The following is a 55,675-nucleotide window of genomic DNA, read 5'->3' as shown; positions in this document are numbered from 1 at the left end:
CTGCGCACGCTGGCCAGCGCCCGCGTCGAGACCTCGACCAGGACGGGATCGTGCTCGACCAGCGGCACCGCGTCGTCGTTCTCCTCGCCCGCGTGGGCGCTCAGCCCGGCCAGCGCCCGGCCGAGGTCGGTGAGGGCGTCGTTGGCCAGCAGGCCGAGCAGCGTGGCCTCCTCCAGCACGGCGGCGGCGCAGTCGGCCAGCAGGGCCTGGTCGAGCAGGGGAGCGTGCCAGTGGGCGCTGCGCACGAGGCTGCCCCTGTCGGCGAAGGCCGTACCCGCCGGCAGGTGGGACAGCACGCCCAGCAGCGCCCTGCGCACGCGGGCGATCGCCGCGCCGCTCCGCTCGTCGCCGAGCACCGTGGGGTACTTGCCCTCGACCTTGCGCAGCGACGAACGCTCCATCCGCCACCAGGCCGACAGCAGCAGCCGCAGCCTGGCCGAGCCCTCGTCGAGCCGCCACCTGTCGTACCGGTCGGTGGGCACCATGCCGCCCGACTTCTCGTCCCACGCCAGCAGCCTGGCGACCGCGCAGATCTCCAGCAGCAGCCGGGTCTCGTCCTCGTCGCAGCCGGTCTCCCTGGCGACCCTGCGCACCTCGCGCACGCCCACCCCGCCGGTCTTCAGCAGCGGCAGCGGCGTCTTGGCGGTGTTGTCGAGCAGGGTGGCGCAGCGCTCGACCATGTGCGGGGCGGCCAGCGTCATCAGGTGGTCGACCTCCTCGGGGTCGACCGGGATCGTCGGCACCTCGGGCGGCTCGGGGGTGAAGGGCGGGTGGTAGCCGGGGCCGCGGATCGACAGCGCCACCTCGCGCGGCATCTCCGCCACCTCCCAGCGGGGGCGGTAGAGCAGGCCGTGGTCGGCCGCCCACTTCTCCGGAGTGCCGAGCGTCACGAACGCGCCGCCGTCGACGTCGCGGACCGGACCGTCCCACGCGAAGTCGGCCAGCAGGCGCTCGGTGCCCTCGGGCGCGTTGCGCAGCAGGGCGGTGAGCCGCTCGCCGTCGGACAGCACCTCCGTCGCCCTGACGATCGTGCGGCGCTTGCTGCCGTGCGCGGGCAGGCCGAGGTTGCGGGCCAGGGCGCGCAGCGTGTCGTTGTTGATGGTCCAGGAGTTGAGGTAGTGGTCGAGCGGCTCGCCGAGGCCGAGCGGCGCCGCCCACCAGCGCGCGACCGCCGCGGCCAGGTGGATGCCGCCGTCGGCGTCGGGCCAGGCCAGCGCGTGGTCGTAGCTGACGTCGAGCCAGGGGACGACCTGCTCGACCGGGGCGTCCAGGAAGCGCGCCAGCCGGTCGGGCGGCACGCCGTCGCCGAGCACCAGGCACGCCTGCGCGATCTCCAGGCAGGGCAGCGGCAACGCCCGCATCGCCTCCATGACGGCGAAACCGTTGCCCAGCCGCTGGGCCAGCGTGTCGAGCCGGCGCGGCCAGGGGGCCGCTATGGCATCCGGTCGGTTGGACAGGACGCGGGCGAGCCTCGCTTCGTCCAGTGTTCGCAGCCAGCCGAGCAGGTGATCATCCATCTGTCAGCACTCTCAGTGGGTCGCGCGCGGGGACTCGCCGTGAGCCTTGATCATCCACGTGGGCCTCACTACGAGGCAGACCTCAGCATACGCGCTCCATGCCGGGGTGTCCGGGCCTTCGCGTGCATGCGACAGAGCGTGGAGAAGGCGTGGGGAGAGCGCATGGAGAGCACAGGGAGGAGCGCGGAGAGGTCACCGGGAGCGCGGGGAGGGCCGCGCCGACCTCAGGAGAGCACCGCCCAGACGATCTTCCCGTACGGCGCGAGCGCCGACCAGCCCCAGCGCATGCTCAGCGACTCCACGATGTGCAGGCCGAGCCCGCCCACGTCGAGCGGCCCGGGGTAGCGCAGCACGGGCACGGCCGCGGCCGGGTCGGTGAAGGCGCAGGTGACCAGCGCGCCCCTGCGCACCAGCGACATGCGCACGGGTTCGTGCCGGCGCGGCTCGTCGAGCGTCAGGCCGTGGCGCAGCGCGTTGGTGGCGAGCTCGGAGACCACCAGCTCCATGCTGTCGACCATCTCCTCCAGCTTCCAGCCGGCGAGCGTGCCGGCGGTGAAGCTGCGGGCGGAGTGGACGGAGGAGGCCGCCGGGGGGAGGACGAAGGTCGCGCTGGCGCCGACCGCCGTGCCAGGGACGACGAGGTCGCGCGCCGCCTCAGGCCACCAGCCGACCGGGGGCCACCAGTCGAGCGTGGTCCACAGGCCGAGGGGTTTGGTGGACTGCACGGTGATCATTCTGAGGCAGAGTCTCGTGCAGGTGCAAGAGCGAATGCACGTGCAGAAGGGATGGGCAACCGCTACCGTTTGCCCTGTATCGGTGAATCAGGTGGCAAAGGGGGATCTTGCCGCGACCCATGATCTTTGGGGCGCGAAGTGACAGACTGTGTGGTACGGAAACGACCAAGGAGCAGCACGTGTCCATGGATCCGCCGGGTTCTGGCTCAACCGTTCGGCGCATCATGCTCGGCGCCAGCCTGCGTCGCCTGCGCGAGCAGCGCGGACTCACCCGTGATGTGGCCGGATTCCACATCAGGGCCTCCGAGTCCAAGATCAGCCGCATGGAGCTCGGCCGCGTCGGCTTCAAGACACGTGATGTGGAAGACCTGCTCACGCTGTACGGCGTCGTCGACGACGCCGAGCGGCGTGCCCTGCTGGAGATGGTCCGCGAGGCCAACACCCCCGGGTGGTGGCACAAGTACTCAGCCGTCCTGCCCCAGTGGTTCACCACCTATGTGGGACTGGAGGAGGCCGCCAGCCTGATCCGCACCTACGAGGTGCAGTTCGTGCCCGGCCTGCTGCAGACGGCGAACTACGCCAGGGCGGTCTACCAGCTCGGCAACCCCGACGCCTCTCCTCAGGACATCGACCAGCGCGTGCATCTGCGCATGCAGCGGCAGGAGCGCTTCACCCGGAAAGACGGCCCCCGGCTGTGGGCCGTCATCGACGAGGCGACCCTGAGGCGGACCATCGGCGGCCGAGAGGTCATGTCCGAACAGCTTCAGCATCTGCTGCACGTGGCGACCTTCCCCAACATCACCATCCAGGTGATGCCCTTCCGGTACGGCATGCACGCCGCCGAAGGGGGCGCGTTCAGCATCATGCGGTTTCCCGAGTCCGACCTGTCGGACGTCGTCTACGTCGAACAGCTCTGGGGTGCCCTGTACCTGGACAAGCGTGAGGACATCGACCCGTACCTCACCGCCATGGAGCAGCTGTGCGTGGAGAGCACCACGCCGGGCGGCACCGTGGAGCTCATCGACGGTCTTCTCAGAAAGATGTAGATGGAGCACACCTACAACGGCATGCCCGCCACCGACCTCACCGAGGTCGCCTGGCGGAAGAGCCGCTACAGCAACTCGCAGGGCAACTGCGTGGAGCTCGCGGAGCTCCCCGACGGCGGGATCGCGGTCCGCAACTCCCGCTTCCCCGAGGGCCCCGCGTTGATCTACACCCGTGACGAGATCCGGGCGCTGGTGCTCGGGGTGAAGGACGGGGAGTTCGACGGTCTGCTGGTTTAACACGGTGTTCACCTCCGGCGCACCCGCGTAACCCGGGTGCGCCGGACGGGAAATCCCCCGGTTTCGTCCCTCAAGCAGGATCTCTTCATGCTCGATCAGATGACGCTCTATCCCATCGCCGACGACGTGCTGATCGCACCGGGCGGCAGGGTCGTGATCCGCACCTACGGCGTGGGCTCCGCCGTGCCCGACGGGGTGGTCTCCTACCGCACCTGGGTGACCGGCGTGCGCGACCAGCCCCGCTACTGGCACTGGGGTCACTTCGAGGACGCCACCTCGGGGCACCGGCGCGTGCTGGAGTGGCTGACGGGGCGCGGGCCCCAGCCGGTTCCGGCCATCGCCTGATATCATCCCGAGCAATCGCTTGGTTCGATCTCGGGAGGCCGCCGTGCGGCGAGGCATCCACCTGCTCGAGGAAGTCGACTTCCGGCCGATGAACTCCCGCCGGCCGCTGGAGTACCTGACCTGGCTGACCCGCTACAAGCAGGAGGACGCCGGCCGCCAGGCGCCCGAGCTGACCGAGGGCATGTCCATCCGGTCGCGGGAGATCGATCTCGTCGGCGCCTTCTACGCCGTCGGGATCACCGGCCACCACCAGTTCAAGGCCGTCACGCTGTGGGACTGCCACGGCGGGTGGGAGGGCGGCTGGCGCCAGATGATGGAGATCTACTCGGGCGTCGACGCGCGCCTGTTCCTGTCGGACATCGACGACCTGCGCTTCTCGGCCTTCTCCCGGCCGCTCGGCGCGGTCCACGGCAGCCCCCCGCTCGCCTCGGCCGCGCCCGCGCCGCTGTTCCTGTTCGAGAGCGCCACGGTACGGCCCGGCGCCGCCCTCGACTACCTCGAAGCCGTCCGCGCCGAACGCCTGCCCATCCTGCGCGACCACGGGCACACGCTCGTCGGGCTGTACGAGGTGCTGATGTGCGACACCGAGGTCGTCACCGTGTGGGGCACCACCCTCGACGCGCACCTGGCCGTGCAGCGGGCCAGGGACGCGGCCCTCGGGCTCGACGACGAGGTCGTGCCCGACGAGCGGCTGCTCACCTGGGGGAAGCGGGCCCGCGCCTACCTGTCGGGCCCCTGGCGCGAGACCATGCTGGTGCCCTTCCCCGGCAGCCGGCTGGCGCCCGAGCCGGCTGCCGCCCGCGCCTAGACCGGGGCGTTCCAGTTGAGGACGACCGGCTCGGCGTGCTCGAACCCGAGCCGCGAGTAGGTCCCCGTGTCCAGCCGGAAGAACCTGCCGTCACGCGGCGGCAGGCCCAGCCACCTGGCGGTCAGCACGCGCAGGAAGTGCCCGTGCGCGACCAGCGCCACCGAGCCCTTCGCGGCCCTGGCCCGCTCGATCACCCTGTCGGCCCTCGCGCCGACCTGCTCCACGCTCTCGCCGGGATGCTCGGCGTCGCCGGGGATCACGCCGTCACGCCACAGGTACCAGCCCGCACGGGTCTCGCGGATGGTCGGCGTGGTGATGCCCTCGTAGCCGCCGTAGTCCCACTCCCACAGGTCGGGGTCCACCTCGTAGTCGGTCAGCCCGGCCAGCTCCGCCGTACGGCGTGCCCTGCCGGCGGGGCTCACCAGCACCAGGTCGAAGGCGCGCGCCTTCACCAGCGGCGTCAGCGCCCTGGCCTGTTCCTCGCCGTGGGGGGTCAGGGGCAGGTCGGTACGGCCGGTGTGGCGGCCCGTCCTGCTCCATTCGGTCTCGCCGTGTCTCAAGAGCATCATGTCATCCATAGCAGGACCATCATCGCCGACCGCCCGCGTCCGGCCCGCCGGGGGGCGTCCCACGGGCCGCCACGTTGACCTCAACCCCGCTTGAGGTTGCATCGTGGCGGTGGAACGACCACCCACCGGATGGAGAGCCTCATGCACGCCGTCGTCCTGCACGCCTTCGGGCCCGCGGAGAACCTGACCTACGAGACGGTCGACGACCCCGTCCCCGGCGCGGGCGAGGTGCGCGTCGTGGTGAAGGCCGCGGGCGTGCACCTCATCGAGACCCTGCTGCGCACCGGCGTCACCATCGGGCCGCCGGTCCCCGACCTGCCGACCGTCTTCGGCGGCGAGGTCGCGGGCGTGGTGGACGCCGTCGGCCCGGGTGTCGACGAGTCGTGGATCGGCCGCCGGGTGGTGACCGGCGCCAGCAGGCCAGGCGGCTACGCCGAGCTCAGCGTCGCCGAGGTGGGCGCGCTGCACGCCGTACCCGACGGCCTCGGGTTCGAGGAGGCGGTGGCCATGATCGTGACGGGCACCACCACGATGGCCCTGATCGAGCTGGGCGCCCCCACCGCGGCCGACGTGATCCTGGTCAACTCGGCGGCCGGCGGCATCGGCCGTCTGCTCGTGCAGCACGCCCGCCACATCGGCGCCGAGGTCGTCGGAGCGGCGGGCGGGCCGGCGAAGGTGGCGACGGTTCCGGGGCGCGCCGTCGACTACGACGTGCCCGGCTGGAGCGCGCGGGTCGGCGAGGTGACGCTGGTCTTCGACGGCGTCGGCGGCAGCCGGGGCAGGGAGGCGTTCTCCCTGCTGGGCGCGGGCGGGCGGCACATCGTGTACGGCAACGCCTCGCGCGAGGAGGCGGGCGCGTCGGCGCCCGAGGAGATCAAGGCGAAGGACATCACGTCGATCTACGCGATCGAGCGGATCCTCAGCCGGCCCGGCGGGCTGCGCGAGCTGGAGGAGCGGGCCCTGGCGGAGGCGGCTTCGGGTCGCCTGGTGCCGCAGGTGCAGGTGTTCCCGCTGGCCGAGGCGGCCGCCGCGCACGCGGCGCTGGAGAGCAGGGCGACGTCGGGAAAGGTGGTCCTGATCCCCTGACCGGCAGGGGGAGTGCGCCGGCTTCCGCTCCTGGCCGGCCGGGCGACGTGGGGTCAGGTGCCCGCCAGCTCCTCCACCACCGGGGTGAAGGCGTCGAGGTCGCGCTCGTGGTGGAGGACGTAGTAGGAGACGTCGTGATCGTCCCGCCAGCGGCGCAGCTTGTCGACGACGTCCTGCCTGGTCCCGGGGAGCACCTGCGGCGTGTCGGCCTGCGGGGCGGAGTCGGCCGCGCTCCACGACTCCCTCGACCGTCTGGCGCCGACCTGCTGGACGCTCGTGCCGAGTTCCACCTGGTCGTACCGGCCCTCGGCGGCCGCCCGGACCACGTCGATCTTCGCGAGGAACGCGGACGGCCCGCCGTCGGCGTCGTCGGGCCCCGTCCCGTCGGCGCGGACGCGCATGCCGAGGTTGATCACGTCCGCCTCGCGGGCGGCCAGGCGGAGCATGCGCGGCCCGCCGCCGCCCAGCAGCAGGCGCGGGTGCGGCCGCTGGACCGGCTTGGGCTGCTGGTCCAGGGAGTCGATGCGGTAGTGCCTGCCGGTGAAGGAGAACGGCGCCTCGCCCCAGAGCCCCTTGAGGACGGTCACCGCCTCGGCCAGCCGGGAGACCCGCACGCCGGGCGGGTCGAGCTCCATCCCGGCGGCGACGTAGTCGGCCGCCATCCATCCGGTGCCGACCCCCAGCTCCAGGCGCCCGTCGGAGAGCAGGTCGAGGGTGGCCGACTCCTTGGCGAGCACCGCAGGGTGCCGGAAGTCGTTGGCGGCCACGAGCGTGCCCACCCTGAGCCGCGTGGTGGCGCAGGCGGCCGCCGTCATCGCCGCGAAGGGGGCCAGGCGGGGACCGACCAGGTGGTCGGGCACCAGCAGCGCGTCGAACCCCGTGGCCTCCAGCCGCCGCGCCTTCTCCGCCCATGCCTTGCCCGACTCGGCGTGACGGACGACCGCCGCGAACCTGAACCGCCGCATGACGCCTCCCGGCCAAGCGTTTGGTTCACACCTTAGACCGGGAAGGATCTTTCGGCCAGAAGTCAGGCTCCGCGCTGGTTCAGCAGGCCGAGCGCCACCCCGCCCATCCCCGCCGTCATGAGCAGCCACGCGACGCCCGCCGCCACGTTGCCCAGCCCGGCGAACCACGAGATCGGGATCGCCACGGGAGCCACGACCAGCGCGATGGCCGCCCACACCGGCGCGGTCCTGCCGAGGAGCGCGGCGACGCCCAGCAGCAGGAAGCCCAGCAGGCCGAACAGGAACGACATGCCCAGGATCGAGGTGGGCAGCCCCTCGTTGTAGGCGGCGTAGAGCTTGGTGAGCGTGGCCTGGTCCAGGCCCGCCACGATGCCGGCGTACAGGACGTCGTCGGAGTTGCCGCCGATCGGGACGATCAGGACGAACGCCAGCATCATGGCGACCAGGCCGAGCACCGGCCGGCCGGCGCGGGCGACCCTGGCCACGCCGAACGCGGCCGGGACGATCGTCAGGGAGCTGATCGCCGACAGCCAGGCGAGCAGCGGGTAGGAGCCGGCGGCGGCGACGAACTGGCGCACGTACGCCTCGCCCTCGGCGGTGACGTTGCCCGGCGCGAGGAGGATGGACGCGGCGATGGCCAGCGGCGAGATCACGGCGGCGGCGATCATGGCGTAGCGGGTGAAGGTGTCGGCTCCCGACCGGGGAGTCGTGTCGAGACTGGTCATGGCCCGAGCGTGCGCCCGGCGCGGGTGCCGCGCATGAGTAGGTCCCTACTCATCTTGTTTTACCAAGCGCTTGCTCAGACACTGGGCTCATGGACGTGCGCGCGACGACCGCCGGCGAGACCGCCTTCTTCCACGCCAACGGGTGGGTACGGCTGGCCCGCCTGGTCGACCAGGACACCGCGACCGACCTGCGCGACCGCGCTCTCGCCCGGCTGGGCGAACGCCCCAGGTCCCGCGCCACCCTCGTCGACCGGGCCTTCGGCCAGTCACGCGACATCGCGCAGGAGGACAAGAGGTTCGCCGAGCTGACCAGGCGCCTGGCGCCGAACGCGGTGCGGCTGCTGTCCGGCGTGAGCGCGGTCCGGATGCAGGTGACCAACCTGCTGGTGAAGGACGGCGGCGGCGCGGACGGGCACGGCGCCACGCCGTTCCACCAGGACTTCCCGTGGATGCCGATGGACCGCTCGGCCATGCTGACGGTCTGGCTGGCGCTGGCCGACGTGCCCGCCGACATGGGCGCGCTGCGCTTCTACAGCGGCTCCCACCGCCACGGCCTGCTCGGCAGGAGCTTCACCACCACCGGCGACGACCAGCTCACCCAGCACCCGTGGCTGAAGGAGCTGGAGCTGTCGCCGCCGCTGGACCTCGCGGCCGGCGACGCGACCGTCCACCACGCGCTGACCGTGCACGGCGCGCCCGCCAACCGGCACCGCTCGCCCCGGCTGTCGTTCACCGTGACCTACTTCGACGCCGACACGCTCTACACCGGCATGCCGTACGGCCAGACCGACGGCCTCGGCCTGGCCGTCAACAAGCCCTTCGACCACCCGAGGTTCCCGTGCCTTGGACGGTGAGCGGCTTCCGGGCCGACCTCGGCGCCACGCTCATGCACGAGCACGTCTTCGGGCTGAGCCCCGAGATCCTGTGGAACTGGCCCGACATCCCCGAAGGCTGGGACCTGGAGACGCGGGCCCGGCAGGCGGCGGCCAAGCTCGACGCGCTCAAGGCGGCCGGCATCGACACGATCGTCGACCTCACCGTGGTCGGCCTCGGCCGCTACGTGCCCGCCGTCCAGCGGGTGGCCGAGCTGACCGAGCTGACGATCGTCGCCGCCACCGGGCTCTACACCTACGACGCGCTGCCGCCCTACTTCGCCAACCGCGGTCCCGGCAGCCTGTTCGGCGGTCCCGACCGGCTGGCGGAGTTCTTCGTCAGGGACATCACCGAGGGCATCGGCAGGACGGGCGTGAAGGCGGCGATGCTCAAGTGCGCCACCGACCACGCCGGCATGACGCCGAACTGCGAGCGGGTGTTCAGGGCGGTCGCCGAGGCCCACGTGGCCACGGGCACGCCCATCACCACCCACAGCGCCCAGCCGGGCGGCCTGGAGCAGCAGCGGGTCCTGGCCAAGGCGGGCGTCGACCTGAGCAGGGTGGTGATCGGCCACGCGGGCGACTCCACCGACCTCGCCTACCTGGAGGAGCTCATCGCCAACGGCTCCTACCTGGGGATGGACCGCTTCGGGATCGAGACGATCAGCTCCTTCGACGACAGGGTGAGCGTGGTCGCCAGGCTGTGCGAGCGCGGCCACGCGGGCCGGCTCGTCCTGTCCCACGACTCCTACTGCTTCAACGACCGGTTCGACCACGACGTCGTACGGCGCCGCCACCCCAACTACCACCTGCTCCACATCACCACCGACGTCCTGCCGGCGCTGCGCGGACGAGGTGTCACCGAGGAGCAGATCCATCAGATGCTGGTCGACAACCCGCGGAGGATCTTCGGATGGACTTCGACGTCACCCAGGACTGGCACGTCGCCGCGCCGTACGACTTCCTGAGACGGCTGCGCCACGAGCAGCCGGTCTTCCGCAGCGAGCACCTCGGCGCCTACGTCCTGACCAGGTACGCCGACGTGCGCGCCGCCTACGGCGACCACCGCGCGTTCTCCTCGCGGGGCTCGCTGACGATCTCGCGCAGCCTCACCGAGGAGACCAGGCGGAAGCTGGGCGAGCACGGCTCGTTCCTGTCGAGCTTCGTGGCCAACGTGGACCCGCCCGACCACACCCGCCTGCGCCGCTCGGTCTCGCGCGCCTTCACCCCCCGCGCGGTCGCGGCGCTGGAGCGGCGCTTCCGCTTGCTCAACGAGAGCCTGCTCGACCGCATGGCGGGCCGCCGCGCGGCCGACTTCGTCCAGGAGATCGCGCACGAGCCCTCGGTCAAGCTCACCGCCGCCTTCATCGGCGTGCCCGCGGCCGACGAGGAGTTCGTCCAGCGGCGGGTGAAGGAGTGGTTCCAGCTCTTCCTGTCGCCGCAGCCGCCGGAGCGGCAGCTCGAGCTCGCCGACGGCTTCCTGACCTATCTCGACTACGTGGACCGGCTGGTCGCGGCGAGGGCTAAGGACCCGCAGGACGACTTCACCTCGCTCATGACCGCGCTGATCGGCAAGGAGCTGTCGCACCGCGAGGTGGTCGAGCTGATCTCCACGATCCTGCTCGGCGGCAACGACACGGTGCCCAACCAGCTCGGCAACAGCGTCCTGCGGCTGCTCAGGGAGGGCCGCTGGCCGGTGCCGCCCGAGCTGGTGGCCGGCGCGGCCGAGGAGTGCATGCGCATCGACGGCGCCTCCCTCGGCTCGTTCAGGTTCGCCGCCACGGACATCGACCTGCACGGCGTGACGATCCCCGCCGGGGCGCTGGTGCTGCTGTCGACCGACTCCGCGGCCCACGACGAGACCGTCTTCCCCGACCCGGAGAGGTTCGTGATCGACCGGCCGAACGCCGACGCGCACATGGTCTTCGGCTACGGCATCCACTTCTGCGTCGGCGCCGCCCTCGGCCGCCTGCAGCTGCGCACCGCGCTCGACGTGCTCGGCCGCCGGCTGCCGGGGCTGCGCCTGGCCGAGGGCGCGCCCGTCGCCTACCGCCGGTCGATCGTCGGCCGCGGCCTGCCGTCGCTGCCGGTCGAGTGGTGACCCGCTTCGCCGGCAGGGTGGCGCTGGTCACCGGCGCGGGCTCGGGCATCGGCGCGGCCTGCGCGGCGCGGCTGGCGGCCGAGGGCGCCAGCGTCGGCGTCGCCGACCTGCGCGCGGCGGCCGCCAGGCGCACGGCGGCCGCGATCAGGGCGCGGGGCGGCTCGGCCATGGCCATCACCTGTGACGTCTCCGACGAGGCGCAGGTCGCCGCGGCCGTGGTGGACCTGGTGAGCTGCTTCGGCCGCCTCGACGTGCTCCACTCCAACGCCGCCTGCCTCGACCGCGACGTCTACGGCCGCGACGGCGACCTGGCCGACCTCGACGTGGCCGTGTGGGACCGGACGATGGCGGTCAACCTGCGCGGCGCCATGCTGATGGTCAAGCACGCCGTCCCGGCGATGGGCGGCGGCGGGTCGATCGTCATCACCTCCTCCCTGTCCGGACTCCTCGGCGACGTCGACCACGCCGCCTACGGCACCTCCAAGGCGGCCATCGGCGGGTTCGTCCGTTACGTCGCCACCATGTACGGCGCGCGTGGCGTCCGCTGCAACGCCGTGGCCCCCGCGCTGGTCATGACCGAGGCCGCCAGGCTCGCGCTCGGTCCCGACCGGCTGGCCGACAAGGCGGCAGAGCGGCTGCTGCCCTGGCCGTGCGAGGTGGACGACGTGGCCGCGCTGGTGGCCTTCCTCGCCTCCGACGAGGCGCGCTGCGTCACCGGCCAGACGCTGGTCATCGACTCGGGCACCTCCGCGCACCGGCCCGAGCACGCGATCCACGCGCGGCAGGGCCTAGAGTGACGGCCGTGGAACCTGTGGCGGTGGGACTGGTGGGCGCGGGCCCGTGGGCGGAGATGGCGCACGCGCCCATGCTGGCGAAGGGGCCGCACACGCGGCTCGCGGGCGTGTGGGCGCGCCGTCCCGAGGCGGCGGCCCGGCTGGGTGCTCCCGTCCACGAGCGGATCGAGGACCTGTTCGACGCCGTCGAGGCGGTGGCCTTCTGCGTGCCGCCCGCCGTCCAGGCCGAGCTCGGCGTGCTGGCCGCCAAGGCGGGCAAGGCGCTGCTGCTGGAGAAGCCGCTGGCGGCCGACCTCGACAGCGCGCGTCGGCTGGCCGACGCGATCGGGGAGGCGGGCGTCGCGTCCCAGATGCTGCTCACGCTGCGCTACTCCCCGGGCACGCGTGACTTCCTGGCCGGGTGCGCCCGGATCGGGGCGTTCGGCGGCCATGCCGCCGCCATCTCGGGGGTGCTGAGCGGCGGCGGCGACTTCGCCACGCCGTGGCGGCTGGAGCGCGGCGCGCTCCTCGACGTCGGGCCGCACGTCATCGACCTGCTCGACGCCGCCCTGGGCAGGGTGGTCGGCGTCCGCGCCCACGGCGACCCGCTCCGCTGGGTGGGCCTGCTGCTGGAGCACGAGGGCGGCGCCGTCAGCGAGGTGTCGCTGACCATGGCCGCGGTGGGCGACCTGCCGCCGCTGCGGGTCGAGGTGTACGGCACGCAGGGCAGCGTCCGGCTGCCCGCCTCCGACGACGACGAGTTCGCGCGCGTGGCCGAGGAGTTCGCCACCACCGTACGGCGGGGCGGCGGCCACCCGCTCGACGCCGCGCGCGGCCTGCACCTACAGGAGATCATCGCCGCCGCGGAGGCCCAGCTCGCCACCCCTTGACTTCGGGCCCATCGGGAGAATTGATAGCGTTTGTCCGACGCGCAGCGTTGCAGCGAAGTCCGGTGCGAGTCCGGCGCTGTCCCGCAACTGTCATAGCCAGGTCGCCTGCCGCCGCGCCGACGTCATCAACCCTCGTGGAAAAGGGTGATCCGTCGCATCTTCGCGGGTCTCTCGGTTCCGACAGTGTGAAAGGACTACTCGTGAGGCCCGTACGCACGGCCTTCGCGGGCGCGCTGCTGGGAACGGTCGTCCTGGCCGGCTGCGGCCAGACTCCCGCTCCCTCCTCCGCCCCCTCGGCCACCGCCCCCTCGGCCGCCCAGACCACCGCCCCCGCCGCGCAGGAGGCCGCCTTCCCCGCCACCGTGCAGGCGGGCAACGGCGCGGTCACCATCGCCAAGAAGCCCGAGCGCATCGTCTCCATCTCGCCGACCGCCACCGAGACCCTCTTCGCGATCGGCGCCGGACCGCAGGTCGTCGCCGTCGACGACATGTCCACCTACCCCGCCGAGGCGCCCAGGACCGACCTGTCGGGCTTCAAGCCCAACGTCGAGGCGATCATCGCGCACAAGCCCGACCTCGTCGTCGCCTCCGACGACAAGGTGGCCGCCCAGCTCGCCAAGGTGAATGTGCCCGTCCTCGTGGAGCCCGCCGCCACCAAGATCGACGAGGCCTACGACGAGATCGTCGATCTCGGCGTGGCGACCGGCAACAAGGCCAAGGCCGACGAGGTCGTCTCCGGGATGAAGGCCACGTTCGACCGGCTGGCCGCCGAGGCGCCGAAGGCCTCGAAGCTCACCTACTACCACGAGCTCGACACCACCCCCTACGCCGCCACGTCCACGACCTTCATCGGCCAGATCTACGGCATGTTCGGCCTGGTCAACGTCGCCGACAAGGCGCCCGACGCGGCGGGCGGCTACCCCAAGCTGTCGGCGGAGTTCGTCGCGCAGGCCGACCCCGACCTGATCTTCCTGGCCGACGTGAAGTGCTGCCAGCAGAGCAAGGAGACGCTGGCCAAGCGGCCCGGGTGGCAGGACCTGAAGGCCGTCAAGAACGACCGCGTCACCCAGCTCGACGACGACATCGCCTCCCGGTGGGGTCCGCGCATCGTGGACCTGGCCACCACGATCGGTGACGCCGTGCGGAAGGCCGACACGAGCCAGTGAAGCCGCACGTGCCCGCCAGGGCCAGGCCGCTGTGGGTCGCGGCCGCTCTCGCGGTCCTCGCGCTCTCGATGATCGCGGGACTGCTGGGCGGCGCTGCCGACATCTCGCCCTGGCAGGTCGTGCTCCAGGCCGCCGACTGGCTGCCGTGGATCCACGTCGACTCCGGGCTCGCCCCCGTCGAGCAGGGCCTGCTGTGGCAGCTGAGACTGCCGCGCGTGCTGGTGGCCGCCACCGTGGGCGGCCTGCTGGCCGTCGCGGGCGGCGGCTACCAGGGCGTCTTCCGCAACCCGCTGGCCGACCCCTACCTGCTGGGCGCGGCCTCGGGCGCGGGCCTGACGGTCACGATGGTGATCGTGTTCCTGCCCGGCAGCGTCGCGAGCGTCCCCCTGGCCGCCTTCGCCGGCGCGGTCGGCGGCGTCTTCCTCGCCTACGCCCTCGGCAACACCGCCGGGCGCTCCGGCGGCACCGCCACGCTGGTGCTGGCGGGCGTGGCCGTCACCTCCTTCCTCACCGCCATCCAGACCTTCGTCCAGCAGCTCAAGGTCGAGGAGCTCGAACGCGTCTACGCCTGGATCCTCGGCGATCTGCAGGGCGGGTGGGACAAGCTCGCGCTCGTCGCGCCGTACGCGGTCGGCTCCAGCGCCCTGCTCCTGCTGCACGGCCGGATGCTGGACGTGCTGTCCGTCGGCGACGACGAGGCGACCACCCTCGGCGTCAGGGCGGCCAGGGTACGGCTGGCCGTGCTCTTCGGCGCGTCCCTGGCCACCGCCGCCGCCGTCGCGGTCAGCGGACTCATCGCCTTCGTGGGCATCGTCGTCCCGCACGTGGTGCGCCGCCTGGCCGGCGGCTCCTACCGGATCGTGCTGCCGCTGTCGCTGATCGGGGGCGGCGCCTTCCTGGTCCTGGCCGACCTCATCGCCCGCACCGTCATCGCCCCCGCCGAACTGCCCATCGGCGTGGTCACCGCCTTCGTCGGCGCGCCGTTCTTCGTCGGCGTGCTGCGGATGACCAGGAGGGCGGGGATGTGATCGAGACCCGTGAGCTGTCGGTCGTACTGGGGGAGCGGCAGGTGCTGGCCGAGGTCTCCATGACCGTACGGCGGGGCGAGTGGCTGGCCGTGATCGGGCCCAACGGCGCGGGCAAGTCCACGCTGCTGCGCGCGATCATGGGGCTGGTGCCGTTCGCCGGATCGGTGCTGTTCGACGGGGCGCCGCCGGGCCGGCCGCGCGAGCGGGCCAGGACGGTCGCCTTCGCCCCCCAGACGCCCGCGCTTCCCGCCGACATGACCGTCTTCGACTACGCGCTGCTGGGCCGCACGCCGTACATCCCCTATCTCGGGCGGGAGAGCAGACGCGACAGGGACGTGACCGCCGCCGTGCTCGACCGGCTCGACCTCGCGGGGCTGGCCGGGCGGCGGGTGGAGAACCTGTCGGGCGGCGAGCGGCAGCGGGTCGTGCTGGCCAGGGCGCTGGCCCAGGAGGCGCCGGTGCTGCTGCTCGACGAGCCCACCACCGCCCTCGACCTCGGTCACCAGCAGCAGGTCCTCGAACTGGTCGACCAGCTCAGGCTGGCCGACGGGCTGACCGTCGTCACCACCCTGCACGACCTGAGCCTCGCCGGACAGTACGCCGACCGGCTGCTCCTGCTCGCCGAAGGGCGCGCGATGGCCTCGGGCGCGCCGGTCCAGGTGCTCACCGAGGAGCTGGTGGGCAGGCACTTCGACGCGCATGTCAAGATCGAGCCGGGCCCCGACGGGCGGCCCGTCGTCCACCTGGTGAGGGGCCGTTGAAGCTGTCCTACCGGACCGAGGAAGGGGCCAGGCTCGGCTCGCTGCTGTGGGAGTTCGGGCCCGGCTGGCGGATGATCTCCTCCGCGATGCTCGGCGGCGGCATCGGCCCGCGTTCGTGGGTGCTGAACGCCCAGGTCGTCGCCGGATACTCGCGCATGGACCCGGTCGACCACCTGGTCTCCCTCGGCCCGGACGGGGAGGGCGTCGGGATGATGACCGCGGCCTCCGTCGACCGCTACACGACCGGCTCGGACGGCGGGGTCGAGGCGGTCGCGACCGTCGGCCTGCGCGTCCCCACCTGGGCCGCCGCCGCTCCCGACCACGTCGATCCCGAGCTGGCGCCCCTGCGGGTCGGCACGATCAACCTCATGATCACCGTCCCGGTGGCCATGACCGACGCGGCCCTGGTCAACGCGGTCATGACCGCGACCGAGGCCAAGACTCAGGCGCTCGTCGAGGCCGGCTTCCCCTGCACGGGCACCGCCTCCGACGCCGTCTGCGTCGCCGTTCCCGCGGCGGGCCCGGCGGAACTGTTCGGCGGCCCGCGCTCCGACTACGGCTCCAGGCTCGCCCGTGCCGTCCACACCGCCGTACGGCAGGGCGCCGCCGAGTGGCGTCCCCGCGGCTGATCACCTGACGCCGCGCTTCGCCCGGTCGCTCACCTCGGCGGCGTCCCCGCACGCGCGGCTGATCACCCACGGGCTTCCGCTCGCGTCGTCCGTGGTGTCCCCGCGCGCGGCTGGTCACCCGCGCAGGCCGTAGTCCTCCCTGGCCGCCCGCGCGCTGACCCGGCCCGCCCGGACGTCGGCCGCCACCAGGGCCCGGTCCCTGAGCAGCGGCGAGCCCAGCCCGCCACCGCCGGTCGTCTCGACCACGAACGCCTCTCCCGCCTGGAACAGCACGTTGTTCGCCTTGGCCGGCAGCCGCTCGAGCGAGCCGTCCGCCCGCCGCCGGAAGAAGCCGCCCAGCCTGCCGGGCAGCCCGCCGTCCCGGCCGGGAGGGGCGTGGCGCAGCCGGTCGCCGCGCGTCGTGACATGGCACGGCGCGAGGAAACGCAGGACCGTGCGCGAGCCGAGCCCGCCCCGGTACGCGCCGGGACCGCCCGAGTCGGTGATGGTCTCGATCGACTCGACGACCAGCGGGCAGCGCGTCTCCACCGGCTCGGCCTGCGGCACGGAGTTGCGGCCGATGCCGAAGTGCACGCCCGTCGCGTCGGGCCCGTCCAGCCCGCGCCGCGCGCCCACGCCGCCGAAGTCGTAGGACAGGTGGATCCAGTACGGCGCGCCGACGGCGGCGATCGAGAACGGCTGGAGGATGCCGCTGGCGGCGATGGCCCGCTCCGGCATCGCGTCGGACAGCGCCTGGAAGATGGCCTCCATCGCCGCGTAGATCGGCACGAACCTGCCGCCGCACGGGTGCGGGGGCAGGGCGTTCAGCAGCGACCCCTCCGGCAGCAGGACGCTGATCGCGCGCAGGCAGCCGTCGTTCATGGGGATCGTGGGGTCGAGGAAGCAGCGCACGGCGAAGACGGCGGCGGCCAGCGACTGCGACGCGGAGGCGTTGATCGCGGCGGGTACCTGCGGGTCGGTCCCCTCGAAGTCCACCACCACGTGCGCGGCGGCTCCCGACGGCGGGGGACCTGGTGACGAGCGGTCCGGTGATGAGCCGCCCGATGGTGAGCCGCTCGGTGACGAGGGGCCCGATGGTGAGCCGCCCGGTGACGAGGGGCCCGATGGCGAGCGGTCCGGTGATGAGCCGCCTGATGGCGAGGGGTCCGTGGACGGCGGGCCCGTCGTGACCGCGACCCTGACCGTGTGCGTCCGGTCCGGGTGGACGCCGTCGTCGTCGATCGGGTACGACCCGGTGAAGCGGCCACGCGGCAGGTCGGCCAGTGCGGCCCTGGTGCGCGCCTCGGTGTAGTCCAGGTAGGCGTCGATGCCGCGCGCCAGGCCTTCGGCTCCGTGCTCGGCGACGAGCGACGACATCCGGGCGGCGGCGACGGCGGTGCCCGCGACGAGCGCGCGCACGTCGCCCATCACCTTGTCGGGCGTGCGCGAGTTGGCGCGCAGGATGGCCTCGACGGCGGGTTCCAGACCCGCCGCGGTGGCCAGCCGTACGGGAGGGAGCTGGAGGCCCTCGAGGAAGATGTCGGTCGCCAGCGGCGCCATGCCGCCCGCCGACAGGCCGCCCAGGTCCGAGACGTGGATCATGGTCGCGGTGAAGTAGGCCGGCCCGCCCGAGACGAAGACGGGCCGGTAGACGAGCAGGTCGTTGGTGTGGACGCCGCCGCGGTAGGCGTCGTTCAGCACGTAGACGTCGCCCTCCCGCATGGTGCCGGCGGGGTGGTCGGCCAGCAGGTACGGCAGGGCGACCTTGAGCGCCATGCTGTTCATCAGCGTGGTGGCCGTCGACTGGGCGATCAGCCGTCCCCTGGCGTCCAGAAGGGCGGCGGAGGCGTCGGAGCCCTCGACGATGAACGTGGAGTAGGCCGAGCGGACGACGACGATGCTCGCCTCCTCGGCCGCGACGACCAGGGCGTTGCGCAGGACCTCCGCGGTCAGGGTCATGCCCGGTCCTCCTGCCCGGTCGTCCTGGTGAGGACCACGGCCCCGTCGGACGCGAGGGCGGCGCTCCAGCCGGGCGGGACGACGATGGTCGACTCGGGGTCCTCGACGATGGCGGGGCCCGCCAGCCGGGTGAGCGCGGCGCGGGGCAGCACGGGCACCTCGGCGTAGCCGCCGCACTCGGCGAAGTAGGCGACCCTGCGGCCAGTGCCCCCCGCTCGTGCGACCCCGACCCCGGCCCCTGTCACCTCGGCCCCTGTCACCTCTGCCCCTGTGATCCCGGCCCCTGTGATCCCGGCCCCGGCTCCGGGGAGCTCGCCGGTGGCTCGGGTCCCGGCAGCAGCGTTCGTGGCGGGGACGCTCAGCCGGAGGCGGAAACTGACCAGCTCGATCTCGCCCTCCTGCGCGATGCCGTACACCTGCCGGTACTTCTCGTGGAAGGCGCCGGCCACCGACGGCCCCCACGGGACGGTGAGCTCGTGCGCCTGGCCGCGGAAGCGGACGTCCACCGCGCGCTCGGCCCGCACGCCGGGAGCGCCGGCGGCGACCGCGAGATCGTCGCGGGCCGCGGCCTCCAGGGCGGCGAAGACGGCCTCGGGATCGGCGGCCGACGGCGCGGACCGCACGCGCTCGGCCGTCAGCTCGCCGGCCAGCAGCCCGGCGGCCGAGGCGACGCCGCACAGGGCCGGCACCACGACCGTGCCGATGCCGAAGCGCTCGGCGACCCTGGCCGCGTGCATCGGGCCCGCGCCGCCGAAGGCCACCATGACGAACCCGCGCGGGTCGATCCCCCGCTGCACGGTCACCACGTGCACCGCCGATCCCATCGCCGCCGCGACGATCTCGTGGACGGCGTGCGCCGCCGCCGCGCGCGACACCCCGAGCGGCCCCGCCACCCTGTCCAGCGCCTTCTCCGCGAGGTCGGCGGAGAGCAGGAAGGCCGAGAAGGAGGCGGGGGAGAGGTAGCCGAGGACCAGGTTCGCGTCGGTGACCGTGGGGGCGGAGCCACCCAGCCCGTAGCAGGCCGGGCCGGGGGAGGAGCCCGCCGAGCGCGGCCCCACACGTAACGCGCCGGCCTGGTCCACCCACGCGACGCTGCCGCCGCCCGCGCCCACCTCGGCCAGGTCGATGGCAGGGGTCTTCACCGGCACGCCGGTGCCCGCCCGGCGACCGCCGAAGCTGCCCTTGCCGCCGACGTGGAACTCGTGGGTGATCTCGGGTCTGCCGTTCGTGATGACGCAGGTCTTGGCCGTGGTGCCGCCCATGTCGAAGGAGATCACCCGGGGGTGCCCGGTGCGCGCGGCGGCCAGCACGCCGGCCGCGGGGCCGGACTCGATCGTCGCCACCGCCCTGCGCGCGGCCTGGGCGGCGGACATGACGCCGCCCCCGGACTCCATGACGTGCACGGGGGCGGTGATGCCCAGCGCGGCGAGCCCTTCGCGGAGCCTGGTGAGGTAGGACGACATGAGCGGCCCCACGTAGGCCGACATGACGGTCGTCGTGGCGCGTTCGTACTCCCTGAGCTCCGGCCACACCTCCGACGAGATCACCACCTCGGGCACGTACTCCTTCAGCACGGCGGCCACCTGCCGCTCGTGGGTGGGGTCGGCGTAGGAGTGCACCAGGCACACCGCGGCCGAGGTGATGCCGCGGGCGGCGATCTCGCGGCCGGCCCGCCGTACGGACTCCTGGGAGAGCGGCACGAGCACCGAGCCGTCGGCGGCCACGCGCTCGTCCACCTCGAAGCAGTCCTCGGCGGCCACGGGTGGCGGCGGCGGGGTGAAGCGGAGGTCGTAGCGGTCCTCCTCGACGCGCGCGTAGCGGCCGAGCGGGAGCAGCGAGCGGAAGCCCCGCGTGGTCACGAAGGCGACGCGGGCGCCGGTGCGTTCGAGCACGGCGTTCGTGGCCAGGGTGGTGGCGTGGACGACCCTCTTGACCTTCGAGGGGGTGGCATAAAACAGCACTTGGGAGATACTGGACATGATGCCAGTGAGTGGGTCGTCAGGGGTGGTCAGACACTTCGCGACGGACACCTCGCCGTACGGGCCGTGCAGCACGGTGTCCGTGAATGTGCCGCCGACGTCAACCCCGATCTGGTATTCCACGTCGATACGGTAGGACTCAAGCAAGCGCTTGTCACGATTGACTTTCGGTGGGCGGTTGGGAGTCTGGTTCTGTCGTCGGTAGGGAGCTCGTTATGAGGCGTCTCGCAGTGCCCGGAGTGGCGGTCGCCCTCGCGATGTTGAGCGTGCCCCCGGCATTAGCGCATAACCACCCCAGCGGCATCACCGACCTGGTCACGCCCGCGGTGGCGCGGGTCGAGGCCAAGGCGATCATCGACATCACCCTGCTCGACCACGTCGGCGAGCTGCTGCACATCGAGCGCACCTACGACGTGCCCATCGGGACGGGCACCGGCACCATGGTCAATCCCGACGGCACGCTCGTCACGCTCACCCAGGTCGTCCACACCGACAACGACCTGGCGGTCTACGCCGCGAACAAGGTGTTCGGCGACTACCACAAGGTGAACATCCCCGCCGACTTCGACCGGCACACGGTGTCAGACGATCAGCTCAACCACCATCTCCAGCTCTGCTACGACCTCAAGAGCAAGATGTCGACCTGCATCGTCGACATCAAGCAGGACATCACGGTGTTCCCGAACATCACGCCCGCCGGCCGGGGGTTCAAGGCCGAGGTCGTGAAGCTCGGCGACGACCCGCTGTCGCCGGCCGTCCTGCGGCCGACCTCGACGTCCGAGGGCGGCATCGGGATGCCCACGGCGCCGCTGGCCGACAAGGTGCCCGACAAGGTCGGCGCGCCGACCGCGGTCGCGGGATTCCTCGGCAGGCCGGCCGCCACGCAGCCCCTCAAGGTCGAGATCGCGCACCTCGGTCCCGGCGGAGCGGGTGAGGGCGGGCGGATCTTCGCCGACCCGCAGAAGAAGGTCGACGAGCCCGTCAAGCTCGGCAAGCTGATCGACCAGGGCATGCTCGGCGCGCCCGTCATCGGTGACAAGGACGGCCACGTCATCGGCCTGCTGGTCGGTGGTGGCACGGTGGCACGGATGATCGGCGTCAGGGAGATCACCTCCGCGCTGGCCGCCGCCAAGACGCCCGCGCGCAGGGGTCCGCTCGACGCCGCCTTCGAGGCGGCGCTGACCCGGTACCACACCCACAACTACACCGACGCCGCGCCGGCCTTCAAACGCGTGCTCGACTACTACCCGGGTCAGCCGGTGGCCCAGGCGCACCTGAAGGACTCGCTGGCCAAGAAGGGCACGGCCCAGGACATCGGCGCCCGCAAGGCCACCGCGCCTCCGCCCACCAGCATCCCGCTGTGGCCGTTCGTCGTCGGGGCGGCGGTCCTGCTGGCGCTGGCCGCGGGGATCGCGGTGCTGCTGTGGCGGCGCCGCCGCAGGGCCGGACCCGAAGGAGAAGAACTGGAGGAGATGCAGCCGCAGGAGGTTCACGTCGGCGCACCGCCGCCTGATGACGGCGCCAATCCGACCGTGATGGTCAGACGATCGCAGAACTTCCCTGCGGTCCCACCGCAACAACCGCAGTCGCAGCCTGTGCTGACCGCACAGCAACAGGTGAAGTTCTGCACGTCCTGCGGTATGAAACTGGGCCCCGCGCACCGGTTCTGTGGCTACTGCGGCCACCCGATCGAAACGTGATGCACTTGAACGAGAGATCCCTGATCGGCCAGGAGGTCGCGGGATACTACATCGAGGACGTCATCGGCAAAGGCGGCATGGCGGTGGTCTACCTTGCGCTGGACCCCCGCCTGAGCCGCCGCGTGGCCCTGAAGATCCTCAATCCGCTCCTCAGCGTGGACGACCGCTTCCGTCAGCGCTTCATCCTGGAGTCGAGGACCGTCGCCAGCATCGAGCACCCCAACATCATCCCGATCTACGAGGCCAACTCCGACGAGAAGGGCGTGCTCTACATCTCGATGCGCTATGTGGACGGCCTCGACCTGCGCAGATTCATCTACGACCGGGGACCGATGCCGGTCGGTCAGGTCAACTCCATCGCCGCGCAGGTGGCCGCGGCACTGGACGCCGCCCACGCGCACGACCTGATCCACCGCGACGTGAAGCCGGCCAACATCCTGCTGGCGGGCGACCACGTCTACCTGACCGACTTCGGCATCACCAAGCACCGCACCTCGATCACCGGGCTCACGCAGACCGACCAGTTCATCGGCACACCGCGCTACATGTCGCCTGAGCAGATCAACAAGGAGCACATCGACGGCCGCGCCGACCAGTACGCGCTGGCCTGCGTCGTCTACGAGGCCCTGGCGGGGCGGATGCCGTTCGAACGCGACAACGACGTCGCCCTGCTGTGGGCGCACCTGGCCGAGGCGCCGACACCGCTGTCGCACCTGCGCCAGGAGCTACCGCTCGAGGTCGACGGGGTGATGATGAAGGCGCTGGCGAAGTCGCCCGAACAGCGCTATCCCACCTGCACGGCGTTCGTCGGCGCGCTGCGCGACGCCATCAGCGGCGAGTACGCGCCCACGCGCCCGCAGCAGCAGACCGGCATCCCGCCGGAGGCCAAGACCCGTGCGGCCAAGCCCAGGACGGCCAAGCGCGCCGCCGGCGCCCCGCCGCGCAGGCGGAAGAAGCTGGTGCTCTTCCTGACCGGGGCGGTCGCCGTCCTCGCCGCGATCGCCGTCGCCGCCGTGCTCTTCCTGACCAACAGAAGCGAGGAGATGCGGGTCTACAAGCCGTCCGCCGCGGTGCCGATGAGCTTCGACTACCCCGAGAGCTGGACGGCCGAGACGCACCTGGACCTCTTCGCGCTGGCCTCGCCGAGCGCCCCGCAGTTCGAGTCGCTGTTCGTCGCGGGCCCTGACGCCGACTGGAAGGAGGTCCACGCACTGGATCCGGCCGACACCCAAGGCGTGTTCGTCCAGCTGGCCGACACCTTCGATCCGAAGGCCGACCTGCAGACCATGCAGGAGACGCTCAACACGATGCTGCCGGGCAAGGTGACCTTCAACAGCGAACCCAGCAAGGCGCTGGTCGCCGGCCGGCCCGCCACCGAGTTCACGGGCTTCATGCAGAGCCCCGACCACTCCAGCGAGCTGAACGTGACGGGCTATCTCGTCGAGACGCCCTCCAAGCCGGCGCTCATCCTCTACTTCTGCGCGCCGGAAGCATGCGACCCCGAGACGCTGGCGAAGATCAAGACGAGTGTGGCGCTCACTTGAGCCTGACTTGGAGCCCGCTGTACCCCTATGGGCAAGAGCGTCCCCAACGTCTACTCTCCGCGTGTGGGTATTCGCATCGTCATCGCGGACGACCAGGCCATGGTCCGAGTGGGCCTGCGCATGGTCGTCGACAGCGAAGAGGGCATGGAGGTCGTCGGCGAGGCCGCCGACGGTCATGAGGCGCTGGCCGTGGTCAGGCGGACGCGTCCGGACATCGTGCTGATGGACATCTCCATGCCCCGCATGGACGGCCTCGCCGCGGCCAGGAAGATCTTCGAGGAGCCCGCGCCGCCGAAGGTCGTCATGCTGACGACGTTCGACACCGACGAGAACCTCTACGCCGCCCTGCGCGCCGGCACCAGCGGCTTCCTGCTCAAGGTGTCGCCGCCCGAGCAGCTCGTGGAGGCGATCAGGGTCGTGCACGCCGGTGACGCCCTGCTCGACCCCGCGGTGACCAGCCGGGTCATCGCCTCCTTCGCCGGGCGGCACGACCCCACCCCGCCGCCGCAGCTGGCCGACCTGACTCCGCGCGAGCTCGAGGTGCTGCGCCTGCTGGCGCGCGGGCTGACCAACGCCGAGATCGCCCGCGAGCTGTTCGTCGGGGAGGCCACGGTCAAGACGCACGTGGCCCGCGTGCTGATGAAGCTGCACCTGCGCGACCGGGCTCAGGCCGTCGTGTTCGCGTACGAGTCGGGCGTGGTCCGGCCGGGCGCGGCCATCGGGTAGTACGCGGCCCAGGCCGCGTCGCCCATGCGCAGCACCTTCAGGCCCGTCCAGCCCAGGGCGAGCACGGGCGCGCACCAGAAGGGCACGGTCAGCGGGCCGTACGGCACAGCGAAGGAGCCCAGGTAGCCTAGGCTGACGACCAGCGGCACCCACCAGCCGACGAAGCCGGACCGCCACACCGCCACGGTCAGCAGCGGCAGGCCGATCAGGCCGAGGAACATCCACGGTTGGAAGGCGCCCACGGTGATCGGCAGGCCGAGCATCTCGTCCATGATCTGCTGTGCCCGCTCCGGCGGGTAGTGCCGGCCCAGCCACCACTCGACCGGGTCGATGATCAGCATGCCGGACAGCGAGCTGTAGCCGATCACCGCCATGGCGGCGGCCACGTGGCCGAGCCTGGTGTTGCGGCGCCGGGTGAGGTGGGCCAGGCCGAGCGCGGCCACGGCCATCAGCAGCCAGCTCCAGTGGTAGAGCGCGGACTGCAGCTGGGCGAGGGTGGGGTTGACCCCGAAGCTGACCGCCTCGCGGTCGTCGCCCCACGTGCCCGGATCGACGACGACGGCGACCGCCTGCAGCAGCGGTGCGGTGATGAGGAGCGTGCCCGCCGCGATCCTGCGGAAGGCGACCTGGTTGTTGAGCATGCCAGGCACGCTAGGTCGCGCCGGGCCGCCGGTCGTCCGCCTGCTGACCGATCCGCCGTCACCCGGCCGGGGGAGCGGGACGCCACCCCTGTCTCGCGATTCGGGAGGGTATAGCGGTCCATGCCCGTTCTATGTGTATATTTTCCGTAAGAGAGCGTCCGAAACAGGAGATTTTCATGCGAGCGTTCCCCAGGGTGCTGTTCGACGAGGCGCACAGCGAGTCGTGGACGATCAGGCGTGAGGTCGCCGAGGCCATCAATCCCGCCCACCCCGACGACAACAGCTACGCGCGCGCCGCCGACCTGCTGCGCCGCCTGGGGCACCGGGTCACCTCCGGCAGCCTGGAGCAGCTCGCCGACCACGACGTCCTGGTGGTCGCCCACCCGTCGCAGCAGCGCTGGGAGCGGACCACCGGCCAGGGCAGCCCCGTCTTCACCGCCGACGAGCTCAACGCCATCGAGTCCTTCGTCGCCGACGGCGGCGGGCTCATCGTCCTGGCCGAGGAGGAGCAGGACAAGTACGGCAACAACCTGGCCGAGCTGCTCGCCCGCTTCGGCATCGGCATCACTCACACCACTGTCCGCGACCCCGGCAACGCCCACCGCGGCGTCGCCACCTGGGTGCTCGGCACCCCCTCCACCGGCGGCGTGCTCGCCGGCGTCGGCAGCGCCTGCTTCTACCGCTCCGGCGTGCTCACCGCCCGCGACGACGCCACCGTGCTGTTCACCACCTCCGCCACCGCCGACCCCGCGGGCGCGCCCCTGGCCGTCTCCGTCGAGTACGGCAAGGGCAAGGTCGTGGCCTTCGCCGACTCCGACCTGTTCGGCGACGACTCCATCGACGACTACGACCACCGCGCCCTGTGGGGCAACGTCGTGACGTGGGCGGCCCGGGTGCCGTCCGCCACCCGTCCGGCCGGCGCCCAGGACGAGGCGAAGTCCGAGCTGTTCGCCCAGCTCAAGGCCGTCGTCGAGGAGCTGCGCCCGCTCCAGGCCAAGGACGGCTCGGTCCCCGACGACAAGCAGGCCGCCGCCGCCCTCGTCGGCTACGTCTCCGACCTCGTGGGCCGCCTGTCCGGCTACTTCCCGCACGACGCCGCCTACCTGCAGGCCGTTCAGGCAGACCTGGCCAAGTGGCTGGAGCAGGGCCTCGGCGTGCCCGACTTCCTCGACTCGCTCAACCTCTTCCACCCCGACACCCAGCGCGTCGACGGCCTGGAGCACCTCGTGGTGTTCCCCATGTACACCCAGAACGGCAACCCCAACCGCAACCTCGAAGCGGTCTGGATCCGCACGATCTGGCCCGACTGGCTGGCCGAGCTCGAGTCCAACGGCTACGACAACCCGCTGTTCGTGCCGATCGCCTTCGAGGACTTCACCGCCGGATACGACACCTTCTCGGCGGTGCTGTTCCCCGAGACCGTCGCGGTACGGCAGGCGCCCGAGCGCTTCACCTGGGGCGGCATCTTCGCCGACCGGGAGGCCGCGCGCTTCCGCTCGGTCAGCAGCGCCGCCGCCCGGACGCTCAAGCTGGACCTGCCGCCGGACGCGGCCAGGCTGCTGGAGTCGCAGGAACTGGCCCAGGACACCTTCGTCATGTGGGACCTCATCCACGACCGCACCCACAGCCACGGCGACCTGCCGTTCGACCCCTTCATGATCAAGCAGCGCATGCCGTACTGGCTGTACTCGCTGGAGGAGCTGCGCTGCGACCTCACCGCGTTCGGCGAGGCGGTCAAGCTGGAGGCGGCGGGCGTGCCGCACGCGCGCTACGTGCAGCTAGCGATCCTGTTCGACCGGCTCTTCCGCTTCCCCATCACCGGTGAGCGGGTGCGCAACTACGACGGGCTCGGCGGCCAGCTGCTGTTCGCCTACCTGCACCGCAACGACATCATCAGGTGGACCGACAACCGGCTGTCGATCGACTGGAACCGCGTCGCCGACGGCGTGGCCGACCTGCGCGGCGAGGTGGAGAAGCTCTACCGCGACAGCATCGACCGCGCCAAGATGGCGCACTGGATCGCCGCCTACGAGCTGGTCACCGCCTACGTCGAGCCGCACCCCCGTTCGGTGTGGAAGACCGGCCGGCTTCCCGAGGAACAGAAGGCCATGGTCGACGCCGTGCTGCCCGACGAGTTCCCCCTGAGCATGTTCTACGAGGCCCTCCGCCGTAAGCTCGGTGACGTCGTCGAGTCCACGAAGGGGATCCGAGCATGATCCTTCTGATCACAGGTGCGGCCGGGCCGACCGGGCAGGCCGTCGCCAAGCACTTCACCGAGAACGGTCACACGGTCATCGGTGTGGACAAGGACGACGTCGACCTGCTCGACCGCGGCGCCGTCCAGGCACTGGCCGAGCGCATCGAGGCCGAGCACGGCCAGGTCGACGGCGTCGTCCACCTGGTCGGCGGGTGGCGTGGCGGCAAGACGTTCGCCGACACCGACCTGGAGGACTGGGCCGTCCTGCACGACCTGCTGGTCCGCACCCTCCAGCACGTGACGCTGGCCTTCGAGCCGCTGCTCAGGAAGTCCGACAACGGCCGGTTCGTCATCGTGTCGGCCAAGGCGGCCGAGAAGCCCACCGCGGGCGGAGCCTGCTACGCGGCGGCCAAGGCCGCCGCCGAGGCGTGGACGTTCTCGCTGGCCGACGCGTTGAAGGACACCGGTTCGGCGGCCACCGTCCTCGTGGTCAAGGCGCTGCTGAACGACGCCATGAAGGCCGCCAAGCCGGAGGCGAAGTTCGCCGGGTTCACCCACGTCGATACCCTCGCCGAGGCGGTCGCGCAGCTGTACGAGCGGCCCGCCGACGAGATCAACGGCATCCGATTGGACCTCACCCAGTGATTCCCCGCCACGACCCCGCTCTCAAGGCGTTCGCCAGCGACAACTACGCAGGCGTGCACCCGGAGATCCTCCAGGCCATCGTCACGGCCAACGAGGGCCACCAGATCTCCTACGGAGAGGACGTTTACACCGAGGCGTTGCAGGAGATCTTCAGGAGCCACTTCGGCGCCGGAGCCCAGACCTACCCGGTCTTCAACGGCACCGCGGCCAACGTCGTCTCGCTGCGCGCCATGACCCGGCAGTGGGAGGCCGTGGTCTGCGCCGACACCGCGCACATCCACACCGACGAGGGCGGCGCGCCCGAGGTCGTGGGCGGCATCAAGCTGTTCACCGTGCCCACGCCCGACGGCAAGCTCACGCCCGCCCTCATCGACACCCAGGCGTGGGGTTTCGGCGACGTCCACCGGGCCCAGCCCAAGGTCGTCTCGATCTCCAACACCACCGAGCTCGGCACCCTCTACACCCCGGACGAGATCGCGGCCATCTGCGAGCACGCCCACGGGCTGGGGATGACCGTCCACCTCGACGGCTCCAGGCTCACCAACGCCGCCGCCGCGCTGGACGTGCCGCTGCGCGCGCTGACCACCGACGCGGGCGTGGACGTCCTCTCGTTCGGCGGCACCAAGATCGGCCTGCTGTACGGCGAGGCCGTCGTCGTGCTCAACCCCGAGGCGGCCACCGGCGTCGACTACCTGCGCAAGACGTTCATGCAACTGGCCTCGAAGATGCGCTTCGTCTCCGCGCAGTTCGAGGCCCTGCTGTCGGGCGACCTGTGGCTGCGCAACGCCCGGCAGGCCAACGCCATGGGGGCGCGGCTGGCCGCGGCCGTCCGCGACATCCCCGGCGTGGAACTGTCGAGGGAGGCGCAGGCCAACGCGGTCTTCGTGCGCCTGCCCCAGGACGTCACCGAGCGGCTGCAGAAGCGGTTCCGCTTCTACACCTGGAACGCGGCCACCGGCGAGGTGCGCTGGATGTGCTCCTTCGACACCACCGAGGCCGACGTCGACGCCTTCGCCGCCGCCGTGGCCGAGGAGCTTCAGGGCGAGCCGCCGATCTCCTTCTCGTAGGCGGTCAGCTGCTGCTCCAGGGCCTTCATCAGCTCGAAGACCTGGCTCGGCGGAATTCTGATACGGCTGACGATCCGAGTCGGGACGCTCACCACGGGCTGTCCCGACTCGGGCTCCTCCGCCAGCTGCGGCGGCCTGGTGATCACCGCGAAGTCGAGCACGAACCCGTCGCGGGTGTGCCAGACGGAGGCGAAGTTGGCGTACTGCCCCGCCTCCACCTCCGGCGAGATGCTGACCTCCAGGCGGCTTTCGGGCTCTCCCATGTCGCCATCGTGCCTTATTTCCGGATCCACGGCATGGTCACGCGCCGCTACCGCAGAACCCGCACCGCAGGGCCGCGCGCCGCTACGCAGGAGCCGCGGCTGGGCCGCGCGCCGCTACCGCAGGATCGACGGCAGGGGTGCCGCGCCGCGCTGCTTCAGCAGGTCCGTCATCAGCTTGATCTCGCTGGTCTGGCTGTTGACGATCTGCTGGGCCAGCCCCTTCACCTCGGCCCGGTCCGACAGCTCCAGCAGGCCCTTGGACATCTCCACGCCGCCCTCGTGATGGCGGATCATCAACTGCAGGAAGAAGATCTCGGCCTCCTTGCCCTGCAGGCTCCTGAGCCTGGCCATCTCCTCCGGGGTGGCCACACCCGGCATCGGCTCGGGCTTGTCCTGGGTGCCGCCGTGGCCCGCGTGGCCGACCATCCACGCCATCTCGGGACGGGCGCTCGCCTGGTCGAGCCCCCACTGCTGCAGCCACCCGATGAACATCCCGCGCTGCGCGGTCTGGGTGACGATGATGTCCTCGCTCAGGTTCCTGATGTCGGGGGAGGCCGACCTGTCGCGCGCGGCGAAGGCCATCTCGGTCGCCTGCGCGTGGTGTTTGCCCATGTCGCGGGCGAATCCGGCCTCGGCGGACGAGTCGGTGGGAGTGCCGGTCCTGCCCATCACGAAGAACAACACTGCGGCGACCGCGAGCGCGGCGAATCCCGCGATCAGAAGAGGCTTTTTCGTCATCGTTTTCCCAGACTACTCACCGGTCCTTCCTTATTCGCCACATACGCCCCGAGGGCATAGGGTGACCCGCAGTTGGTGACCCCATGGAGGAACTGATGACGAAGGAGAAGGCGCAGGCGCGACGCGAGCATCTGGCGAAGATGCGGGCGGAGCAGAAGGCCAAGGAGCGCCGGTCCGCCATGCTGATGTGGGGCGTGGGCGGTCTCGTCATCCTCCTTCTGGTCGGCGGCGTCGGCTTCTACATCGTGAAGGACCGGCAGGCGACCTCGCTCGACGCGGTGACCAACGTCTCCTACGCGGGCGGCGAGCACGTCTGGAGCTCGGTCAAGTACAAGGAGAGCCCGCCCGTCGGCGGCAAGCACAACAACTACTGGCAGCAGTGCGCGATCTACGACAAGCCCATCCACAACGAGCACGGGGTTCACTCGCTCGAGCACGGCGCCGTCTGGATCACCTACCGCCCCGACCTGCCCAAGGCCCAGCTCGAGAAGCTGAAGACGATCGCCGAGTCGACAGGCGACTCCAAGTACATGCTGGTCAGCCCGTACCCCGGCCTGCCGGCCCCCATCGTGGCCAGCACCTGGGGACACCAGCTGACCTTCCAGGACGCCGGCGACGCCAAGCTGCCCAAGTTCATCACCAAGTACCAGAACGGGCCCGACACCCCTGAGCTCGGCGCCACCTGCGGCGGCGAGTACGCGATCACCTCGACCGCCGACCAGCAGCCGCTGCCGCCGGAGCCCAAGAACACGACGACGCCGCTGCCGCACGAGTCGCTCGCGCCCTCGGCCACGCCGTCGTCCGCCAAGTCCTGAGCCAGGAGCCGTCTCGCCGATCGCGGGTGACCGGCGCGACGGCTCCCGCTAGCCGAGCACCTCGGCGATCGGCGTCGCCACGAGCCCGTGCGCCTCGGCCACGGGCTCGCTGAGCAGCCGCCCCTCATGCGTGCTCAGCCCCCGGGCCAGCACGCGGTCGCTGCGCAGCGCCGCCAGCCAGCCGTTGTCGGCGATGGCCAGCGCGTAGGGCAGCGTGACGTTCGTCAGCGCGAACGTGGAGGTGTGCGGTACCGCCCCCGGCATGTTCGCCACGCAGTAGAACAGCGAGTCGTGCACCGGGTAGGTCGGCTCGGCGTGCGTGGTGGGCCGGGAGTCCTCGAAGCAGCCGCCCTGGTCGATGGAGATGTCGACCAGCACCGAGCCCGGCTTCATCCTGCTGACCAGCTCGTTGGTGACCAGCGTCGGCGCCTTCGCGCCCGGCACCAGCACCGCGCCGATCACCAGGTCGGCCTCCAGCACGGCCTTCTCGATCTCCAGCGTGTTCGAGGCGATCGTCTGGCAGTAGCCCTGGTAGATCATGTCGGCCTGGCGCAGCTTGTCGATGTTGCGGTCGAGAAGCAGCACCTCGGCCTGCATGCCGAGGGCGATCGCCGCGGCGTTCATCCCCGACACGCCCGCGCCGATCACGACGACGTTCGCCGCCCGCACGCCGGAGACGCCGCCCATCAGCACGCCGCGGCCGCCCTCGGGGCGCATCAGGTGGTAGGCGCCCACCTGCGGCGCGAGCCGTCCGGCCACCTCCGACATCGGGGCGAGCAGCGGCAGGGCGCCGTTGTCCGCCTGCACGGTCTCGTAGGCGATGCCGGTCACGCCCGCGTCGAGCATCGCCCTCGTGCACGCCTCGGAGGCCGCCAGATGCAGGTAGGTGAACAGCACCTGCCCCTTGCGCATCCGGTGGTACTCCTCGGCGATGGGCTCCTTGACCTTCAGGACGAGGTCGCCCATGCCCCACACCTCGTCGGGCCCGTCGAGCACCACCGCGCCGACGGCGACGAAGTCCTCGTCGGGAATGGACGATCCCCTTCCCGCGTCCCGTTCGACGAAGACCTGATGTCCATGCCTGATCAGTTCGTGCGCGCCCGCGGGTGTGAGGGCCACGCGATACTCGTGGTTCTTGACCTCGCGAGGAACTCCGACCTTCATATGTCCAATGTCCCCCAGGCCGGGGGCGACACTCTGTATGGACCGTGCCAAGGTTCTTGGCAGACTGTCGATGATTTCCCGGTTCCTGCCGTCCTCGCTAGGCTCTGCGGAAGCACCAGTCAGGATGGGGTTCACGGATGGAGAAACCGCCGCCGCCGGGGCGTCCGCCCGGGGCGCAGCCCGCAGCGGTCCCCGAGGGGCCGAGGGCGAGCAGGCTCACCACCATCGTGCTGATCGTCTCCCTCGTCCTGGTCGTGCTGACCGCGGGTGTGCTCGGCACCGTCGCGGTGCTCATGACGAGGAACCCCGACTCGCCGCTGTTCGGCGGCAAACCGCCGATCAGGCTGGGCGAGCCGATCTACTTCGCCCCCGTCGAGGACCAGAAGGCCTCGCCGTGCCCGGGCCAGAAGGTGGCGCTCTCCCAGGACGGGAAGATCTGTTACTTCCTGTCCGAGGCGGTGCCCGTCTCGGCGGTGCAGGCGATCGAGACGGTGAAGGAGAAGGACAGCTACGGCGTCAGGATCGCGGTCGCCCCGGCCTTCCGCGACGCGCTGGCCGCGCTGATCAAGGAGCGCGTCGACCAGCAGATCGCCATCCTGGTCGGCCAGAACGAGACCGCCACCGTGCTGGCCGCGCCCACGGTCGCCCAGCAGATGAGCGGTGACAGCGTCAGCATCGCGGGCTTCACCAAGGACAAGGCCGACGCGCTGGTCAAGGCGATGCTGGGCGCCGCCGTCACCCCCGCACCGCCCCAGCCGGGCGTCCCCGGCACGAGCACCACGCCCCAGCCCGGCACCACACCCGGCACCACGCCCCAGCCCGGCACCACCCCGCCCGGTACGCAACCCGGCGCCACTTCGCCGGGTACGCAACCGGGCGCCACGCCGCCCGGTACGCAGCCCGGCACCACCGGGACCGGGGCGACCCCGCCCGGAGCCCAGCCGGGGACCACCCAGCCCGGCACCGGCCAGTCCGGCACCGGCCAGTCCGGCACCGGCCAGTCCGGCACCGGCCAGTCCGGGGTCCGCACGACCGCCACGGCGTCACCGGGCGCGGGTCTCGGCACGTCCGCCGACGCCTCCCGGAGCACGCGTTCCTCGCTCGACGCCGGCACCGAGAAGCGCTACTCCACCTGCAAGGAGGCACGGGCGGCCGGGTACGGCGGGCCGTACCAGAAGGGCAGGCACCCGCAGTACTACTGGTACACCGACAAGGACGGCGACGGCTTCGCCTGCGACCCGCAGGACGGCTAGACGTCGCGCCGGTGCCGGGCCGTCAGAACAGGCCGCTCAGCGCGAAGTAGGCGACGAAGATCAGCGAGACCACCCACAGCAGCCCCGGGATCTCGGCGTACTTTCCGCGCGCCGCCTTGATGACGGTGTAGGCGATCACCCCCGCGCCCACTCCGTTGGTGATGCTGTAGGTGAACGGCATCAGCACGATCGTCAGGAACGCCGGGATCGCCAGCTCCAGATCCTCCCACGGCACGTTACGACTCTGCGTCATCATCAGCGCGCCCACCAGCACGAGCGCCGGCGCGGCGGCAGCGGCGGGCACCACCTCGGCCAGCGGCGTGAACAGCATGGTCAAGCCCAGCAGCGCGCCCGTCGCGACGCTGGCCAGGCCGGTGCGGGCGCCCTCGCCCACACCGGCCGCCGACTCCACGAACACCGTGTTGGAGGAGGCGCTGCACAGGCCGCCGATCACGCCCGCCATGCCGTCCACGGTCAGGATCGCGCCCAGCCGCGGCACCCGGCCCTGGGTGTCGACGAGTGACGCCTCGTCGGCCACCCCGATGATGGTGCCCATCGCGTCGAAGAATCCGGACAGCACCAGCGTGAACAGCACGATGGAGGCGGTGACCGCGCCCGCGGTGACGAACCCGCCGAACAGGTCGACGTTGCCGATCAGCCCGAAGTCGGGCGGCGAGATGACGGCCTCGGGCACGTGGGGCACCACGATGCCCCACTGCTTCGGGTCGATGGTGGCCACGGCGTTGACGACGATCGCGACCAGCGTGGTGATCACGATCGAGAGCAGGATCGCGCCGGGCGTCTTGCGGACGAACAGGATGATCATCAGCAGCAGCCCGAAGGAGAAGACGGCCACCGGCCAGCCCGTCAGCCGCCCGGTGGCGCCGAGCTGAAGGGGAGTGGCGCCGGTACCGGAGACGAATCCGGCGTCCACCAGGCCGATCAGCGTGATGAACATCCCGATGCCCACGCTGATGGCGTGTTTCAGCGCCAGCGGGATCGAGTCCATGATGAGCCGGCGGATGCCCGAGACCGCCAGCAAGATGATCACCAGACCTTCGAGCACGACCAGGCCCATCGCCTGCGCCCACGTCATGTGCGGCGCCGCCTGGTAGGCCACCACCGCGTTCAGCCCGAGGCCGGCCGCCACACCGAAGGGCGCGTTGCCGACGAAGGCCATCAGCAGCGTGCTGACCGCCGCCGCCAGCGCGGTCGCGGTGGTCAGCTGGCCGATGTCGAGCCGCGCGCCCGTGACGTCCCTGGCGCCGGCCAGGATGATCGGGTTGAGCAGGACGATGTAGGCCATCGCCATGAAGGTCGTGATCCCGCCGCGGATCTCGCGTCCGACCGTCGCCTCGCGGGCGGACAGTTCGAACAGCCGGTCGAGCACGATCATCCCCCTTACGCACGCAGGGGGATGATCGTTTCTCTACCCCGTTTCCCCTGCGGCTATCGCTGCTCGTGCTTGCCGCCGCCGACCAGGGCGACGAACTCGTCCAGCGTGATGTTGCCGTCGCCGTCCCGGTCGGCCGACGCGACGAACGCCTCGATCTCCTCGTCGGTGACCCCGTGGCCGCCCAGCGCCTGGTTCACCTGCCGGATCTCGCCCGCCGTGAGCACGCCGTCGTGGTCGGTGTCGAACTTCTCGAACTCGGCCTTGGCCGCCTCGCGCGCTTCGGACATGTGGGCTTTTTCCTCCGTGTTCAGTCGTGCTGTCGAGCATCCAACCTAGCGTGGCCGCGCCCTTGTCAGGCAGGGACCCCGACGATGTGCTCCGGCCGTACCGGAACCCTGGTCAGCGCGACGCCCGTGGCGTCACGGACGGCGGCCACGATGGCGGGCGTGGAGGAGAGCGTCGGCGGCTCGCCCGCGCCCCGCAGCCCGTACGGCGCGGCGGGGTCGGGGTTCTCCTTGATCGACGTCTGCATGGGCGGCATGTCGAGCACGGTCGGGATGAGGTAGTCGGTGAAGGACGGGTTCAGCACCTGCCCGTCGCGCACCTGGATCTCCTCCATGAGCGCCAGCCCCAGCCCCTGCGCCGAACCGCCGTGGATCTGGCCCTCCAGCGCGACCGGGTTGAGGATCCTGCCGACGTCCTGCACGGCCGCCAGCTCCACGACCTTGACCAGGCCGAGCTCGACGTCCACGTCGACGACCGCGCGGTGCACGCACAGCGCGAGCTGGGTGTGGGAGTCGGCCTGTCCGGTGACCGGGTCCATGGGATAGGTGGGCCGGTGCCGGTACTCCCTGGTCTCCTCGATCGGCCCGTACTTCTCCAGCGCCTCGACGACCGGCAGCCCCTCGAACCGCGCCCGTACGGCCTCGCAGGCCGCCTTGACCGCGCCGCCCGTGACGTAGGACTGGCGCGAGGCCGACGAAGATCCGGCCGAGCCGACCCGCGTGTCGGCCGTGGCCACCGTCACCCTGTCGACGCCGAGCTCGGTGCGGGCGATCTGGGCCTGGATCGTCACCAGGCCCTGTCCCACCTCGGCGGCCGCGGTGTGCACGGTCACGTGGGGCTCGCCGCCGATCAGCTCGACGCGCACCCTGGCGGTGGAGTAGTCGTCGAAGCCCTCCGAGAAGCAGATGTTCTTGATGCCGACGCCATAGCCGACGCCCCGCCGTACCCCCTCGCCGTGGGTGGTCTGGGAGACGCCGCCCGGCAGGTCGCGCAGGTCGTCCGTGGCCGGGCCGGGCAGGGGCATGGCGGCCAGCTCGCGCAGCATCTCGGCCAGCGGCGCGGGCGAGTCGATGATCTGGCCCGTGGCCAGGGCGGACCCCTGGGAGACGGCGTTGCGGACGCGGATCTCGACCGGGTCGAGGCCGCAGGCGGCGGCGAGCTTGTCCATCTGCGACTCGTAGGCGAAGCAGGCCTGCACCGCGCCGAAGCCGCGCATCGCGCCGCAGGGCGGGTTGTTGGTGTAGACGCCGGTGGCCAGGATGTCGACGTTGGGCGCCTCGTAGGGGCCGACGCCGAGGGAGGCCGCGTTGCCGACGACGGCGGGCGAGGAGGAGCAGTAGGCGCCGCCGTCCAGGAGGATCTCGGCCTTGACGTAGACCAGCCTGCCGTCGCGGGTGGCGCCGTGCTCGTAACGCAGCCAGGCGGGATGGCGGTGCACGTGGCCGAAGAACGACTCTTCACGCCCATAGACGATCTTGACGGGCCGGTTCAGGCGGAGCGCGAGCATGCAGGCGTGCACCTGCATCGACAGGTCCTCGCGGGCGCCGAACGCGCCGCCGACGCCCGCCAGCGTCAGCCGTACCTTCTCCGGCGGCAGGCCGAGGCAGGGCGCCAGCTGGTCGCGGTCGACGTGCAGCCACTGGGTGGCGATGTAGAGATCGACCCCGCCGTCCTCCGCCGGTACGGCCAGCCCCGACTCGGGTCCGAGGAAGGCCTGGTCCTGCATACCCACCTCGTACTCGCCGGTGACGACGACCTCGGCCGTGAAGGTGTCGCCCACCTTGACCGGCTGCCTGCGGACGAACTCGGTGGCCAGCCGGGGGTCGGTGACCGCCTCCCGCACCTCGTAGTCGACGACGACGGCGGCGGCGGCCCTGCGCGCGGTCTCCGGGTGATCGGCCGCCACGAGCGCCACCGGCTCGCCCTGGTAGCGGACCTGGTCGATGGCCAGGACCGGCTGGTCCTTGTGCTCCAGGCCGTAGAACTTCTCGCCCGGCACGTCCTCGTGCGTGAGCACCGCCAGCACCCCCGGCATGGCCAGCGCGGGGCCGATGTCGATCGACCTGATCCAGGCCGACGGGTGCGGGCTGCGCAGCGTCACGCCCCACACCATGTCGTCGAGCCACAGGTCGGAGGAGTAGGCGAACTCGCCCGTCACCTTGAGGACGGCGTCGGGGCGCCGGACGCTCTCGCCCACGCCCTGCCGCGTCGTGCTGGCCGTCTCCGTCATCTTCCGAGTACAGCACCCGGCGGAGGGAGGGCCTATGTGTGCGATGTGAAATCGCGGTAAGCCGTCCTTGGGCCGACTTGTATATTCCTCCAAGTGCGCATCAGGGACCTGCTCGCCGCCTCGGAACTCGGCCTCGTCCTGCTGGCGGGGGACGAGGACACCGAGTTCACCGCCGTGCACGTCACCGACCTGCCCGAACCCGGCCGCTATCTGAGCGGCGGCGAGCTGGTGCTCACCGGCCTGATGTGGCGGCACGAGCCGGCCGACTCCGCCCGCTTCGTCGCGGCCCTGCGTGCCGCGGGGGTCGCCGCCCTCGGCGCGGGCCAGGCGTGGCTCGGCCACGTGCCCGACGACCTCGTGGCCGCCTGCGCGCAGGCGGGCATGCCGCTGCTGGAGATCCCGACCGCCGTGGCCTTCCGCGCCGTCGAAGAGGCGGCGGCGCCCCGGCTGTCGGGCGAGGTCAGGGCGGCGCTCGGCCGCCAGCGCAGGATCGTCGACGCCGTCGCCGAAGGCGCCGGCCTGGGCGAGCTGTTCGCGCTCACCGCCGCCGAGCTGGGCGTCACCGGCGCGGTGCTGTCCTCCACCGGCGAGATCGTCGTCGGCTCGTGCCCCGACCCGGTCCGGCTGGCCCGCGCCTACCTGTCGGCGTCCCGGCTGCCGTGCGCGGCGCACGGCCACACGCTCTTCGGCGTCGGCCGGGGGCATCGCGCCGCCGGCTGGGTGCTGGCCTGCGAGGGAGACCTGCTCGGCCGCGCCGACCTCGGCTTCGAGCTGGCCGCCTGCGTCGCGCTCGAACGCACCAGGATGGAGGAGGGCAGGCGGGTCGAGCGCCGCCTCGTCGAGCAGCTCGTCGGCGCCGCCTTGTCCGCCGAGGCCGATGCCGCCGAGCTCAACGCCCGGCTGCGCACGTGCGGGCTGGGGCCCGGCCAGCCGTACGCGGTGGTGACGGCGACCGCCCCGCGCCCCGGCGCCACCCGCGGCCCTGACCCGGCCACGCTGGGCGGGCAGGTGCTGGAGGAGCTGCTCGGCCGGGACGTGGTGGCCGCGGCGGGCTCCGACAGCGCCGTCGCCCTCGTCCCGCTGCCGGTCCCGGTCCCGGTCTCGATCTCGGTCTCGGTCTCCGCGCTCGCCGACCGGCTGCGGGCGGGGCTCGGTGTGCTGTCGGCGCTGCGCGACACCCGGGTGTCGATCGGGGTGAGCGGCGCCCTCACCGGCGCCGCCTCGATCAGGGGCGGGATCGAGGAGGCGGGCCACGCCCTGCGCATGGCCGCCGCACGCTCCGGCGGGGTCGTCACCAGCGACGAGATCTACACCCACGACCTGCTGCTGGCCACCGTGCCTGGCGACGTCCGGCGCTCGTTCACGCAGCGGCTGCTCGACCCGCTCGTCGACTACGACGCCAAGCACCAGTCGGAGCTGGTGCGCACCCTCGGCGCCTTCCTCGACACGGCGGGCTCGTGGAACGCCTGCGCCGAGCGGATGCACGTGCACGTCAACACGGTCCGCTACCGGATCAGGCGCGTCGAGGAGCTGACCGGCAGGGACCTGTCGACCATGGCCGACCGGGTGGACTTCTTCCTCGCCCTGCGGGCCCGCTGATCAGACCAGGCCGGCCTGGGGGAGCGCGGCACCCGCTCCCTGGGCCTCCCGCTCCTCGGCCACCTGGCGGCGGACCTCGTCCGTCTGCATGCTCTGGGAGAGCACGGCGGCCTCGCTCAGGTAGGCGCGCGCCCTGCGCTGGTCGCCGAGCAGCCGGTACGCCCTGGCCAGCGCGATCAGGCAGTCCATCTCGGTGCTCAGCAACCGCACGGTTCGGGCGGCCCTCAGCCCTGCCGACAGCGCCTCGACACCCGCTTCGAGATCACCCTTGTCCACCTTGACCAGGCCCAGCACGCCGAGGATGGCGCCCTCGTGGCCGAGATCGCCGACCCGGCGCGCCATCGCCAGCGCGCTGGTCAGGCACTCCTCCGCCGCGGCGAACCTGCGCAGGCGGCCGTTGGCCTGTCCCGCCATGAGCAGGGCGTAGCGCTGGCCGACCTGCGAGCCGATCTCCGTGGCGATCTCCAGCTGCGCCATGGCGTGCCGCAGCGTCAGGTCGTGGCGGCCCACGTCCACGTAGGAGTTGGCCAGGTTGCCGAGCGCGCGCTGCTCGGCGAACCGGTCGCCGAGCCGCCTGGCCAGCCTGAGCTCCTCGTTCAGGTGGCGGACCGCCGCGTCGACCTGGCCCTGGTGGCCGAAGCCGCTGGCGATCCCGCCGTGGGCCTCCAGCGCCATCGCCTCGTCGCTCAGCCGCCTGGCGACCGCGAGGGCCCGCTGGCACAGCGAGATCATGTCCGCCAGCCGGTAGGAGTGCCGCTGGAACCACCGCAGCGCGATGCTGAGCGCCGCCCCCAGGCGGGCGATCCGCTCGTGCGGATCGTCCATGGCCTGCGCGGCCGCGGCCACCAGGTTGGGCTCCTCGGTGTTGAGCCAGTCGTGGGCCTCGTCGCGGTCGGCCAGCGGGTGCGGGCGCATGTCGACGGCCGGGATGTCGGCCTGCACCCGGTGCGGGTCCAGCAGGCGGGTGGCGTGCTCGACGGTGACGAGGTAGTAGCCCAGCACCCGCTCGAGGCACGCCGCGCGGTCGGTGACGGCGTGCTCGCCGGCGAACAGCCTGACCAGGTCGTGCATCTGGTAGTGCCACGCGCGGCCCCGCTCGAGCAGGTTGGCGTCGACCAGCCGGTCGAGGGCGCGCTCGGCGTCGGCGGGCGCCGCGTCGAGGAGCGCGGCGGCGACCCAGGTGCTCACGTCGGGCACCCGGATGAGGGCCAGCAGCACGAGCAGCCTGGCGGCCGTCCGGTCGGTGGGATGGTCGCTGTCGTGCAGGGCCTGCCAGCTGGCCGTCAGCCCCGACCGGACGGCCAGGTCACCGGCCTCCAGCTCGTGGAGCCTGCGCTGCTCGTCGGCCAGGCGGTCGACCAGCATGCCGACCGTCCAGTCGGGACGGCTGGCCAGCCGGGCGCCGGCGATGCGCAGCGCCAGCGGGAGCCCGTCGCACAGCCGTACCAGCCGGGTGGTCGCCGCGGGGTCGGCGGAGGTACGGCCGGCCTCGGTCAGCCTGGCCAGCATGGTGACGGCCTCGGCGTCCTGGAGGGTTCCCAGGCGTACCTGGACGCAGTCGTCGGCGGGCGCCAGCGTCTCCCTGCTGGTCACCAGCACCGAGCAGCCGGCGGGAACCGACAGCAGCGGCCGTACCTGGGCGAGGTTGGCCGCGTCGTCGAGCAGCACCAGGATCCGCCGGTCGCTGAGGAGGCCGCGCCACAGCGCCGCGGCCTCGTCGAGGTCCACCGGCACCCGTTCGGGCGCGGTGCCGAGCGCTCTCAGCAGCCGGCCCAGCGCCTGGGAGGGGGTCAGCCGTTTGACGCCTGGAGTGCCTCCGCGGAGGTTGACGTAGAGGTGCCCGTCGGGGAAGCGGTGACCGACGGCGTGCGCCACCCGGACGGCCAGCGCCGACTTGCCGGCGCCCGGCGGCCCCGAGATCGCCACGACCGGCGCGGGCGGCGCCTCGTCCCAGGGCGCGAGGTGCGAGCGGATCCTGAGCTGCTCGGTGGTGCGGCCGACGAAGCCGAGCAGGTCGCGGGGGAGCTGGCGCGGGACCGCGACGGCGGCCTGGGCGGGTGGCGCGGTCTGCCCGCGCAGGATCACGTCGCGATAGGCGCGCAGCCGCTCGCCGGGATCGACGCCCAGCTCCTCGGCCAGCACGCGCTCGCCCTCCCTGAAGACCTCCAGCGCCTCGGCCTGGCGCCCGCCCAGGTGCAGCGCCCGCATCAGCGACTCGCGCGGCCCCTCGCGCAGCGGATGCTCGGCCACCAGCGCCATCAGCGCGGGCAGGATCTCCTGGTGCCTGCCGAGCTCGACCATGACCTCGGCCCTGCGTTCCATGGCGGTGACGCGCAGCTCGTCGAGGTGCTGCCGGCGCCCCTCGGCGAACGGCCCAGGCACGCCGGGCAGCGCGGGCCCGCGCCACAACTCCAGCGCCAGGTCCAGGCTGCGCAGGCAGCCGCGCAGGTCGCCTTCCGCGCGCCGGCGCGCCGCCCCGTCGAGATGGCCGGCGAAGGCCACGCAGTCGACGTGGAGAGGGTCGACGCGTAAGGAATAGCCGCCGGGGACGCCGACGAGTATCCTCGGCTCCTCACGGGAGCCGCGACCGGGTTCGAGCACGCTGCGCAGCCCGGCGACGTAGGTGTAGACGCTCTGCTCGGCGCTCTTCGGCGGGTCCTCGCCCCAGAGCCCGTCGATGAGGTGCTCCTTCAGCACCACCTCGCCGGCAGAGCAGGCGAGGATGGCCGCGATCGCCTGCTGACGCGGCGCGCCCAGCGAGACCTCGCGTCCATGAAGCCGTCCGAGCATCGGGCCCAGGAGAGCGATGAACACACGAGCCTCCGGATTCGCCGCGGGGGATGGTGAAACGGCAACCACATTCAGGAACGCAGACGATCGAAGATCGATATGGCCTGTAGTTGAAATGTAGACGGGTTGGTTACGCTGTTAATCCCCCATGGGAATGCCGAAGCCCCCGAATTGTGGCGATTCGAGGGCTTGACCGCGGCACTTTCCAGCAAGGACTGAAGGGCACTAGCAGCAGAGGTAGTCGTAGCTCGGTCCCTTAGGCGACACCTCGGCACCTGCGGTCGTACCATGTCCTCCAACCGTGGCAATTGCCGCGACGAGGACAGTGAGTGCGGACATGACAAGTCGCTTGCGCATGGGGGGTTCTCCCTCGCTCAGGTGGTGCTTGAAGTACATCATCCCAGGGAGACGTTGCCGTGACCACATCTGATCTGGTCGGACTCCGCATCAAGACGGTCCGCCGCCAGCGTGGCCTGTCACAGGCCCAGCTCGCCCACCCTGAACTGTCGGACAGCTACGTCTCTCTGATCGAGAGTGGAAAGCGCACGCCAACCCCCGCGGTACTTGAGCTCCTGGCCCAGAAGCTCGACTGTTCGCTCAGCTACCTCGTCAACGGCGTGACCGCCGAGCAGCTGAACGATCTCGAACTCGGCCTGGGTTACGCGCGGCTCGCACTGGAGAACGGCGAGGTTCACGAGGCCCGGACCAGGTTCGCCGAGCTCGTTGCGGACAACAACCTGACGGGTCTGACCGCCCTTCGTCAAGAGGCGGAGTACGGCCTGGCGCTCGCGACCGAGGCGACCGGCGACATCGCCGAGGCCATCAGGATCCTCAAGCGGCTCGACGGCGAGGAGCTCAGCGCCGAGCGCCACGTGGAGATCGCGCTGGCACTGTGCCGGTGCTACCGCGACAAGGGCGAGCTGGTCGCCGCCGTGGCGGTCGGCGAGCGCGTCCTCGCCGGCGCGGTGCGGCCCACCTGGACCGACGGCCTGGTCGAGCTGGGCGCGACGCTGCTGTCGGTCTACTGGGTCCGCGGCGACCTGCTGCGCGCCCGCCAGTTCTCCGCCGAGCTGCTGGCCGCCGCCGAGCTTCTCGGCACCCCGCGCGCGGCCGTCGCGGCCAGCTGGAACGCCGCCAGGGTCGCCGAGTCCATCGGCCGGGCGGAGGAGGCTCTGAGCCTGATCGAGCGCGCCTACGCCATCCAGTCGGAGACCGCCACGGCCCCGCGCAACCTGGCCAGGCTCCGCGGCGCCGTGGCGGGCCACCGCGCCAGGCTGCAGCCCCACGACACCGACAAGCTCAGGGAGCTGTTCAGCCAGACCGCCAAGGAGATCGCCGAGACCTCGGCGGGCGTGACCGACCAGGCCATCGCCGAGCTCCAGCTCGCCACGGTGGAGCTGACCGCCGGCAACCCCGAGCGCGCGGCCGAGCACGCCAGGGCGGCCGAGGAGCTGCTGGCCGACCAGACGCCCGAGATGGACGCGCACATGCGGATGGTCCTCGCCAGGGCCCAGGGCGCCATGGGCGACAGGGAGGCGGCGCTGGCCAGCGCGCGCGAGGCGGTGCGGTTCATGGACCGGGCCTCCACCTCGCGCCAGGCGGCCACCAAGTGGTACGCGGCAGCGGAGACCCTGGAGGCGCTCGGTGACGACGAGGGCACCGTCGAGGCCTACCACCGGGCGCTGGCCTGCGTGGGGTTGTAGCGACGTCACCACCGGGCAGGGTGGTGGGTAGCCTTGGGGATGCCATGAAGAGATCCCCGCTGCCGGCCCTCACCGCCCTGCTCGCCGTCCTGGTCGGCGCCGTCCTGACGGCGCCCCCCGCGCTGGCCCACGACGCGCTGAAGAGCAGCACGCCGAAGAAGAACGCCACCGTCGCGACCCTCGAACAGGTCGAGCTGGAGTTCACCAGTACCCCGAAGCTCCCGTTCGTCATCGTGCGCGCCGACGGCGGCGCCGAGATGCAGGCGGGCAAGCCGGAGATCGACGGCAAGGTGGTGCGGCAGCGGCTCAAGGGCGTACTGCCCGACGGCGGCTACACGATCGCCTTCAGGGTGGTCTCCTCCGACGGTCACCCCATCGAGGGCGAGATCCCGTTCGCGGTGAAGGGCGCGCCGCGGCCCGAACCGACCGGGCAGCCGGCCTCCGCCGTACCGCAGAGCGCGTCACCCGGCCAGAGCGCCCCCGCGACCGCGCCCGCCGCGCAGTCCGCCCCCGCGACCGCCGCGCAGAGCGCCCCCGCGGCCACGCCGGCCGCGCAGTCCGCCGCGCCGCAGCCCGTCGCCGGACAGACGTCGCAGGCCGCGACCGGCTTCCCCGTCTGGCTCGTCATCGTCATCGGCGGGCTGGTCGGCATCGGCATCGGCTTCCTGCTGAGCGCCCGGAAGAAGAAGCCGTGACCAGGACCGCGCGGCTCGCGCTCGCGCTGGCAGGGGCCGCGCTCCTCGCCCTGGTCATCGCCATGGTCGCGGGAGGAGCGGCGTTCCCGCGCATCATCCCCGGCCTGCCGGACGAGGGCACGCTGACCCGGTGGGGCCTGCCCATCGCCAAGCTGGTGATGGACGTCGCGGGCGTCCTGACCGTCGGCCTGCTGCTGGCCGCCACCTTCTTCCTGCCCAGCGACAAGGGCATGCTCGGCAAGACCGCGCTGAGCTACGTCCAGGCGGCGTCGTGGACGGCGCTGGTCTGGGCCGGCGCGGGCGTCGTCACCATGGTGTTCACGCTGTCGGAGCAGCTCGGCCTGCCCGTCGCCGACGTGCTCTCCGGCAACGAGCTGACCAGCTTCGCCAGCCAGGTCGGCCAGGGCATCGCGCTCACCCTCGTGGTGCTGTTCGGCGTGGCCATCGCGATGTTCTCCCGCGGGGCCATCACCGCGGGAGCGTCGGCGGGCCTGCTGGCACTGGCGGTGGTGACGCTGCTGCCGCCCGCGCTGACCACCCACGCCTCCTCCTCGCCCAACCACGGGCTCGCCACCACCGGCGTCGCCGCCCACCTGGTGTCGCTGGCCCTGTGGGTGGGCGGGCTCACCGTCCTGCTCGCCCACGGGCTGCGCAGGCAGCCGCAGCTCGAGGTCGCCGCCAACCGCTTCTCCCGGATGGCGCTGTGGTGCTACATCGGCGTCGGGCTGTCCGGCCTCTTCAGCGTCCTGGCCCGGCTGACCGCGATCAGCGACCTGTGGACCTCGGCCTACGGCGTGCTGCTCGTGGCCAAGACCGCCGCGTTCGTCGTGCTCGGCTACATCGGCTGGTGGCACCGCCAGCGCACGATGGCCCAGCTCGGCAAGGGCAGGCCAGGGGCGTTCACCCGGCTGGCCGCCGGCGAGCTGGTGCTCATGTTCGCCACCATCGGCCTGGCCGTCGCGCTGGCCCGCACCACGCCGCCCGACGTCGCGCTGCCGGCCGACCGCGCCTTCGAACTGCTCGGCTTCCCGATGCCGCCGGAGATCACGCTTGCCACCCTGGCCTCGCTGTGGTGGCTCGACCTGTTCTTCGCCCTGCTCGCCGCCGCCCTCGGCGGCCTGTACGCCGCCGGCGTCGTACGGCTGCGCCGCCGCGGCGACGCGTGGTCGGCGGGCCGTACCGCCGCCTGGTTCGTCGGCGTGGCGATCCTCGTCCTCGCCACGCAGAGCGGCCTGGCCCGCTACGCCAAGGTGCTGTTCAGCGTCCACATGATCGAGCACATGACGCTCGCGATGCTCGTGCCGATCTTCCTGGTGCTCGGCGCGCCCGTCACGCTGGCGCTGCGCGCGCTCAAGCCCGCCGCCCGCCGCGGCGACAGGGGTCCGCGCGAGTGGCTGACCGTGATCCTGCACAGCAGGTTCGTCCGTGTCGTGTCCCACCCGGTGGTCGCCACCTCCATCTTCATCGCCTCGACCTACGCGCTCTACTTCACCCCGCTGTTCGCGGCGGCGATGGAGGAGCACCTCGGGCACATCACGATGACGCTCCACTTCCTGCTGAGCGGGTCGCTGTTCTTCTGGGTGATCATCGGCGTCGACCCGGCGCCGCACAAGCTGCCGCACGTCGGCCGCCTGCTGACACTGTTCGTCACCATGCCCTTCCACGCCTTCTTCGGCATCGCGCTGATGATGATGGGCACCGTCGTCGCCGCCGACTGGTACGAGCAGCTCGGCCGTACGTGGGGCCTGTCGGCGCTGCAGGACCAGGAGAACGGCGGCGCGATCGCCTGGGGCTTCGGCGAGATCCCCACCCTGATCGTGCTCCTCGCGCTGGCCTTCCAGTGGTACAGCGACGACGAGAGGAAGGCGCGCAGGGCCGACCGGCGAGCCGACGCGCTGGCCGCCCGCACCGGCGGCACCGGCGACGCCGAGCTCGACTCCTACAACGACTACCTGGCCAAGCTGAACCGCCGCGACCAGGCCCAGTAGCCCTGCGGCTACGGCCTTCTATCTTCGCTCCACGCGCCTTCGAACCGCCCGGTAGCCTTGCGGGCGGGGGAGACGGGCATCACCTTGGTGCGCCGTGTGTCCTGGCCATCGCGGGGGCGCCAGACCATGGCTCGGGGGGCGTCCGCTGTGTGCTCAGGAAGGCGAGTGCGGACTTGGTGGATGAGACGCGCATGCGCGGGGGGCGGAGCCTGGCCGAGGCTCTTCAGGAGTATCTGACCGACTGGTCGCAGCGCACCGGCATCGCGGTGGAGGTGTGGGCGCTCCCGCACGGCGACGTCCCGGCGACGATCGCCCGAGGCGTGCTCGCCGTGGTCGAGGAGGCGCTGCTCAACGTCGAGCTGCACAGCCGCGCCGGGCTGGTCTCCGTGGCCGTCACCACGGGGCGGCGCGGGTTACGGCTGACGGTGAGCGACAACGGCGCCGGCTTCGGCATGCCGGACGAGCGCAGGGGGATCAGCCGCATGCGCGTGCTGATGTCCGAGCTCGGCGGCACCCTGTCGGTCAACAGCGTGCAGGGCGAGGGCACGACCGTCACGGGCTCCGTGCCCCGCCGGCGCTGATCCGGTACGGCACGCGGCAGCCGTACCGGACGATCCCGCGGCCGGGCGGCCGGGCGGCCGAGCAGCCGAGCAGGCGGGCAGCCGGGAGGGCGCGCAGGCGGGCAGGCGGGAGGGCGGGCAGGCGGGGCGGCGGTGGCCGCCGGGCTCACGGGAGGGTGAGGATCTCGCTGCCGGTGTCGGTGACCAGGATCGTGTGCTCGAACTGCGCCGTGCGCTTGCGGTCCTTGGTGACGGCGGTCCACTTGTCGGGCCAGATCTCGTAGTCGATCGTGCCGAGCGTCAGCATCGGCTCGATCGTGAACGTCATGCCAGGCACCAGCTCCACCTGGAGCGACGGGTCGTCGTAGTGGGGGACCATCAGCCCGGAGTGGAACGTCGTGCCGATGCCGTGGCCGGTGAAGTCGCGCACGACGCCGTAGCCGAACCGCTTGGCGTAGGCCTCGATGACGCGGCCCACGACGTTGAGCTGCCGGCCGGGGGCGACCGCCTTGATCGCGCGCGTCGTCGCCTCGCGGGTGCGCTCGACCAGCAGGCGCGACTCCTCGTCGACGTCGCCGACCAGGAACGTGGCGTCGGTGTCGCCGTGGACGCCGCCGATGTAGGCGGTGATGTCGACGTTGACGATGTCGCCGTCGCGCAACACCGTGTCGTCGGGGATGCCGTGGCAGATGACCTCGTTGATCGACGTGCACAGCGACTTGGGGTAGCCGCGGTAGCCGAGCGTGCTCGGATAGGCGTTGTGGTCCAGCAGGAACTCGTGGCCGATCCGGTCGAGCTCGTCGGTGGTGACGCCGGGGGCGACGTGCTTGCCGACCTCCTCGAGGGCCTGCGCGGCGATCCGTCCGGCGACGCGCATCCGCTCGATGATCTCCGGCGTCTTGACGTCGGCCTCTCCCGTCTTCGGATGCTTCCTGCCGACGTACTCCGGCCGCTGGATGTGGGCGGGAACCTTGCGCATGGGCGAGATCCGCCCGGGCTGGAGCAGTGTGGTCATGAAACCGAGTTTACGGGGCACAATTCACCCCGTGAGCGAAGGTCAGTGGTGGTTCTGCCTCAAGCACATGCGCGTCGAGCCCGACCAGGGCTGCCCGAACAAGGACCGCATGGGCCCCTACGCCTCCGAGCAGGAGGCGGCAGGCGCGCTGCAGCGCGCCGCGGAACGCAACAAGGCATGGGACGAGCAGGACGCGGACGACGACGACTAGACCACCGCGTACGCCCTGACGGGGAAGGTCCCCAGACCGGCGATCATCGGCGGTGCCGCGTGGAAGCGGAACCCGCTGTCGGGCAGCCCGGCCAGTCCGGTCAGATGCTCGACCAGCGGGATGCCCGCGGCGAGGAGCAGCGTGTGCGCCGGGCGCTCCCCCCGGGGCGGGGTGTCGTCGATGTTGAGCGAGTCGATGCCGACCAGCGCCGGGCCCTGCTCGGCCAGCCACGCCGCGGCCTCGGTCGTCAGGTACGGGTGGCCGTGCACGTAGGCCTGCGTGCCGAAGTGCCGGTCCCACCCGGTGTGCAGGAGGACCGCCTTGCCGCGCATGTCGAGGCCGTCGAGCAGGTCCATGCCCACGCTCGGCCGGTCCACGGCGCGTACCACCAGGCCGGGCAGGTCGGCCAGCCGGTCCACCGGCACCTGTGACAGGTCCGTCCCGTCGGCGTAGCGGTGGTGCGGCGTGTCCAGGTACGTGCCCGTGTTGCACGCCATGGTGATGGTCCCGAGGTGGAACTCCGTGCCGGGGGCGTAGACCTCGCGGGACGCCTCCCGGGTCAGATGGGAGCCGAGGACGGGCCCCGGGATGCCGGGATAGGTGACCATGCCCTCGGTGATCCGGTGGCTCAGTTCGACGATCATGCGTGCTCCATGCGGCTCATTCTGCTGACGACCTTTCCTACAGGGCAAATTACGAAATCTACAGTTACCCGTAAGCTGAGCTAATGGAGATCGATCCGAGGCGGCTGCGCGTCCTGCGCGAGGTCGCCAGGCGGGGCGGGGTCATGCGGGCGGCCGAGGCCCTGCACCTGACCGCCTCGGCCGTCTCCCAGCAGCTCGCGCAGCTCGAACGCGAGGTCGGGCTCGCGCTGATCGACCGGTCACAGCGCAGGGTGTCCCTCACCCCGGCGGGGCGCGTGCTGGCCGGCTACGCCGACCGGATCGAGGACGAGCTCGCCGAGGCCCGGCGGGAGCTGACGACCTTCACCGAACGGCTGGCGGGCCCGGTGACCATCGCCGCGTTCCCCACGGTGATCACGCATCTGCTCGTCCCCGCGTTGCGCATGCTGGCCGTACGGCATCCGCGGATCACGCCCGTGATCCGCGAGCTGATCGGGCCGCCCGCACGGGAGGAACTGCGGCACGGCGGGGTGGACCTGGTGATCGCCGAGCGCGACGCGAGCCTGCCCGGCCCGCTCCAGCCCTCGCTGGTGGCGCGGACGCTCCACATCGACGAGTTCCGCGTCGTGGTGCCGCCCGGCTGGCCGTCGACGCCGGCGACCGTCGCCGAGCTCGCCACCGCCCCCTGGGTGGCCGGACGGCCCGACCAGGCGTGCGGGCAGGCGCTCGAACGGCTGGCGGCGCGGCACGGGTTCACGCCCAGGAGGGCGCACGTCATCGAGGAGTTCCCGCCCACGCTCGCGCTGGTGGCGGCCGGCCACGGGGTGGCGATCGTGCCCGAGCTCGCGCTGCTCGACGTGCCGGAGGGATTCGTCAGGGTGAGCCGGATCGCCGAGGTGGGCGCGCGCAGGATCGAGGCCGTCACCCGCCTCAGCCGCACGCGCTCGGGCGCGCCCGACCCGGTGCAGGCCGTCGTGATCGCGGCGATCGAGGAGGCGCTAGTCGGCCACCTGCGGGCCGCTGACCCGCTCCAGCAGCCGGGCGAGCCGGTCCTTTAGCCGCGGACGCTGCGGCAGCTCGCCCGCGGCCGTGCTGACGAGATGCTGCGCGCCGTCGAAACTGACCGGACCGCCGGACGGGATCACCAGCGCGTCGTGCGCCAGCCCCGCCAGCTCCGAGTCGCCGCACCCCAGAGCGAGGATCGTGGCACCCGTGCGCCTGGCGTCGTCGACCCGCTCCAGCAGCGGCACCGGCGCCTGCCGTTCGGCCACCACGAACAGCGTCTCCCCCCTGCCCGCCCGCTCGATCCGGTCGAGACCGACCCGCAGGTGGGGCGGGGCCTGCTGTGGCGGCTGCCACCGCACCAGCGTGGGCGCCAGCTGCGGCAGGCCGGCCAGCCTGGCCTCGTCGCCGAGATGGGCGGTGAGGTGCCACGGCTCGTCGTCGGGCGTGCCGACCAGGAGCAGGCCGCCAGGGGAGCGGGTGGCTCTCAGCGCCGTGCCCAGCTCTCGTGTGCGCTCCAGCCAGCCGGTCTCGGCCAGAACCTCGCGGAGAAGAGCCACCGAGCCTGCGTCCATCCGTCCATGGTGCCTGACCTGTGACGTTCCCGCGCCCGTTTCCGCGCCCGAGGCCTGGGTTCCACACACGAACCCCGCTGCTGGCATCATCGGCGATATGACTGACCTTCCTGAAGTGAGCGGGTTGACGATCGGCATCCTGGGCGGCACCGGCGACCAGGGCAAGGGCCTGGCCCGCAGGTTCGCCCTCGCCGGGCACCCCGTGCTCATCGGCTCGCGCAGCGCGGGGCGCGCCCACGAGGCGGCCGAGTCCATCGGCAACGGGGCGAGGGGAGCGGAGAACGCCGAGGTGGCCGCCGAGGCCGACATCGTGATCGTCGCCGTGCCGTGGGACGGCCACAAGGCGACGCTGGAATCCCTCCGCGCCCCCCTGTCCGGAAAGATCGTGATCGACTGCGTCAACCCGCTGGGCTTCGACAAGCAGGGCGCCTACGCGCTGCCGGTCGAGGAGGGCTCGGCCGCCCAGCAGGCCGCCGCCGTCCTGCCGGACAGCCGCGTCGTCGCCGCCTTCCACCACGTGTCGGCCATGCTGCTGCTCGACCCGGCCGTCGAGAAGATCGACCTCGACGTGCTGGTCCTCGGCGACGACCGCGAGGCCACCGACACCGTGCAGGCCCTCGCCGGGCAGATCCCCGGAGCCCGCGGCGTGTACGGCGGGCGGCTGCGCAACGCCCACCAGGTCGAGGCGCTGACGGCCAACCTGATCTCGATCAACCGGCGCTACAAGGCCCACGCGGGCATCCGCATCACCGACGTCTGAGCCCGCACCCCGGCCCGACCGGCGTCGGCCCCTTCCGTGCGGACCGCGCGACGCGGGAGGGGCCGCGACCGCCGGCGGGCCGTCCGGTCCCGCTGTTCCCGGCGGCTCGGCTGGTCCCGGCGGTTCCGCTGGTCCTGACGGTTCCGCTGGTCCTGACGGTTCGGCTGGTCCGGGCCTCGGATGATCGCATGCCGGCCGGCGAACCGTCGCCCGACGTCAGACCCGACCCGCCTCACGCACCGCGACCTCCACCCGCGCCGGATGCCGGTGCCTGACCGGAGTGAGCACCCCCACCAGCGCGATCACGACGACGGCGACCCCCGCCACCAGCGCGACCGGCGGAGTGCCGTGCCGCGAAGCCGCCAGCGTGAGCAAACCGGCGCCGATCGGTCCCAGCGCGAAATGGATCGTCCAGAAGGCCGAGGTGACCCGGCCGAGCAGATGGTCGGGTGTGATCTCCTGACGCAGCGACTGCGAGGAGATGCCGCCGATGGACTGGCTGAGGACGAACCCCGCCATGACCGCCGCGACCCCCGGTACGGCAGGGCCCAGCCCGGCGCAGGCGATCGCCACACCCGACAGGGCGATCGCGGTGATCCAGGTCGGGCCGAAGCCGAGCCGTCCCCGCACCCCTGCCACCGCCGCCGACCCCAGCAGCGCGCCGACGGCGCCGCAGGTGAGCACGACTCCGACGGCGTCGTCATTCTGGCCGAGATCGTTCTTCAGGTAGTAGATGACGATGTCGTCGAGCCCCGCCGTGAGGAAGATGTAGAACGTCAGCAGTATCGTCAGCCAGCGCAGCACCGGCTGGCGCCACAGGAACCTGGCCCCTTCGAGGAAGCCGCCGCGCTCGGCGGCGGTCGGCGCCTCGGCCGGGCGCAGCCGTACCAGGCACAGGCCGAGCGCCGAGACGGCGAAGCTCGCCGCGTCGACGCCGAGCGCCACGGTCGGGCCGAACCGATGGGAGGCGAGACCGGCCAGCGCGGGACCGCCGACGCTGGCCGCGGCGTAGACCGCGTACAGGTGGCCGTTGGCGCGCATCAGCTGGTCCTTGCCGACCAGGCGCGGCACCACCGTCACATAGGTGACCTGGAAGACCATCCCCAGCGCCGCTCCCGCCGGCACGACCACGTACAGCAGCCAGATCTGCGGCTCGACGATCCAGACCAGCGGGATGAGCGCGTAGAGCGCGGCCCGCGCGACGTCACAGCCGATCAACAGCCGTCGCCGGTCCAGCCGGTCGGCGGCCAGCCCGGCGAACGCCCCCGCCACCAGGGAGGCCACCCCGGACAACGCGGTCATCATGCCCATCTGGACAACTGAACCGGTCTCCCGCAGCACCAGCAGCGGGATGGCGATCGTGGAGAAGGAGTCGCCCGCCACCGACAGCGCCTGGATCGCCAGAAAGATGGAGAAGTTCCTGTTGCGCCACAACGACACGCGGCAAGCCTTTCGTTCGGACCGAGATCTCGGCCCTAAGGGTCACCACACCCGCCTGCCCCACGTCCAACCGTTTTCCGGGCCGCTTCCGGGCCGCTTCCGGGCCGCTTCCCGGTCGGACGATCGCGGAGCGGCTGCCCTGTCGGCCGGTCCCGGCTCCGGCCGGCCCAGCCACGGGCACGCCGGCCGGCGCTCGAGGGCGCGACCGGGCGGGACAGGCGTGTCGGTCCGCGGCGGCGGCCGCCGGTGCTGCCCGACCACGGCTCCAAGGACGCCCCCAGCGCCGCGGCCAGCACGGTCCGCACCACCTGGGCGATGGCGCGCAGTCAGAGCCAGCCCGCGTCCTCCGCGATCCTGATCGCGTCGATCTTGTTCCTGGCGCCCGTCTTGGTGATCGCCCCGGTCAGATAGTTGCGCACGGTCCCCGCCGACAGGTGCAGCCGCGAGGCGATCTCCTCCGCCGTCGCCCCCCGGGCCGCCTCCGCCAGGACCGTGCGCTCCCGCGGGGTGAGCGGGCTCTCGCCGTACTCCATGGCCGAGGACACGAGGTCGGCGTCGAGCACCCGCAGCCCCGCCGCGGTCCTGCGGATGGCCTCGGCGAGCCGGTCGCCCGGGGCGTCCTTCACCAGGAACGCCTCGATGCCCGACTCCAGGGCCCGCCGCACCTGGCCGGGCTGGCCCATCGCCGTCAGCACCAGGATCCGGCAGGACGGCAGCCGCGTGCGCAGGGTGGCGGCGGCGGTGATGCCGTCGACCACGGGCAGGTCGATGTCCACGATCGCCACGTCGGGCCGGACCCGCAGCGCCTCCGGCACGATCTCGTCGCCCCTGGTCACCTCGGCGACGACCTCGATGTCCGGTTCGAGGCGGAGGAGCGCGGTGAGGGCGGCCCTGATCATGTGCATGTCCTCGGCGAGCAGCACCCTGATCACGCGGGAACCTCCATGGTGAGGCGGAAGCCGTTCGCTTCCGTCGGCTCGGCGGTGACGGTGCCGCCCGCCTGGCTCGCCCGCTCGCTCAGGCCGGTCAGCCCGTTGCCCCTGGACATCGGGGAGCCGGGGGCGCCGTCGTTGACCACTTCCAGGCGTGCCGTGCCCGCCCTGACGGAGGTGCTGATCGAGCAGGTGGTCGCGCGGCTGTGCCGCAGGATGTTCGTGACGCCTTCGCGCACCCCCCAGGCCAGCGCCTCCTCCGAGGGACGGGGCAGCGCCGCGGCGGCCAGGTTGACCTGGCAGTCGACGCCCGAGGCGGCCAGCAGCGCCGTCGCCCGCTCGACCTCGCCGGACAGCGACATCTGCCGGAAGCCGCGTGCGACGTGCCGTACGTCCTGGACGGCCTCGCGGGCCACCTGCACCAGCTCGCCGACCTCGGTCCTGGCGGCGAGCGGGTCGCGCTCGACGAGCCTGGCGGCCAGATCGCCCTTCAGCGCGATCGCGGTGAGGCTGCGGCCGAGACCGTCGTGCAGGTCGCGGGAGATCCGCAGGCGCTCCTTGAGCACGGCCGCCTCGGCCAGTTCCGCCTTGGCCTGGTCCAGTTCCTTGGCCATCAGGGCGCTCCGGACCAGCGCGTAGATCATGACGCCGGTGCTGAAGACGGTGACGGCGTAGAAGAACGTCAGCGCCAGGTGCCCGCTGGTCGCCACGTAGATCTGCCAGCCCTGGTACGCCGTGGCCAGCCCCACCAGCGGCCAGGCGGCGCGCGGCGGCAGCAGGATCAGCAGCGATCCGGCCAGCAGCGGCGAGACGACGGCGGACCAGCCGTACGGGAGGACGAAGTCGGTCAGGTAGGTCGCGGCGGTCTGCAGGACGAGGGTCAGCGGGAACAGCGGCGGCCGCCGGCCGCGCAGGCCCGCCCGCACGTGCAGGTAGTGGGTGACCCCGATGCACACGCCCGCCGCCATGGCCCACAGGCTCATGGGCACCGTGACGATGACGAGATAGGCCGACCAGAGGTAGAGCACGACGGCCATCACCGTGTAGCAGGCGGAGATCGTGGTGATCACGATGATCGCGAGGCGGCGGGCGGATTCTGATGTCATGGCGCGACCAATTATGACTTCCTGGGTTCCCATCGGAACCACAGGCGGACCGAGACCAGCGCGACGACCGCCCACACCGCCAGGTTCAGCAGCGGCAGGAGCAGACCTCCTTCTCCCGTGTAGGCGGCCCGCGCGCCCGCCACGAGGCCGCCGGTGGGCAGCAGGTCCAGGACGGTGCCCACCCACGCGGGCAGCAGCTTGACGACCGGCCCGAAACCGCCCGCGCCCACGCCCGCCAGCATGAACCACGGCATGGACATGACCGCCGCCACCTCCGCCCGGGAGATCACCGCCGTCCAGGCCGCGCCGAGCAGTGACAGCACCGCCACGCCCGCCACCAGGAACAGCACCAGCGCCAGCGGGTTGCGGGGGAGCGGCAGGCCCGCGACGGCGTAGAGCACCCCGCACACCACGAAGGCGAGCAGCACGGTCTGCGCGGAGATGTTGACCAGCTCGCCGCCGATGATCTCGCGGTCGTGCAGGCCCGTGGCGCGCATCCGCTTGAGGATCAGCTGGTCCCTGCGCGCGGTCAGCGTGACCGCCGCCTGCATGAACGCGGCCACCGTCAGCACCATGGCCAGCACGCCGAGATGCGTGTCCAGCACGACGCCCGGCACGCCCGGCCGCACCTTCGCCATCATGAACGGCAGACCGATGCCGAGCCCCAGCGACAACGCCACCGAGGTCGACAGCGCCACCTTGTCCCGCCAGTACAGCCGCCCGCCGAACCGGGCCACCGCCACGAACTCACGCATGGTCGATCCCTTCGAGAAACAGGTCTTCGAGCGACGCCGTCCGCACCTCGATGCCGCGCAACCGCAGGCCCTTGGCCGCCGCCCAGCTCAGCAGTTCCTGCGCGGCCAGATCCGGATCCTCCGCCCTGCACGTCGCCACGCCGCCCTCCATCGTCACCGGCAGCGGCAGGTCGCCCGGCGAGATGCCGGCAGGCAGCTCGAAGGAGACCCGTCCGGCCTGCGCGGCCAGCGTCTCCGCCATGCCGCCGGCGGCGACGATCTCGCCCCGATCCATGATCGCCATACGGCTCGCGAGGCGCTGCGCCTCGTCCAGGTAGTGGGTGGTCAGCAGGATGGTGGTGCCCGAGGCGGCGAGGTCGCGGACGACCTCCCAGGTGTTGCGCCGCGCCTCGGGATCCATCCCGGTGGTCGGCTCGTCCAGGAACAGCACGTCGGGACGGCCCAGCAGGGCCAGCGCCAGATCGAGCCTGCGCTTCTCGCCGCCCGACAGCTGCCGCACCTTCGTCGCCGACCGGTCCAGCAGGCCCGCCAGCTCCAGGGCCTCCCGCGTCGGCCGGGCCGAGGGGGCGAAGTCGCGCCACGAGTCGACGGTCTGGGCCACCGTGAGGTCAGGGAAGAACCCCGCCTCCTGCAGCATGATGCCGGTGCGGCGGCGCACCCCTCTCCGGTCCTTGCCGGGGTCGAGGCCGAGCACCCGCACCTCGCCCGCGTCGGCGCGCTGGAAGCCCGCCAGAACCTCGATCGTGGTCGTCTTGCCCGCGCCGTTCCTGCCGAGGAGCGCGAAGATCTCACCCGGGACGGCCTCGAAGGAGATGCCCTTCACCGCCTGGAAGTCTCCGTAGCTCTTGGTGAGCCCGTTCACCTGGATCATGGGTCTGATTCTTCGGGCCGCGCTCGATGGCGGGCAGTGAAGAATTCATGTCTTGTCACGCTTTCCGGCGCCGATGCGCCGGCGGAGGAGCCGCAGACACACCACGGGCCATCCCGCCTCGGCCATCCCGCCTCGGCCATCCCGCCTCGGCCATCCCGCCTCGGCCATCCCGCCTCGGCCATCCCGCCTCGGCCATCCCGCCTCGGCCATCCCGCCT

At 72.0% G+C, this 55,675-nt stretch carries 52 protein-coding genes and 1 pseudogene (1 of these 53 cut by a window edge); 30 read left to right on the top strand and 23 right to left on the bottom strand.

Features of this window, described 5'->3' with window-relative positions:
- Together ACWEVS_RS16335 and ACWEVS_RS16330 are read right to left on the bottom strand one after the other, a co-directional pair.
- Window positions 1–1,517: the 5' portion of a helicase-associated domain-containing protein gene (locus ACWEVS_RS16335; protein ID WP_449916371.1), read on the bottom strand. 886 nt of this gene lie to the left of the window's left edge; only the first 1,517 of its 2,403 coding nucleotides appear in the window; the start codon lies at window positions 1,515–1,517; its stop codon lies beyond the left edge, outside the window.
- Between the two features lie 224 nt (window positions 1,518–1,741).
- On the bottom strand, window positions 1,742–2,251 hold the full coding sequence (locus ACWEVS_RS16330) for an ATP-binding protein (RefSeq protein WP_449916370.1): 510 nt from the start codon (window positions 2,249–2,251) through the stop codon (window positions 1,742–1,744).
- A 224-nt stretch (window positions 2,252–2,475) separates the two neighbouring features.
- Between ACWEVS_RS16330 and ACWEVS_RS16325 the strand changes: the two genes are divergently transcribed.
- The 4 genes from ACWEVS_RS16325 to ACWEVS_RS16310 all read left to right on the top strand — a co-directional run bounded on the left by ACWEVS_RS16325 (window position 2,476) and on the right by ACWEVS_RS16310 (window position 4,687).
- Complete coding sequence (locus ACWEVS_RS16325; RefSeq protein ID WP_354913195.1) at window positions 2,476–3,297, top strand: helix-turn-helix domain-containing protein; 822 nt, start codon at window positions 2,476–2,478, stop codon at window positions 3,295–3,297.
- A complete protein-coding gene (locus tag ACWEVS_RS16320) occupies window positions 3,298–3,534 on the top strand; it encodes a DUF397 domain-containing protein (protein ID WP_183658472.1) in 237 nt (78 codons plus the stop codon).
- An 87-nt stretch (window positions 3,535–3,621) separates the two neighbouring features.
- Complete coding sequence (locus ACWEVS_RS16315) at window positions 3,622–3,879, top strand: hypothetical protein (protein ID WP_449916365.1); 258 nt, start codon at window positions 3,622–3,624, stop codon at window positions 3,877–3,879.
- Between the two features lie 43 nt (window positions 3,880–3,922).
- Window positions 3,923–4,687 carry a hypothetical protein gene (locus ACWEVS_RS16310; protein WP_449916363.1) on the top strand — a complete coding sequence of 255 codons (765 nt, stop codon included), beginning with the start codon at window positions 3,923–3,925 and terminating at the stop codon, window positions 4,685–4,687.
- Here the strand turns inward: ACWEVS_RS16310 and ACWEVS_RS16305 are convergent.
- Window positions 4,684–5,265, bottom strand: a complete 582-nt coding sequence (locus ACWEVS_RS16305) for a histidine phosphatase family protein (protein ID WP_354913034.1) — start codon at window positions 5,263–5,265, stop codon at window positions 4,684–4,686. The genes ACWEVS_RS16310 and ACWEVS_RS16305 overlap by 4 nt on opposite strands.
- A 132-nt stretch (window positions 5,266–5,397) precedes the next feature.
- Between ACWEVS_RS16305 and ACWEVS_RS16300 the strand changes: the two genes are divergently transcribed.
- Window positions 5,398–6,342 carry a zinc-binding dehydrogenase gene (locus ACWEVS_RS16300; protein ID WP_452552105.1) on the top strand — a complete coding sequence of 315 codons (945 nt, stop codon included), beginning with the start codon at window positions 5,398–5,400 and terminating at the stop codon, window positions 6,340–6,342.
- A 53-nt stretch (window positions 6,343–6,395) separates the two neighbouring features.
- On the opposite strand, the gene ACWEVS_RS16295 is transcribed toward ACWEVS_RS16300, so the two are convergent.
- Together ACWEVS_RS16295 and ACWEVS_RS16290 are read right to left on the bottom strand one after the other, a co-directional pair.
- Window positions 6,396–7,307, bottom strand: a complete 912-nt coding sequence (locus tag ACWEVS_RS16295) for a TIGR03621 family F420-dependent LLM class oxidoreductase (protein WP_354913030.1) — start codon at window positions 7,305–7,307, stop codon at window positions 6,396–6,398.
- Between the two features lie 62 nt (window positions 7,308–7,369).
- Window positions 7,370–8,032 (bottom strand): hypothetical protein, encoded by a 663-nt coding sequence (locus ACWEVS_RS16290; RefSeq protein WP_452552103.1) that lies wholly within the window; start codon window positions 8,030–8,032, stop codon window positions 7,370–7,372.
- A gap of 89 nt (window positions 8,033–8,121) precedes the next feature.
- On the opposite strand from ACWEVS_RS16290, the gene ACWEVS_RS16285 reads away from it, so the two are divergent.
- The 9 genes and pseudogenes from ACWEVS_RS16285 (at window position 8,122) to ACWEVS_RS16245 (ending at window position 16,252) form a co-directional block, all read left to right on the top strand.
- Window positions 8,122–8,886 (top strand): phytanoyl-CoA dioxygenase family protein, encoded by a 765-nt coding sequence (locus ACWEVS_RS16285; protein WP_452552101.1) that lies wholly within the window; start codon window positions 8,122–8,124, stop codon window positions 8,884–8,886.
- Window positions 8,871–9,872: a phosphotriesterase family protein gene (locus ACWEVS_RS16280; RefSeq protein WP_354913025.1), complete on the top strand. Its 1,002-nt coding sequence runs from the start codon at window positions 8,871–8,873 to the stop codon at window positions 9,870–9,872. Before ACWEVS_RS16285 ends, ACWEVS_RS16280 begins: the two co-directional genes overlap by 16 nt.
- Window positions 9,818–11,005, top strand: coding sequence for a cytochrome P450 (locus ACWEVS_RS16275; RefSeq protein WP_449916350.1), 1,188 nt, complete (start codon window positions 9,818–9,820; stop codon window positions 11,003–11,005). The genes ACWEVS_RS16280 and ACWEVS_RS16275 overlap by 55 nt, the downstream gene beginning before the upstream one ends.
- Window positions 11,002–11,802, top strand: coding sequence for an SDR family NAD(P)-dependent oxidoreductase (locus tag ACWEVS_RS16270; RefSeq protein ID WP_452552098.1), 801 nt, complete (start codon window positions 11,002–11,004; stop codon window positions 11,800–11,802). The genes ACWEVS_RS16275 and ACWEVS_RS16270 overlap by 4 nt, the downstream gene beginning before the upstream one ends.
- Before the next feature lie 5 nt (window positions 11,803–11,807).
- The gene (locus ACWEVS_RS16265; RefSeq protein ID WP_452552096.1) at window positions 11,808–12,668 is read left to right on the top strand and encodes a Gfo/Idh/MocA family protein; all 861 of its coding nucleotides are present in this window, start codon (window positions 11,808–11,810) and stop codon (window positions 12,666–12,668) included.
- 200 nt (window positions 12,669–12,868) lie between these two features.
- Window positions 12,869–13,834 (top strand): ABC transporter substrate-binding protein, encoded by a 966-nt coding sequence (locus ACWEVS_RS16260; protein ID WP_452412853.1) that lies wholly within the window; start codon window positions 12,869–12,871, stop codon window positions 13,832–13,834.
- Window positions 13,835–13,902: 68 nt separating this feature from the next.
- Window positions 13,903–14,862, top strand: coding sequence for a FecCD family ABC transporter permease (locus ACWEVS_RS16255; protein ID WP_452552202.1), 960 nt, complete (start codon window positions 13,903–13,905; stop codon window positions 14,860–14,862).
- 44 nt (window positions 14,863–14,906) lie between these two features.
- Window positions 14,907–15,623: pseudogene (locus tag ACWEVS_RS16250) on the top strand (ABC transporter ATP-binding protein); the annotation flags it as partial.
- The gene (locus ACWEVS_RS16245) at window positions 15,620–16,252 is read left to right on the top strand and encodes an adenosylcobinamide amidohydrolase (RefSeq protein WP_452412854.1); all 633 of its coding nucleotides are present in this window, start codon (window positions 15,620–15,622) and stop codon (window positions 16,250–16,252) included. The pseudogene ACWEVS_RS16250 and the gene ACWEVS_RS16245, both read left to right, overlap by 4 nt.
- Before the next feature lie 114 nt (window positions 16,253–16,366).
- Here ACWEVS_RS16245 and ACWEVS_RS16240 read toward each other — a convergent pair whose 3' ends face one another.
- Window positions 16,367–18,190 (bottom strand): hydantoinase B/oxoprolinase family protein, encoded by a 1,824-nt coding sequence (locus ACWEVS_RS16240; protein WP_452552094.1) that lies wholly within the window; start codon window positions 18,188–18,190, stop codon window positions 16,367–16,369.
- A complete protein-coding gene (locus ACWEVS_RS16235; protein WP_452552092.1) occupies window positions 18,187–20,292 on the bottom strand; it encodes a hydantoinase/oxoprolinase family protein in 2,106 nt (701 codons plus the stop codon). The genes ACWEVS_RS16240 and ACWEVS_RS16235 overlap by 4 nt, the downstream gene beginning before the upstream one ends.
- 92 nt (window positions 20,293–20,384) lie before the next feature.
- On the opposite strand from ACWEVS_RS16235, the gene ACWEVS_RS16230 reads away from it, so the two are divergent.
- The 3 genes from ACWEVS_RS16230 (at window position 20,385) to ACWEVS_RS16220 (ending at window position 24,139) form a co-directional block, all read left to right on the top strand.
- The gene (locus ACWEVS_RS16230; protein ID WP_452552090.1) at window positions 20,385–21,869 is read left to right on the top strand and encodes a hypothetical protein; all 1,485 of its coding nucleotides are present in this window, start codon (window positions 20,385–20,387) and stop codon (window positions 21,867–21,869) included.
- Window positions 21,869–23,413, top strand: coding sequence for a serine/threonine protein kinase (locus ACWEVS_RS16225; protein ID WP_449917550.1), 1,545 nt, complete (start codon window positions 21,869–21,871; stop codon window positions 23,411–23,413). Before ACWEVS_RS16230 ends, ACWEVS_RS16225 begins: the two co-directional genes overlap by 1 nt.
- Before the next feature lie 63 nt (window positions 23,414–23,476).
- A complete protein-coding gene (locus tag ACWEVS_RS16220) occupies window positions 23,477–24,139 on the top strand; it encodes a response regulator transcription factor (protein WP_354913003.1) in 663 nt (220 codons plus the stop codon).
- On the opposite strand, the gene ACWEVS_RS16215 is transcribed toward ACWEVS_RS16220, so the two are convergent.
- Window positions 24,079–24,780: a hypothetical protein gene (locus ACWEVS_RS16215; protein WP_452552088.1), complete on the bottom strand. Its 702-nt coding sequence runs from the start codon at window positions 24,778–24,780 to the stop codon at window positions 24,079–24,081. The genes ACWEVS_RS16220 and ACWEVS_RS16215 overlap by 61 nt on opposite strands.
- Before the next feature lie 176 nt (window positions 24,781–24,956).
- Between ACWEVS_RS16215 and ACWEVS_RS16210 the strand changes: the two genes are divergently transcribed.
- The 3 genes from ACWEVS_RS16210 to ACWEVS_RS16200 are packed head-to-tail and all read left to right on the top strand — an operon-like array spanning window position 24,957 to window position 28,689.
- Entirely contained in the window at window positions 24,957–26,996 is a 2,040-nt protein-coding gene (locus tag ACWEVS_RS16210) for a DUF6421 family protein (protein ID WP_452412858.1), read from the top strand.
- Entirely contained in the window at window positions 26,993–27,622 is a 630-nt protein-coding gene (locus ACWEVS_RS16205; RefSeq protein ID WP_449916324.1) for an SDR family NAD(P)-dependent oxidoreductase, read from the top strand. Before ACWEVS_RS16210 ends, ACWEVS_RS16205 begins: the two co-directional genes overlap by 4 nt.
- The gene (locus ACWEVS_RS16200) at window positions 27,619–28,689 is read left to right on the top strand and encodes a threonine aldolase family protein (RefSeq protein ID WP_449916321.1); all 1,071 of its coding nucleotides are present in this window, start codon (window positions 27,619–27,621) and stop codon (window positions 28,687–28,689) included. The genes ACWEVS_RS16205 and ACWEVS_RS16200 overlap by 4 nt, the downstream gene beginning before the upstream one ends.
- On the opposite strand, the gene ACWEVS_RS16195 is transcribed toward ACWEVS_RS16200, so the two are convergent.
- Both ACWEVS_RS16195 and ACWEVS_RS16190 read right to left on the bottom strand, forming a co-directional pair.
- Entirely contained in the window at window positions 28,659–28,952 is a 294-nt protein-coding gene (locus tag ACWEVS_RS16195) for a DUF3467 domain-containing protein (protein ID WP_354912993.1), read from the bottom strand. The genes ACWEVS_RS16200 and ACWEVS_RS16195 overlap by 31 nt on opposite strands.
- 114 nt (window positions 28,953–29,066) lie before the next feature.
- Window positions 29,067–29,690, bottom strand: coding sequence for a DUF305 domain-containing protein (locus ACWEVS_RS16190; RefSeq protein ID WP_449916315.1), 624 nt, complete (start codon window positions 29,688–29,690; stop codon window positions 29,067–29,069).
- 95 nt (window positions 29,691–29,785) lie between these two features.
- Here ACWEVS_RS16190 and ACWEVS_RS16185 point away from each other — a divergent pair, with 95 nt between their 5' ends.
- Window positions 29,786–30,505 (top strand): DUF3105 domain-containing protein, encoded by a 720-nt coding sequence (locus tag ACWEVS_RS16185; protein ID WP_452552085.1) that lies wholly within the window; start codon window positions 29,786–29,788, stop codon window positions 30,503–30,505.
- A 48-nt stretch (window positions 30,506–30,553) separates the two neighbouring features.
- On the opposite strand, the gene ald is transcribed toward ACWEVS_RS16185, so the two are convergent.
- Entirely contained in the window at window positions 30,554–31,669 is a 1,116-nt protein-coding gene (gene ald, locus ACWEVS_RS16180; RefSeq protein ID WP_354912987.1) for an alanine dehydrogenase, read from the bottom strand.
- Between the two features lie 137 nt (window positions 31,670–31,806).
- On the opposite strand from ald, the gene ACWEVS_RS16175 reads away from it, so the two are divergent.
- Window positions 31,807–32,922, top strand: coding sequence for an excalibur calcium-binding domain-containing protein (locus ACWEVS_RS16175; protein ID WP_452552083.1), 1,116 nt, complete (start codon window positions 31,807–31,809; stop codon window positions 32,920–32,922).
- Window positions 32,923–32,944: 22 nt separating this feature from the next.
- Here ACWEVS_RS16175 and ACWEVS_RS16170 read toward each other — a convergent pair whose 3' ends face one another.
- Genes ACWEVS_RS16170 through ACWEVS_RS16160 form a run of 3 tightly spaced genes read right to left on the bottom strand, consistent with a single transcriptional unit; the run spans window position 32,945 to window position 36,833 of the window.
- Entirely contained in the window at window positions 32,945–34,318 is a 1,374-nt protein-coding gene (locus ACWEVS_RS16170) for an NCS2 family permease (RefSeq protein ID WP_449916310.1), read from the bottom strand.
- A 53-nt stretch (window positions 34,319–34,371) separates the two neighbouring features.
- Window positions 34,372–34,629 carry an EF-hand domain-containing protein gene (locus ACWEVS_RS16165; protein ID WP_354913191.1) on the bottom strand — a complete coding sequence of 86 codons (258 nt, stop codon included), beginning with the start codon at window positions 34,627–34,629 and terminating at the stop codon, window positions 34,372–34,374.
- 41 nt (window positions 34,630–34,670) lie between these two features.
- On the bottom strand, window positions 34,671–36,833 hold the full coding sequence (locus tag ACWEVS_RS16160; RefSeq protein ID WP_354912981.1) for a xanthine dehydrogenase family protein molybdopterin-binding subunit: 2,163 nt from the start codon (window positions 36,831–36,833) through the stop codon (window positions 34,671–34,673).
- Between the two features lie 93 nt (window positions 36,834–36,926).
- On the opposite strand from ACWEVS_RS16160, the gene ACWEVS_RS16155 reads away from it, so the two are divergent.
- Window positions 36,927–38,432, top strand: a complete 1,506-nt coding sequence (locus ACWEVS_RS16155; RefSeq protein WP_452552082.1) for a helix-turn-helix domain-containing protein — start codon at window positions 36,927–36,929, stop codon at window positions 38,430–38,432.
- Here ACWEVS_RS16155 and ACWEVS_RS16150 read toward each other — a convergent pair whose 3' ends face one another.
- On the bottom strand, window positions 38,433–41,246 hold the full coding sequence (locus tag ACWEVS_RS16150) for a BTAD domain-containing putative transcriptional regulator (protein WP_452552080.1): 2,814 nt from the start codon (window positions 41,244–41,246) through the stop codon (window positions 38,433–38,435). It abuts the gene before it with no gap.
- Between the two features lie 392 nt (window positions 41,247–41,638).
- On the opposite strand from ACWEVS_RS16150, the gene ACWEVS_RS16145 reads away from it, so the two are divergent.
- The 4 genes from ACWEVS_RS16145 to ACWEVS_RS16130 all read left to right on the top strand — a co-directional run bounded on the left by ACWEVS_RS16145 (window position 41,639) and on the right by ACWEVS_RS16130 (window position 46,189).
- The gene (locus tag ACWEVS_RS16145; protein WP_354912976.1) at window positions 41,639–42,925 is read left to right on the top strand and encodes a helix-turn-helix domain-containing protein; all 1,287 of its coding nucleotides are present in this window, start codon (window positions 41,639–41,641) and stop codon (window positions 42,923–42,925) included.
- A 44-nt stretch (window positions 42,926–42,969) separates the two neighbouring features.
- Window positions 42,970–43,620, top strand: a complete 651-nt coding sequence (locus ACWEVS_RS16140) for a copper resistance CopC family protein (RefSeq protein WP_452552078.1) — start codon at window positions 42,970–42,972, stop codon at window positions 43,618–43,620.
- The gene (locus ACWEVS_RS16135; protein ID WP_449916300.1) at window positions 43,617–45,608 is read left to right on the top strand and encodes a cytochrome c oxidase assembly protein; all 1,992 of its coding nucleotides are present in this window, start codon (window positions 43,617–43,619) and stop codon (window positions 45,606–45,608) included. Before ACWEVS_RS16140 ends, ACWEVS_RS16135 begins: the two co-directional genes overlap by 4 nt.
- Before the next feature lie 191 nt (window positions 45,609–45,799).
- Window positions 45,800–46,189 (top strand): sensor histidine kinase, encoded by a 390-nt coding sequence (locus tag ACWEVS_RS16130; RefSeq protein ID WP_452552077.1) that lies wholly within the window; start codon window positions 45,800–45,802, stop codon window positions 46,187–46,189.
- A 145-nt stretch (window positions 46,190–46,334) separates the two neighbouring features.
- On the opposite strand, the gene map is transcribed toward ACWEVS_RS16130, so the two are convergent.
- Window positions 46,335–47,183 (bottom strand): type I methionyl aminopeptidase, encoded by an 849-nt coding sequence (gene map / locus ACWEVS_RS16125; RefSeq protein ID WP_354912968.1) that lies wholly within the window; start codon window positions 47,181–47,183, stop codon window positions 46,335–46,337.
- Between map and ACWEVS_RS16120 the strand changes: the two genes are divergently transcribed.
- On the top strand, window positions 47,182–47,394 hold the full coding sequence (locus tag ACWEVS_RS16120; protein WP_449916296.1) for a hypothetical protein: 213 nt from the start codon (window positions 47,182–47,184) through the stop codon (window positions 47,392–47,394). The genes map and ACWEVS_RS16120 overlap by 2 nt on opposite strands.
- Here ACWEVS_RS16120 and ACWEVS_RS16115 read toward each other — a convergent pair.
- The gene (locus tag ACWEVS_RS16115; protein WP_452552075.1) at window positions 47,391–48,038 is read right to left on the bottom strand and encodes a cyclase family protein; all 648 of its coding nucleotides are present in this window, start codon (window positions 48,036–48,038) and stop codon (window positions 47,391–47,393) included. The genes ACWEVS_RS16120 and ACWEVS_RS16115 overlap by 4 nt on opposite strands.
- A gap of 83 nt (window positions 48,039–48,121) precedes the next feature.
- Here ACWEVS_RS16115 and ACWEVS_RS16110 point away from each other — a divergent pair, with 83 nt between their 5' ends.
- Entirely contained in the window at window positions 48,122–49,075 is a 954-nt protein-coding gene (locus ACWEVS_RS16110; protein ID WP_449916290.1) for a LysR family transcriptional regulator, read from the top strand.
- On the opposite strand, the gene ACWEVS_RS16105 is transcribed toward ACWEVS_RS16110, so the two are convergent.
- On the bottom strand, window positions 49,016–49,594 hold the full coding sequence (locus tag ACWEVS_RS16105) for a hypothetical protein (protein ID WP_449916288.1): 579 nt from the start codon (window positions 49,592–49,594) through the stop codon (window positions 49,016–49,018). The two genes, ACWEVS_RS16110 and ACWEVS_RS16105, sit on opposite strands and share 60 nt — an antisense overlap.
- Window positions 49,595–49,691: 97 nt before the next feature.
- Between ACWEVS_RS16105 and npdG the strand changes: the two genes are divergently transcribed.
- Window positions 49,692–50,354, top strand: coding sequence for an NADPH-dependent F420 reductase (gene npdG / locus ACWEVS_RS16100; RefSeq protein WP_452552073.1), 663 nt, complete (start codon window positions 49,692–49,694; stop codon window positions 50,352–50,354).
- Window positions 50,355–50,570: 216 nt separating this feature from the next.
- On the opposite strand, the gene ACWEVS_RS16095 is transcribed toward npdG, so the two are convergent.
- The 5 genes from ACWEVS_RS16095 to ACWEVS_RS16075 form a co-directional block, all read right to left on the bottom strand.
- A complete protein-coding gene (locus ACWEVS_RS16095) occupies window positions 50,571–51,794 on the bottom strand; it encodes an MFS transporter (RefSeq protein ID WP_452552071.1) in 1,224 nt (407 codons plus the stop codon).
- 326 nt (window positions 51,795–52,120) lie between these two features.
- Complete coding sequence (locus ACWEVS_RS16090; protein ID WP_354912958.1) at window positions 52,121–52,726, bottom strand: response regulator transcription factor; 606 nt, start codon at window positions 52,724–52,726, stop codon at window positions 52,121–52,123.
- Window positions 52,723–53,832 carry a sensor histidine kinase gene (locus ACWEVS_RS16085; RefSeq protein WP_449916280.1) on the bottom strand — a complete coding sequence of 370 codons (1,110 nt, stop codon included), beginning with the start codon at window positions 53,830–53,832 and terminating at the stop codon, window positions 52,723–52,725. Before ACWEVS_RS16085 ends, ACWEVS_RS16090 begins: the two co-directional genes overlap by 4 nt.
- Window positions 53,833–53,843: 11 nt before the next feature.
- Window positions 53,844–54,587, bottom strand: a complete 744-nt coding sequence (locus tag ACWEVS_RS16080) for an ABC transporter permease (RefSeq protein ID WP_452552069.1) — start codon at window positions 54,585–54,587, stop codon at window positions 53,844–53,846.
- A complete protein-coding gene (locus tag ACWEVS_RS16075) occupies window positions 54,580–55,458 on the bottom strand; it encodes an ATP-binding cassette domain-containing protein (RefSeq protein ID WP_452552068.1) in 879 nt (292 codons plus the stop codon). Before ACWEVS_RS16075 ends, ACWEVS_RS16080 begins: the two co-directional genes overlap by 8 nt.
- Window positions 55,459–55,675: the final 217 nt, after the last annotated feature.

This window comes from Nonomuraea sp. NPDC003754 (assembly GCF_053605785.1).
Note: the sequence above shows the minus strand (reverse complement) of the source record. Positions and strands in the feature narration are given on the sequence as shown.

What these genes read in the sequence shown, in the direction of transcription:
- ACWEVS_RS16195 (WP_354912993.1), bottom strand. Translation starts at nt 28,952, where the DNA reads ATGGGAGAGCCCGAAAGCCGCCTGGAGGTCAGCATCTCGCCGGAGGTG.
- ACWEVS_RS16290 (WP_452552103.1), bottom strand. Translation starts at nt 8,032, where the DNA reads ATGACCAGTCTCGACACGACTCCCCGGTCGGGAGCCGACACCTTCACC.
- ACWEVS_RS16315 (WP_449916365.1), top strand. Translation starts at nt 3,622, where the DNA reads ATGCTCGATCAGATGACGCTCTATCCCATCGCCGACGACGTGCTGATC.
- ACWEVS_RS16175 (WP_452552083.1), top strand. Translation starts at nt 31,807, where the DNA reads ATGGAGAAACCGCCGCCGCCGGGGCGTCCGCCCGGGGCGCAGCCCGCA.
- ACWEVS_RS16285 (WP_452552101.1), top strand. Translation starts at nt 8,122, where the DNA reads ATGGACGTGCGCGCGACGACCGCCGGCGAGACCGCCTTCTTCCACGCC.
- ACWEVS_RS16190 (WP_449916315.1), bottom strand. Translation starts at nt 29,690, where the DNA reads ATGACGAAAAAGCCTCTTCTGATCGCGGGATTCGCCGCGCTCGCGGTC.
- ACWEVS_RS16225 (WP_449917550.1), top strand. Translation starts at nt 21,869, where the DNA reads ATGCACTTGAACGAGAGATCCCTGATCGGCCAGGAGGTCGCGGGATAC.
- ACWEVS_RS16275 (WP_449916350.1), top strand. Translation starts at nt 9,818, where the DNA reads ATGGACTTCGACGTCACCCAGGACTGGCACGTCGCCGCGCCGTACGAC.
- ACWEVS_RS16255 (WP_452552202.1), top strand. Translation starts at nt 13,903, where the DNA reads ATGATCGCGGGACTGCTGGGCGGCGCTGCCGACATCTCGCCCTGGCAG.
- npdG (WP_452552073.1), top strand. Translation starts at nt 49,692, where the DNA reads ATGACTGACCTTCCTGAAGTGAGCGGGTTGACGATCGGCATCCTGGGC.
- ACWEVS_RS16085 (WP_449916280.1), bottom strand. Translation starts at nt 53,832, where the DNA reads ATGACATCAGAATCCGCCCGCCGCCTCGCGATCATCGTGATCACCACG.
- ACWEVS_RS16210 (WP_452412858.1), top strand. Translation starts at nt 24,957, where the DNA reads ATGCGAGCGTTCCCCAGGGTGCTGTTCGACGAGGCGCACAGCGAGTCG.
- ACWEVS_RS16110 (WP_449916290.1), top strand. Translation starts at nt 48,122, where the DNA reads ATGGAGATCGATCCGAGGCGGCTGCGCGTCCTGCGCGAGGTCGCCAGG.
- map (WP_354912968.1), bottom strand. Translation starts at nt 47,183, where the DNA reads ATGACCACACTGCTCCAGCCCGGGCGGATCTCGCCCATGCGCAAGGTT.
- ACWEVS_RS16120 (WP_449916296.1), top strand. Translation starts at nt 47,182, where the DNA reads ATGAAACCGAGTTTACGGGGCACAATTCACCCCGTGAGCGAAGGTCAG.
- ACWEVS_RS16185 (WP_452552085.1), top strand. Translation starts at nt 29,786, where the DNA reads ATGACGAAGGAGAAGGCGCAGGCGCGACGCGAGCATCTGGCGAAGATG.
- ACWEVS_RS16215 (WP_452552088.1), bottom strand. Translation starts at nt 24,780, where the DNA reads ATGCTCAACAACCAGGTCGCCTTCCGCAGGATCGCGGCGGGCACGCTC.
- ACWEVS_RS16325 (WP_354913195.1), top strand. Translation starts at nt 2,476, where the DNA reads ATGCTCGGCGCCAGCCTGCGTCGCCTGCGCGAGCAGCGCGGACTCACC.
- ACWEVS_RS16160 (WP_354912981.1), bottom strand. Translation starts at nt 36,833, where the DNA reads ATGACGGAGACGGCCAGCACGACGCGGCAGGGCGTGGGCGAGAGCGTC.
- ACWEVS_RS16115 (WP_452552075.1), bottom strand. Translation starts at nt 48,038, where the DNA reads ATGATCGTCGAACTGAGCCACCGGATCACCGAGGGCATGGTCACCTAT.
- ACWEVS_RS16300 (WP_452552105.1), top strand. Translation starts at nt 5,398, where the DNA reads ATGCACGCCGTCGTCCTGCACGCCTTCGGGCCCGCGGAGAACCTGACC.
- ACWEVS_RS16105 (WP_449916288.1), bottom strand. Translation starts at nt 49,594, where the DNA reads ATGGACGCAGGCTCGGTGGCTCTTCTCCGCGAGGTTCTGGCCGAGACC.
- ACWEVS_RS16305 (WP_354913034.1), bottom strand. Translation starts at nt 5,265, where the DNA reads ATGGATGACATGATGCTCTTGAGACACGGCGAGACCGAATGGAGCAGG.
- ald (WP_354912987.1), bottom strand. Translation starts at nt 31,669, where the DNA reads ATGAAGGTCGGAGTTCCTCGCGAGGTCAAGAACCACGAGTATCGCGTG.
- ACWEVS_RS16205 (WP_449916324.1), top strand. Translation starts at nt 26,993, where the DNA reads ATGATCCTTCTGATCACAGGTGCGGCCGGGCCGACCGGGCAGGCCGTC.
- ACWEVS_RS16140 (WP_452552078.1), top strand. Translation starts at nt 42,970, where the DNA reads ATGAAGAGATCCCCGCTGCCGGCCCTCACCGCCCTGCTCGCCGTCCTG.
- ACWEVS_RS16130 (WP_452552077.1), top strand. Translation starts at nt 45,800, where the DNA reads ATGCGCGGGGGGCGGAGCCTGGCCGAGGCTCTTCAGGAGTATCTGACC.
- ACWEVS_RS16330 (WP_449916370.1), bottom strand. Translation starts at nt 2,251, where the DNA reads ATGATCACCGTGCAGTCCACCAAACCCCTCGGCCTGTGGACCACGCTC.
- ACWEVS_RS16295 (WP_354913030.1), bottom strand. Translation starts at nt 7,307, where the DNA reads ATGCGGCGGTTCAGGTTCGCGGCGGTCGTCCGTCACGCCGAGTCGGGC.
- ACWEVS_RS16320 (WP_183658472.1), top strand. Translation starts at nt 3,298, where the DNA reads ATGGAGCACACCTACAACGGCATGCCCGCCACCGACCTCACCGAGGTC.
- ACWEVS_RS16230 (WP_452552090.1), top strand. Translation starts at nt 20,385, where the DNA reads ATGAGGCGTCTCGCAGTGCCCGGAGTGGCGGTCGCCCTCGCGATGTTG.
- ACWEVS_RS16080 (WP_452552069.1), bottom strand. Translation starts at nt 54,587, where the DNA reads ATGCGTGAGTTCGTGGCGGTGGCCCGGTTCGGCGGGCGGCTGTACTGG.
- ACWEVS_RS16240 (WP_452552094.1), bottom strand. Translation starts at nt 18,190, where the DNA reads ATGACCCTGACCGCGGAGGTCCTGCGCAACGCCCTGGTCGTCGCGGCC.
- ACWEVS_RS16170 (WP_449916310.1), bottom strand. Translation starts at nt 34,318, where the DNA reads ATGATCGTGCTCGACCGGCTGTTCGAACTGTCCGCCCGCGAGGCGACG.
- ACWEVS_RS16075 (WP_452552068.1), bottom strand. Translation starts at nt 55,458, where the DNA reads ATGATCCAGGTGAACGGGCTCACCAAGAGCTACGGAGACTTCCAGGCG.